57 protein-coding genes and 13 pseudogenes (2 of these 70 running past the window's edge) are annotated in these 55,932 nt (G+C 66.6%); 48 read left to right on the top strand and 22 right to left on the bottom strand.

The window, feature by feature from the left end; genetic code table 11:
• The 4 genes from GNX96_RS07645 to GNX96_RS07630 form a co-directional block, all read left to right on the top strand.
• Nucleotides 1-684: the 3' portion of an ABC transporter permease gene (locus GNX96_RS07645; RefSeq protein ID WP_163567528.1), read on the top strand. It extends 72 nt beyond the left edge of the window; 684 of the gene's 756 nt are visible here — the last part of the coding sequence; its start codon lies beyond the left edge, outside the window; the stop codon is at nt 682-684.
• A 178-nt stretch (nt 685-862) separates the two neighbouring features.
• Nucleotides 863-1,183, top strand: a complete 321-nt coding sequence (locus tag GNX96_RS07640) for a hypothetical protein (protein ID WP_163567527.1) — start codon at nt 863-865, stop codon at nt 1,181-1,183.
• A 211-nt stretch (nt 1,184-1,394) separates the two neighbouring features.
• Nucleotides 1,395-2,114, top strand: a complete 720-nt coding sequence (locus GNX96_RS07635) for a hypothetical protein (RefSeq protein ID WP_163567526.1) — start codon at nt 1,395-1,397, stop codon at nt 2,112-2,114.
• Complete coding sequence (locus GNX96_RS07630; RefSeq protein ID WP_163567525.1) at nt 2,083-2,592, top strand: hypothetical protein; 510 nt, start codon at nt 2,083-2,085, stop codon at nt 2,590-2,592. Before GNX96_RS07635 ends, GNX96_RS07630 begins: the two co-directional genes overlap by 32 nt.
• A 249-nt stretch (nt 2,593-2,841) precedes the next feature.
• On the opposite strand, the gene GNX96_RS07625 is transcribed toward GNX96_RS07630, so the two are convergent.
• The 3 genes from GNX96_RS07625 to GNX96_RS49865 form a co-directional block, all read right to left on the bottom strand.
• Nucleotides 2,842-3,309, bottom strand: a complete 468-nt coding sequence (locus GNX96_RS07625) for a hypothetical protein (RefSeq protein WP_163567524.1) — start codon at nt 3,307-3,309, stop codon at nt 2,842-2,844.
• Nucleotides 3,310-3,372: 63 nt separating this feature from the next.
• Entirely contained in the window at nt 3,373-3,915 is a 543-nt protein-coding gene (locus GNX96_RS07620; protein WP_163567523.1) for an SH3 domain-containing protein, read from the bottom strand.
• On the bottom strand, nt 3,845-4,612 hold the full coding sequence (locus GNX96_RS49865; protein WP_279579705.1) for a hypothetical protein: 768 nt from the start codon (nt 4,610-4,612) through the stop codon (nt 3,845-3,847). The genes GNX96_RS07620 and GNX96_RS49865 overlap by 71 nt, the downstream gene beginning before the upstream one ends.
• A gap of 163 nt (nt 4,613-4,775) precedes the next feature.
• Between GNX96_RS49865 and GNX96_RS07605 the strand changes: the two genes are divergently transcribed.
• From GNX96_RS07605 to GNX96_RS07590, 4 genes are read left to right on the top strand one after another with little or no spacing between them, the layout of a single operon-like run.
• The gene (locus tag GNX96_RS07605; RefSeq protein WP_163567520.1) at nt 4,776-5,408 is read left to right on the top strand and encodes a helix-turn-helix domain-containing protein; all 633 of its coding nucleotides are present in this window, start codon (nt 4,776-4,778) and stop codon (nt 5,406-5,408) included.
• 23 nt (nt 5,409-5,431) lie between these two features.
• Nucleotides 5,432-6,934 carry an IPT/TIG domain-containing protein gene (locus GNX96_RS07600; protein WP_163567519.1) on the top strand — a complete coding sequence of 501 codons (1,503 nt, stop codon included), beginning with the start codon at nt 5,432-5,434 and terminating at the stop codon, nt 6,932-6,934.
• Nucleotides 6,904-9,837, top strand: coding sequence for a DUF6531 domain-containing protein (locus tag GNX96_RS07595; protein WP_163567518.1), 2,934 nt, complete (start codon nt 6,904-6,906; stop codon nt 9,835-9,837). Before GNX96_RS07600 ends, GNX96_RS07595 begins: the two co-directional genes overlap by 31 nt.
• Nucleotides 9,830-10,855 (top strand): hypothetical protein, encoded by a 1,026-nt coding sequence (locus GNX96_RS07590; RefSeq protein WP_279579704.1) that lies wholly within the window; start codon nt 9,830-9,832, stop codon nt 10,853-10,855. Before GNX96_RS07595 ends, GNX96_RS07590 begins: the two co-directional genes overlap by 8 nt.
• Nucleotides 10,856-10,865: 10 nt before the next feature.
• Here GNX96_RS07590 and GNX96_RS67080 read toward each other — a convergent pair whose 3' ends face one another.
• Together GNX96_RS67080 and GNX96_RS07580 are read right to left on the bottom strand one after the other, a co-directional pair.
• Nucleotides 10,866-11,015 carry a hypothetical protein gene (locus GNX96_RS67080; protein WP_279579703.1) on the bottom strand — a complete coding sequence of 50 codons (150 nt, stop codon included), beginning with the start codon at nt 11,013-11,015 and terminating at the stop codon, nt 10,866-10,868.
• A 24-nt stretch (nt 11,016-11,039) separates the two neighbouring features.
• Nucleotides 11,040-11,213, bottom strand: coding sequence for a hypothetical protein (locus GNX96_RS07580; protein ID WP_163567516.1), 174 nt, complete (start codon nt 11,211-11,213; stop codon nt 11,040-11,042).
• 41 nt (nt 11,214-11,254) lie between these two features.
• Here GNX96_RS07580 and GNX96_RS07575 point away from each other — a divergent pair, with 41 nt between their 5' ends.
• Genes GNX96_RS07575 through GNX96_RS07565 form a run of 3 tightly spaced genes read left to right on the top strand, consistent with a single transcriptional unit; the run spans nt 11,255 to nt 12,737 of the window.
• Nucleotides 11,255-11,890 carry an RHS repeat-associated core domain-containing protein gene (locus GNX96_RS07575; RefSeq protein ID WP_163567515.1) on the top strand — a complete coding sequence of 212 codons (636 nt, stop codon included), beginning with the start codon at nt 11,255-11,257 and terminating at the stop codon, nt 11,888-11,890.
• A gap of 26 nt (nt 11,891-11,916) precedes the next feature.
• Nucleotides 11,917-12,312 carry a hypothetical protein gene (locus GNX96_RS07570; RefSeq protein ID WP_163567514.1) on the top strand — a complete coding sequence of 132 codons (396 nt, stop codon included), beginning with the start codon at nt 11,917-11,919 and terminating at the stop codon, nt 12,310-12,312.
• Nucleotides 12,291-12,737: a C1 family peptidase gene (locus GNX96_RS07565; protein WP_163567513.1), complete on the top strand. Its 447-nt coding sequence runs from the start codon at nt 12,291-12,293 to the stop codon at nt 12,735-12,737. The genes GNX96_RS07570 and GNX96_RS07565 overlap by 22 nt, the downstream gene beginning before the upstream one ends.
• A gap of 12 nt (nt 12,738-12,749) precedes the next feature.
• Here the strand turns inward: GNX96_RS07565 and GNX96_RS07560 are convergent, their stop codons facing one another.
• Nucleotides 12,750-14,777, bottom strand: coding sequence for a transglycosylase domain-containing protein (locus tag GNX96_RS07560; RefSeq protein ID WP_163567512.1), 2,028 nt, complete (start codon nt 14,775-14,777; stop codon nt 12,750-12,752).
• Between the two features lie 76 nt (nt 14,778-14,853).
• A pseudogene (locus GNX96_RS62850) lies at nt 14,854-15,006 on the bottom strand (hypothetical protein); the annotation flags it as partial.
• 660 nt (nt 15,007-15,666) lie between these two features.
• On the opposite strand from GNX96_RS62850, the pseudogene GNX96_RS62845 reads away from it, so the two are divergent.
• The 9 genes and pseudogenes from GNX96_RS62845 to GNX96_RS07530 all read left to right on the top strand — a co-directional run.
• A pseudogene (locus GNX96_RS62845) lies at nt 15,667-16,050 on the top strand (ABC transporter substrate-binding protein); the annotation flags it as partial.
• A 94-nt stretch (nt 16,051-16,144) separates the two neighbouring features.
• A pseudogene (locus GNX96_RS49845) lies at nt 16,145-16,876 on the top strand (branched-chain amino acid ABC transporter substrate-binding protein); the annotation flags it as partial.
• 90 nt (nt 16,877-16,966) lie between these two features.
• The gene (locus GNX96_RS07545) at nt 16,967-17,857 is read left to right on the top strand and encodes a branched-chain amino acid ABC transporter permease (protein WP_279579700.1); all 891 of its coding nucleotides are present in this window, start codon (nt 16,967-16,969) and stop codon (nt 17,855-17,857) included.
• A gap of 58 nt (nt 17,858-17,915) precedes the next feature.
• Entirely contained in the window at nt 17,916-18,206 is a 291-nt protein-coding gene (locus GNX96_RS49840; RefSeq protein WP_279579699.1) for a hypothetical protein, read from the top strand.
• Nucleotides 18,203-18,811 (top strand): hypothetical protein, encoded by a 609-nt coding sequence (locus tag GNX96_RS49835; RefSeq protein WP_279579698.1) that lies wholly within the window; start codon nt 18,203-18,205, stop codon nt 18,809-18,811. The genes GNX96_RS49840 and GNX96_RS49835 overlap by 4 nt, the downstream gene beginning before the upstream one ends.
• Nucleotides 18,811-19,539 carry a branched-chain amino acid ABC transporter permease gene (locus GNX96_RS49830; protein ID WP_279579697.1) on the top strand — a complete coding sequence of 243 codons (729 nt, stop codon included), beginning with the start codon at nt 18,811-18,813 and terminating at the stop codon, nt 19,537-19,539. The genes GNX96_RS49835 and GNX96_RS49830 overlap by 1 nt, the downstream gene beginning before the upstream one ends.
• Complete coding sequence (locus GNX96_RS49825; protein ID WP_279579696.1) at nt 19,502-19,624, top strand: hypothetical protein; 123 nt, start codon at nt 19,502-19,504, stop codon at nt 19,622-19,624. Before GNX96_RS49830 ends, GNX96_RS49825 begins: the two co-directional genes overlap by 38 nt.
• Complete coding sequence (locus GNX96_RS07535) at nt 19,621-20,475, top strand: ABC transporter ATP-binding protein (protein WP_279579695.1); 855 nt, start codon at nt 19,621-19,623, stop codon at nt 20,473-20,475. The genes GNX96_RS49825 and GNX96_RS07535 overlap by 4 nt, the downstream gene beginning before the upstream one ends.
• Complete coding sequence (locus GNX96_RS07530; protein ID WP_279579694.1) at nt 20,472-21,188, top strand: ABC transporter ATP-binding protein; 717 nt, start codon at nt 20,472-20,474, stop codon at nt 21,186-21,188. The genes GNX96_RS07535 and GNX96_RS07530 overlap by 4 nt, the downstream gene beginning before the upstream one ends.
• Nucleotides 21,189-21,219: 31 nt before the next feature.
• Here the strand turns inward: GNX96_RS07530 and GNX96_RS07525 are convergent, their stop codons facing one another.
• Nucleotides 21,220-21,726 carry a hypothetical protein gene (locus GNX96_RS07525; protein WP_163567511.1) on the bottom strand — a complete coding sequence of 169 codons (507 nt, stop codon included), beginning with the start codon at nt 21,724-21,726 and terminating at the stop codon, nt 21,220-21,222.
• A gap of 66 nt (nt 21,727-21,792) precedes the next feature.
• Complete coding sequence (locus tag GNX96_RS07520) at nt 21,793-22,740, bottom strand: GDSL-type esterase/lipase family protein (protein ID WP_163567510.1); 948 nt, start codon at nt 22,738-22,740, stop codon at nt 21,793-21,795.
• A gap of 334 nt (nt 22,741-23,074) precedes the next feature.
• On the opposite strand from GNX96_RS07520, the gene GNX96_RS07515 reads away from it, so the two are divergent.
• On the top strand, nt 23,075-23,404 hold the full coding sequence (locus tag GNX96_RS07515; RefSeq protein WP_390623943.1) for an ArsR/SmtB family transcription factor: 330 nt from the start codon (nt 23,075-23,077) through the stop codon (nt 23,402-23,404).
• 620 nt (nt 23,405-24,024) lie between these two features.
• On the opposite strand, the gene GNX96_RS07510 is transcribed toward GNX96_RS07515, so the two are convergent.
• Both GNX96_RS07510 and GNX96_RS07505 read right to left on the bottom strand, forming a co-directional pair.
• Entirely contained in the window at nt 24,025-24,186 is a 162-nt protein-coding gene (locus GNX96_RS07510; protein WP_163567508.1) for a hypothetical protein, read from the bottom strand.
• Nucleotides 24,183-24,320, bottom strand: a complete 138-nt coding sequence (locus GNX96_RS07505) for a hypothetical protein (protein WP_163567507.1) — start codon at nt 24,318-24,320, stop codon at nt 24,183-24,185. Before GNX96_RS07505 ends, GNX96_RS07510 begins: the two co-directional genes overlap by 4 nt.
• 74 nt (nt 24,321-24,394) lie before the next feature.
• Between GNX96_RS07505 and GNX96_RS62840 the strand changes: the two are divergent.
• From GNX96_RS62840 to GNX96_RS07490, 3 genes and pseudogenes are all read left to right on the top strand, one after another.
• Nucleotides 24,395-24,523 (top strand): annotated as a pseudogene (locus GNX96_RS62840) (DUF397 domain-containing protein); the annotation flags it as partial.
• A 64-nt stretch (nt 24,524-24,587) separates the two neighbouring features.
• The gene (locus GNX96_RS07495) at nt 24,588-24,818 is read left to right on the top strand and encodes a hypothetical protein (protein ID WP_163567505.1); all 231 of its coding nucleotides are present in this window, start codon (nt 24,588-24,590) and stop codon (nt 24,816-24,818) included.
• 34 nt (nt 24,819-24,852) lie between these two features.
• Entirely contained in the window at nt 24,853-25,230 is a 378-nt protein-coding gene (locus tag GNX96_RS07490; protein ID WP_279579693.1) for a hypothetical protein, read from the top strand.
• A 167-nt stretch (nt 25,231-25,397) separates the two neighbouring features.
• Here GNX96_RS07490 and GNX96_RS07485 read toward each other — a convergent pair whose 3' ends face one another.
• The 4 genes from GNX96_RS07485 to GNX96_RS49810 all read right to left on the bottom strand — a co-directional run bounded on the left by GNX96_RS07485 (nt 25,398) and on the right by GNX96_RS49810 (nt 27,553).
• Nucleotides 25,398-26,177, bottom strand: a complete 780-nt coding sequence (locus GNX96_RS07485) for a hypothetical protein (protein ID WP_163567503.1) — start codon at nt 26,175-26,177, stop codon at nt 25,398-25,400.
• Nucleotides 26,178-26,444: 267 nt separating this feature from the next.
• Nucleotides 26,445-26,888, bottom strand: a complete 444-nt coding sequence (locus tag GNX96_RS49820) for an FAD-dependent monooxygenase (protein ID WP_279579692.1) — start codon at nt 26,886-26,888, stop codon at nt 26,445-26,447.
• A 4-nt stretch (nt 26,889-26,892) separates the two neighbouring features.
• Complete coding sequence (locus GNX96_RS49815) at nt 26,893-27,312, bottom strand: hypothetical protein (protein ID WP_279579691.1); 420 nt, start codon at nt 27,310-27,312, stop codon at nt 26,893-26,895.
• Entirely contained in the window at nt 27,302-27,553 is a 252-nt protein-coding gene (locus GNX96_RS49810) for an NAD-binding protein (protein WP_279579690.1), read from the bottom strand. The genes GNX96_RS49815 and GNX96_RS49810 overlap by 11 nt, the downstream gene beginning before the upstream one ends.
• A 55-nt stretch (nt 27,554-27,608) precedes the next feature.
• On the opposite strand from GNX96_RS49810, the gene GNX96_RS07475 reads away from it, so the two are divergent.
• From GNX96_RS07475 to cydC, 12 genes and pseudogenes are all read left to right on the top strand, one after another.
• Nucleotides 27,609-28,094: a helix-turn-helix domain-containing protein gene (locus GNX96_RS07475; RefSeq protein WP_279579689.1), complete on the top strand. Its 486-nt coding sequence runs from the start codon at nt 27,609-27,611 to the stop codon at nt 28,092-28,094.
• Nucleotides 28,051-28,266 carry a hypothetical protein gene (locus tag GNX96_RS49805; RefSeq protein WP_279579688.1) on the top strand — a complete coding sequence of 72 codons (216 nt, stop codon included), beginning with the start codon at nt 28,051-28,053 and terminating at the stop codon, nt 28,264-28,266. Before GNX96_RS07475 ends, GNX96_RS49805 begins: the two co-directional genes overlap by 44 nt.
• Before the next feature lie 55 nt (nt 28,267-28,321).
• Nucleotides 28,322-28,816, top strand: coding sequence for a hypothetical protein (locus GNX96_RS07470; RefSeq protein WP_163567502.1), 495 nt, complete (start codon nt 28,322-28,324; stop codon nt 28,814-28,816).
• Nucleotides 28,816-29,613: a sensor histidine kinase gene (locus GNX96_RS07465; RefSeq protein WP_163567501.1), complete on the top strand. Its 798-nt coding sequence runs from the start codon at nt 28,816-28,818 to the stop codon at nt 29,611-29,613. The genes GNX96_RS07470 and GNX96_RS07465 overlap by 1 nt, the downstream gene beginning before the upstream one ends.
• Nucleotides 29,507-30,160 (top strand): annotated as a pseudogene (locus GNX96_RS07460) (response regulator). Before GNX96_RS07465 ends, GNX96_RS07460 begins: the two are co-directional and overlap by 107 nt.
• A gap of 343 nt (nt 30,161-30,503) precedes the next feature.
• A complete protein-coding gene (locus GNX96_RS07455; protein WP_279579687.1) occupies nt 30,504-32,042 on the top strand; it encodes a TROVE domain-containing protein in 1,539 nt (512 codons plus the stop codon).
• Nucleotides 32,043-32,273: 231 nt separating this feature from the next.
• A complete protein-coding gene (locus GNX96_RS49800; protein ID WP_279579686.1) occupies nt 32,274-32,756 on the top strand; it encodes a cytochrome ubiquinol oxidase subunit I in 483 nt (160 codons plus the stop codon).
• Nucleotides 32,674-33,546 (top strand): cytochrome ubiquinol oxidase subunit I, encoded by an 873-nt coding sequence (locus tag GNX96_RS07450; protein ID WP_279579685.1) that lies wholly within the window; start codon nt 32,674-32,676, stop codon nt 33,544-33,546. Before GNX96_RS49800 ends, GNX96_RS07450 begins: the two co-directional genes overlap by 83 nt.
• Nucleotides 33,543-34,523, top strand: a complete 981-nt coding sequence (locus GNX96_RS07445; RefSeq protein WP_163567500.1) for a cytochrome d ubiquinol oxidase subunit II — start codon at nt 33,543-33,545, stop codon at nt 34,521-34,523. The genes GNX96_RS07450 and GNX96_RS07445 overlap by 4 nt, the downstream gene beginning before the upstream one ends.
• Nucleotides 34,520-35,545 (top strand): ABC transporter transmembrane domain-containing protein, encoded by a 1,026-nt coding sequence (locus tag GNX96_RS49795; protein WP_279579684.1) that lies wholly within the window; start codon nt 34,520-34,522, stop codon nt 35,543-35,545. Before GNX96_RS07445 ends, GNX96_RS49795 begins: the two co-directional genes overlap by 4 nt.
• Complete coding sequence (locus GNX96_RS49790; protein WP_279579683.1) at nt 35,535-36,188, top strand: ATP-binding cassette domain-containing protein; 654 nt, start codon at nt 35,535-35,537, stop codon at nt 36,186-36,188. The genes GNX96_RS49795 and GNX96_RS49790 overlap by 11 nt, the downstream gene beginning before the upstream one ends.
• On the top strand, nt 36,170-37,771 hold the full coding sequence (gene cydC / locus GNX96_RS07435) for a thiol reductant ABC exporter subunit CydC (protein WP_163567499.1): 1,602 nt from the start codon (nt 36,170-36,172) through the stop codon (nt 37,769-37,771). The genes GNX96_RS49790 and cydC overlap by 19 nt, the downstream gene beginning before the upstream one ends.
• On the opposite strand, the gene GNX96_RS07430 is transcribed toward cydC, so the two are convergent.
• Nucleotides 37,758-38,228 (bottom strand): hypothetical protein, encoded by a 471-nt coding sequence (locus GNX96_RS07430; protein ID WP_279579682.1) that lies wholly within the window; start codon nt 38,226-38,228, stop codon nt 37,758-37,760. The genes cydC and GNX96_RS07430 overlap by 14 nt on opposite strands.
• 196 nt (nt 38,229-38,424) lie before the next feature.
• On the opposite strand from GNX96_RS07430, the gene GNX96_RS07425 reads away from it, so the two are divergent.
• From GNX96_RS07425 to GNX96_RS62835, 3 genes and pseudogenes are all read left to right on the top strand, one after another.
• The gene (locus tag GNX96_RS07425; protein ID WP_163567497.1) at nt 38,425-39,294 is read left to right on the top strand and encodes a hypothetical protein; all 870 of its coding nucleotides are present in this window, start codon (nt 38,425-38,427) and stop codon (nt 39,292-39,294) included.
• On the top strand, nt 39,291-40,022 hold the full coding sequence (locus GNX96_RS07420) for a hypothetical protein (protein ID WP_163567496.1): 732 nt from the start codon (nt 39,291-39,293) through the stop codon (nt 40,020-40,022). Before GNX96_RS07425 ends, GNX96_RS07420 begins: the two co-directional genes overlap by 4 nt.
• Nucleotides 40,023-40,274: 252 nt before the next feature.
• Nucleotides 40,275-40,778, top strand: a pseudogene (locus GNX96_RS62835) (DUF6042 family protein); the annotation flags it as partial.
• Between the two features lie 35 nt (nt 40,779-40,813).
• Here GNX96_RS62835 and glgP read toward each other — a convergent pair.
• Nucleotides 40,814-43,348: pseudogene (gene glgP / locus GNX96_RS07410) on the bottom strand (alpha-glucan family phosphorylase).
• A 261-nt stretch (nt 43,349-43,609) separates the two neighbouring features.
• Between glgP and GNX96_RS07405 the strand changes: the two are divergent.
• The 7 genes and pseudogenes from GNX96_RS07405 to GNX96_RS07380 all read left to right on the top strand — a co-directional run bounded on the left by GNX96_RS07405 (nt 43,610) and on the right by GNX96_RS07380 (nt 52,582).
• A pseudogene (locus GNX96_RS07405) lies at nt 43,610-45,614 on the top strand (alpha-1,4-glucan--maltose-1-phosphate maltosyltransferase).
• Nucleotides 45,615-45,649: 35 nt separating this feature from the next.
• Nucleotides 45,650-47,515, top strand: a pseudogene (treS, locus tag GNX96_RS07400) (maltose alpha-D-glucosyltransferase).
• Nucleotides 47,512-47,688: pseudogene (locus GNX96_RS62830) on the top strand (maltokinase N-terminal cap-like domain-containing protein); the annotation flags it as partial. The pseudogenes treS and GNX96_RS62830, both read left to right, overlap by 4 nt.
• Nucleotides 47,689-47,774: 86 nt before the next feature.
• Nucleotides 47,775-47,819: pseudogene (locus GNX96_RS62825) on the top strand (hypothetical protein); the annotation flags it as partial.
• A 9-nt stretch (nt 47,820-47,828) separates the two neighbouring features.
• Nucleotides 47,829-48,962 (top strand): aminoglycoside phosphotransferase, encoded by a 1,134-nt coding sequence (locus tag GNX96_RS07395; protein WP_279579679.1) that lies wholly within the window; start codon nt 47,829-47,831, stop codon nt 48,960-48,962.
• A pseudogene (gene glgB, locus GNX96_RS07390) lies at nt 48,959-51,174 on the top strand (1,4-alpha-glucan branching protein GlgB). Before GNX96_RS07395 ends, glgB begins: the two are co-directional and overlap by 4 nt.
• A gap of 247 nt (nt 51,175-51,421) precedes the next feature.
• A complete protein-coding gene (locus GNX96_RS07380; protein WP_163567578.1) occupies nt 51,422-52,582 on the top strand; it encodes a flotillin family protein in 1,161 nt (386 codons plus the stop codon).
• A gap of 52 nt (nt 52,583-52,634) precedes the next feature.
• Here GNX96_RS07380 and GNX96_RS07375 read toward each other — a convergent pair whose 3' ends face one another.
• Entirely contained in the window at nt 52,635-53,558 is a 924-nt protein-coding gene (locus tag GNX96_RS07375; RefSeq protein ID WP_163567493.1) for a tetratricopeptide repeat protein, read from the bottom strand.
• 8 nt (nt 53,559-53,566) lie between these two features.
• Nucleotides 53,567-53,752 (bottom strand): hypothetical protein, encoded by a 186-nt coding sequence (locus GNX96_RS07370; protein WP_279579678.1) that lies wholly within the window; start codon nt 53,750-53,752, stop codon nt 53,567-53,569.
• A 304-nt stretch (nt 53,753-54,056) separates the two neighbouring features.
• Here GNX96_RS07370 and GNX96_RS07365 point away from each other — a divergent pair, with 304 nt between their 5' ends.
• On the top strand, nt 54,057-54,293 hold the full coding sequence (locus tag GNX96_RS07365; protein ID WP_163567491.1) for a glycosyltransferase: 237 nt from the start codon (nt 54,057-54,059) through the stop codon (nt 54,291-54,293).
• Here the strand turns inward: GNX96_RS07365 and GNX96_RS07360 are convergent.
• Nucleotides 54,259-54,621, bottom strand: coding sequence for a hypothetical protein (locus GNX96_RS07360; protein WP_163567490.1), 363 nt, complete (start codon nt 54,619-54,621; stop codon nt 54,259-54,261). The two genes, GNX96_RS07365 and GNX96_RS07360, sit on opposite strands and share 35 nt — an antisense overlap.
• A gap of 101 nt (nt 54,622-54,722) precedes the next feature.
• On the opposite strand from GNX96_RS07360, the gene GNX96_RS07355 reads away from it, so the two are divergent.
• Nucleotides 54,723-55,214 carry a glycosyltransferase gene (locus tag GNX96_RS07355; RefSeq protein WP_163567489.1) on the top strand — a complete coding sequence of 164 codons (492 nt, stop codon included), beginning with the start codon at nt 54,723-54,725 and terminating at the stop codon, nt 55,212-55,214.
• Between the two features lie 112 nt (nt 55,215-55,326).
• On the opposite strand, the pseudogene GNX96_RS62820 reads toward GNX96_RS07355, so the two are convergent.
• A pseudogene (locus tag GNX96_RS62820) lies at nt 55,327-55,806 on the bottom strand (DUF3159 domain-containing protein); the annotation flags it as partial.
• A gap of 5 nt (nt 55,807-55,811) precedes the next feature.
• A protein-coding gene (locus GNX96_RS07345) for an FAD-dependent oxidoreductase (RefSeq protein WP_279579676.1) crosses the window boundary here: on the bottom strand, nt 55,812-55,932 show its final stretch. It continues 824 nt past the right edge of the window; the window shows 121 of its 945 coding nt (coding positions 825-945); the start codon falls outside the window, past its right edge; its stop codon occupies nt 55,812-55,814.

Here is a 55,932-nt window from a genome sequence, read left to right as displayed (position 1 = left end):
TTGGTGCTGGTAGGGCTGTTGGTGGGCGCCAACGCGTACAACGCCCGCGGCCACTACTTCTTCAGCGCCTCCGCACCGATCCTGATCCGGATCTGCGCCGCGCTGTTCGCGATGGTCGCGTTGGTGATCGGCGCGAGCTTCATCGGCGCCGAGTGGACACAGGGCTCGATGGCCTCGCTGCTCACCTGGGAACCACGCCGGCTGCGGGTTTTCGGCAGCAAACTGCTCGGGCTCTGGCTGGGCAGCATCGCGATCGGGCTGCTGGTCTTCGGGCTGGCGCTGGCCATCAACTACCTGGCCGCCCGCCGGTTCGGGCAGATCGGGCCGATGCCCGCGGTCCTGCAGCATGAGCTGCTGATGAGCACCGGGCGCGGCATCGCGTTGGCGCTGGTCGGCGGCGCGGTCGGCTTCGCCATCGCGTACGCGACCCGGCTGTCGTCGGCCGCCCTCGGTGTCGGCCTCGGCTACGCCGTGGTCGGCGAGATCGGCGTACGGCTGGTCGACCCGCATGCCGAGCGGTGGCTGGTCTCCAACAACGTGACCGCCTGGCTGAACAACGGCACCTCGATCGCCGGCTCGACGTCCCCGCTCACGGTCTGGCAGGGCGGCATCTACCTCGGCGCCATCGCGCTGGCCCTGCTCATCGTTTCTGCCGCTCTGTTCGCCCGCCGCGACGTCACGTAACTACCCCCCCCCGCGCACCGTTTCAGTCGGGCGAGCTCCTTACCGTCGAACCAAATGATGATTGTCATGCACTATTTATGGCAATTGCATCTGGTGCGCCCCGCTATGGACCACGAAAGATGACCCGGCGTGCCCGAAAAGTTCGGGCGTAGGTCCGACCTTGGAAAGGTAGCTACCTATGCGCAAAATCCTTGCCGCCTGCCTCCTCGCGGGAAGCGCGGTCGCGCTGGCGACGGCGATGGCGTCGCCAGCTCAGGCATCGACATCCTCTGTGGTACGGCCCGCTGATCTGGCTTGCTCGGACTACAACGACGCGCATGGCACCGCGTATGCGGTCAAATGCAGCTCGCTGCCGCCGGGTTATACGCAGTACGCGGCCGTTGCTTACTGCTCAGACGGCAGCGTGCAAGTCGGCGACTGGGTTGGTCTGAACACCTGGTCGGAAGCCTACTGTTCAGGCACGTCCATCCTCGACCACGGATACGTCGGCACCCGCTGAACGACAGCGGAAACAGACCGTTCCCGAGCTAACGCAGAACCGCTGGGCGCGTCCGCGCTCGGCGGTTCCGCGGCTGCGCAGCGGGAAGTGCCGGCGACCCAGAGTTATCTCTTGGGCGAAGTCGCTGGGAGTGTCGGGGGTAGGCATTAGAGTGCGGGGTGTGGATCTTGTCCGGGAGCAGTCGAGCAGCCGCCGGGCCGGGTTCTAGCGGATGGCGGTCCGGATCACCGGGCCCGGCGATCCGGGCATTCTGGGCGCGCGCCTACAGCCTGGCCGGCGCAAACGCCGTGCGACCGTCTCGGTGCACAGTTCGGCGGCAGACGCGGTTGACCTGTGTGTCTTCGACCGGCACACCGGCGAGCAGCGACTGCCGTTGCAGCGCTCCGGAGATCGCTGGCACGCCGAGGTCTCCGGCGTACGTCCTGGCACTCGTTACGGCTTTCGCGTCACCGGTCCGTACGACCCGAGCCGTGGCCTGTTCTGCGACCCGGGTCACCTGCTGATCGATCCGTACGCCCGGGCGATCGCCGTCGACCCGCTGATTTCGTTGCTGGTGCCCGAACCAGCCCCGCTGGCCGACCCAGGGCACGCCCGGGTGAGCTGGTCGGACACGATCATCTACGAGATGCACGTCGGCGGTTTCACTCGCCGACACCCGGATGTGCCCAAGCGACTGCGCGGCACGTACGCGGGTCTTGCCCACCCCGCCGCGATCGCGCACCTCACCCGGCTCGGAGTGTCCACTGTGGAGCTGCTCCCAGTGCACGCCCGGATGACCGAGCCGTCGGTGGCCAGTCGCGGGCTGACGAACTACTGGGGTTACAACACTGTTGGTTTTTTTTTTCGCGCCAGATCCCCGATTCGCGGCCACCGACGACCCGGTCACCGAGTTTCGCCAGATGGTTGGCGCACTGCACAACGCTGGCCTTGAGGTCATTCTCGACGTGGTCTACAACCACACCGCCGAAGGCACCCCGGACGGTCCGACGCTGAGTTGGCGCGGGCTCGACAATCCCGCCTATTACCGGCTCAATTCCCACGATCGCCGGCAATACTGGGATGTCACCGGTTGCGGCAACACTTTGGACGTACGCCAGCACGTCGTGCAGGATCTGGTGCTGGACTCGCTGCGACACTGGGTCACCGTGATGGGCGTCGACGGTTTCCGTTTCGACCTGGCCACCGTGCTCGGCCGGGTCGACGGCGACGCTTTCGATCCGGAGTCACCATTGTTGCGCGCGATCGGCAGCGATCCGGTGCTCAGCAAGACAAAACTCATCGCCGAGCCGTGGGACCTGGGCCCGGACGGCTATCGGGTGACCGGTTTCTCGGCCGGCTGGGCGGAGTGGAACGACCGCTATCGCAACAGTTTTCCGGGAGTTCTGGCTGGGAAACAGCGGTGTCGGTGAACTCGGCACCCGACTCTGCGGCTCCACCGATCTTTACCGCCACCGCACGCCTTACACCTCGGTCAACTTCGTCACCGCGCACGACGGCTTCGCCCTCGCCGATCTGGTTTCCTATTCGGCCAAGCACAACGAGGCCAACGGCGAGAACAACAACGACGGCAGCAACGACAATCGGTCGGCGAACTTCGGCGTCGAAGGTCCACTGATGATCCGTCGATCCTCGCAGTTCGGCGCCGGAGCGTACGAAATCTACTGGCGACCACGATCTTGTCCGTCGGCGTCCCGATGTTGTCGCACGGCGACGAACTTGGGCGTACTCAGCAAGGAAACAACAACGCCTATTGCCAGGACAACGAGATCAGCTGGATCGACTGGGCGAACGCCGACGACGACCTGCTCACCTTCGTACGAGCCGTGATCGGCGTTCGCCGGAGCATCGCGGCCTTCCGGCCGACCGCGTTCTACACTGGCGAGGGCGACCTTCCGGACGCCTGCTGGTTCCGTCCGGACGGCCAGCGGATGACCTCCGATGACTGGCACCGACCGGAAAACCGGACCGTCGGCATGTACGTACGGGACGACACCGACGACACCACGACCGGCTATCTGTTCTGGCTGCACGGCGGCGACGAGGACGTGTTGGCCCATCTTCCCACCGGTCCGTACGGAAATTCGTACGAGCTGCTGCTCACCACCACCCCACGACCCCGAAGTCACCGACGCGGTCCTTCTGCCGGCCCGCTCCGCCGTACTCCTGCGGGCGGTTGCCCCACCGACGCGCTAACTGCAGGTGGAGCCGTCGTTCACGTGTTTGCCGAGGTTCGAGGTCTGAATCCAGACGTCGTTGTACGGGGCCGGGAACGGGCTCTGGTCGGTCATCACGTGGCCCCAGGCGTAGCCGCGCGCCCAACCGCTGTCTCGGTACTCGTACACGCTGAAGGTCTGGCCGAGGTCCAGCTGCGTCCATGCCTGCCCCGCCGGATAGTTGCGGATGTAGCCGTTGGGTACGTCGACGCAGCGCCGGTCACCCGAGACCGCTGGGGCCGCCACGATCGCCTGTTTCGCCGCACTGCAAAGCTTGTCGGACAGTACGTACCCGGAAACGCCGTTGTAGTTGCGAACTCCGAAGTCCCAACCGCCGTCTTGGTGGTACACCTGGAAATGCGCGCCCCGTGGCAGCGCGTCGAGCCGGGCCGAGCCGGTGTCCTCGTACTGGTAGATGTAAGCGGTGTCCGCGTGGCAGATGACCGCGTCAAAACCGTGTTGGTCGGCGTTCGCCGCGACACTGCCGGTCAGTAGCAGGCCGGCGGTGGCGAAAAACATTACGGCTACTCGAAAAAAGCGCATGGCTCCTCCTCAGTCGTTGTCGTTGTAGAGGGCGGTCGGCGGCGCTGGACGCAGCCGATCGGCAGGAATCCCCAGCCCAGGTTCGGGTCGCGGACGACCACCGCGGCGCCGTCGTTGGTGGTGAACCGGTAGAAGACAGTGCTCGCGGCGTTGCCGGCCGGGTTCGCCCAGTGGCCGCCGTTCGAGCTGTAGTCGGTGCCGACGAAGTAGTAGTGAACTGGACCACGCAACCGGTGTTGGCCGCTGCCGCGGTGCCGTCGCCGGTGGCGTGCGCCGGCTGGTTGTAGTCCTTGCCGACCGTACGGCGATGCGAGATGGCGTTCTGGGTGGTCGTCGAGCAGGTGTCCGCGGTGTCCCCGAGGCTGCCGCCGAGCGACCCGGGCATCACCCAGCCGCACATGTCGACGGTCGTGGACGCGCGGCCGAAATGCCAGTTGCCCGATGACGTGACCTCGTCGTCGAAGACCGAGCCGGCCATCGCCCGGCCAACGTAGTAGCCACTGGGCTTGTTGACGATCCAGCTGCCGCCGCCGAGCACCGGCTGACCGGTGCTCGGCGAGTTGGCGGTCTGGATCACGTGGACGTGACCGGCGGTGGCCGGCGCTTGGACGACCAACCCGGCCGCGGCCGCGGTGGCCAGGACAAACACCAGGTTGCGACGGGTACGAGCCATCATTCCTCCCTCTCTGTGACTGTGTGTCGGGTTCTGAAACGCTGTTCTTCCGGTGGATGTCGGAAAGTTCTCCCAGCCGGCGGTTGTCCGGCTAGAGTCCCGGACGGACTCGGTGGGGGCCGGACATAACCGGATATGGGATTCGCGAGCAAGAGGCGGACCGATGAAGTCAACTGACGACAAACAGGCCGATGGGGCGGACGCCATCTGCGCTCAGCTGGCCGCGGACCTACGGGAGTTGCGGCGCGCCGCCGGCTCGCCGAGCTATGTCGAACTCGCCCGCAAGACCGGCGTGCCACGCAGCACCCTGCACGACGGGCTGACCGGCCGCCGGCTGCCGAGCCTGGAGACGACCCTCGCGGTGGCCGCCGTCTGCGGCGGCGGCGACTCGGTCGAGTGGAAACGCCGCTGGGTCGCCGCGCGCGCCTCGATGGAGGAACCGACGCGTACGCCCGCCGAAGAACCAAACGTTCCCCACCGACGCCGGTGGGCGCTGGTGATCGCGGGCATCCTGGTGCTGGTCGCGGTTGGGGTCACCGCGGCCGTGTTCGTCCGCTCCTCGGCGGCCTGCTCGCCCGTACGCGAATACCGGATCGACGCCGCCGGCGCGGTTCTGAGCGGCACCGGCGCGACGATCGGCGCCGTCGTGGCCGGCGACACCTTCGACGTCACCAGCCTCGCCCACCTCGCCCACGACCGCTATCCGCATCGCTATCTCGGCACCGTCCGGCGGACTCGGGTCCACGGCTATGTGGACGAGGCAAAACTCACGTTCGTACGCGAAACCTGCAGCTGAAACCCGTGAGCGAAGGAGCACCCATGCGACGACCTCCGGTCAGTTGGGTCATCACCGTGGCAGTGGCGTTGGTCGCGGGACAGCTGGCGACCAGCGGCGCGGCCGCCGCGGTGCCGCGCAAGGTCCCGGCCGATCAGGCCGCGAGCCCGGTCAGTTACGCGTATGACGCCGCCGGCCGACTGGCCGGGGTCAGCCAGGACTCGCAGGGCGCCGGTGCGTACGACTATGACGCGAGCGGCAACGTCACCGCGATCCGCCGGTCCGATGCGAGCGCGTTGTCGATTTTGAGCGTGGTCCCGGTAAAAGCGCCCACCGGTGCGACCGTGACGATCACTGGCACCGGACTCGCGACCTCCGACACGGTGACATTCGCTGGAACGCAGGCAACCGTCGCCAGCGCGACACCCACCGCGCTCACCGTCACTGTTCCCGATGGCGCGGCCTCAGGTGCCATCACCGTCGACAGCGGCGGTGGTACGGCGACCAGCCGCCAGTCCTTCACGGTGACCGCGCCAGCCGGCCCGCTGTCGGTGACCGGAGTGTCGCCGCAGTCCGGTACGACCGGCACGACAGTGACTATTTCCGGCACCGGCTTTGATTCCTCGACCGCGGTGACCTTCGGCCACGCCCGCGCGCCGGTCACCGCGGCGACCGCGACCTCGCTGACCGCGACCGTGCCGGAGGCGGCCGGCTCCGGTCCGGTGACAGTGGCCAGCGGTAGGCGTACGGCCAGCTCGGACGCGACTTTCGTGGTGGTGCCCACTATCGAGAATCTCTCGGACCTCGCCGCGTCCGGAGTGCTCGCGATCGACGGCACCGCGACGACGGTTTCCCTTACCCAACAATACAAGTACACGTTGCTGCGATTCAGCGGCACGAGGGGCCAGCGGCTCAGCCTCGGCCTCACGGGGGTGGCCAATCCGGCCAATGTCTACCTGGCCGTCTACGACCCCTACGGCGCGACTTTCGCCCGCGGTGAGTACAACCGTGGCAGATGGGGCGACGGTCTCTACGGCTCGTACGACCTGCCGCCGTTGCCGACCACCGGTGTTTACCAGGTCCTGGTCTGGCCGGCTGTCGCCAGCGTCGGCTCAGCGACGCTGACCTTGTCCAGCCATATCCTCAAAACGGTCGCGGTGAACGGCGCCGGCACGGCGGTGACCTTCAGCCGGCCGGGCCAGCAGGCCGAAGTGTCCTTCCCAGCCACCAAAGGCCAGTCGATCGGCCTCGGTTTCACCGGTTTCGCCGCGAACAAGACCGGCACCCTCAGCCTCCGAGAACCCAACGGGGTGGCACTGACCTGGGACAACAGCGGCAGCACCGACGGACTCGCCTATCTGGACGGCGAGGGCCACTTTGACCTGTACGCGACCGAAACCGGCATACACCGCGGAGATCACGTCCACCGACGCGAGCACCGGCACCTTCACCATGTACGCGTCGACACCGCAGGCGGCCGGCGCGCTTTCGTTGGGCAGCGCGAAAAACCGTCACGATGGGGACGCCAGGGCAGCACGCCCGGCTGACGTACGCGGCGACCGCGAACCAGGAAATCGGCGTCGACCTCACCAACAACACCACGCCGTACCAGCCGTATCTGACCATCACCGAGCAGGACGGAACGGTCCTCTGGCAGAACGACATCAGCGGCCACGCGGACCTGCCACCGCTGCCGGTCGGCGGCACCTACACCTTCGACGTCAGCACCTACTCGACCACCGGCCAGTTCGCCCTCAAGGTGAGTACGCGGTCCGCGGCGACCACCATCAGCACGACCGGCCCGACCGTGGTGGCCAAGGTCGCCAGCAAGGGCGACAGCGCGCAGCTCAAGTTCGCGACCACCAAAGGCAACCCGCTGTCCGTTGGCTTCACCAGCTCGACTTTTCCCAGCACCACCACACTGGACGCGCAGATCATCGACTCCAACGGCGACGAGGAACTTACCGAGACCGGGATCACCTCGACCAGCGAGTTCTGGTTCACGCCGGCGCGTACCGGCCAATACAAAGTGCAGATAACCCCGCATGACGGGAAAAGTACCGGCTCGATCGCGGTCACACTGTCCGCGGAGACGGCCGGTGGGACGCTGGCCACCGGTGTCGAAACGACGCTCTCCGCCAGCCGCGCCGGTCAGACAACCCGCTACACGTTCGCCGGCACCTCAGGCCAGAAAATGAGCCTGGTCTTCGGCTCGTTCACGTTCTATGACGACGTGGGCGTGGAAATCCTGAAGCCGGACGGTTCGGTGCTCCGAGATGTCGGAACCTGGACCGAGGTGGACCTCGACCCGTTGCCCTCGACCGGCACCTACCAGGTCATCGTTTATCCCTACGGTGAAACGGGATCAGCGAACATCCGGATCGCGCGCGCGCGCCGCGCCGCGCCGGCCGCGACCATCGGCGGGGCCGCGTCGACAGTGGCCATCGGTGTGCTCGGCGGAGCGGTCGAGATTCCGTTCTCGGCCAGCGCGTCCGAGCGGATCTCGGTCGGCATGCAGGACAGCGACCTCGACATCGCCAACGTGCGGATTATCGCGCCGGATGACACGGTCCTGACCAATGCCGTCAGCCAGGACGACAGTTTCGTCACCGCCACGACCACCAAGTCGGGCACCTACCGGCTGATCATGGCACCACCCAACGGCGACTACGGGTCGGCCACCTTCACCCTGTCCGACCAGATCAACGCGGGCAGTATTAGCCTGAACACAGCGAAAACCGTCAGTCTGCCGAGGATCGGGCAGCAGGCGTACCTGACATTCCAGGGCACCGCGGGCCAGAACCTGATGCTGTCTTTCGCCCACATGACGACGAAATACCGGCCGTACGTGGAGATGGTCGAGCCCAACGGCACGGATCTGATGTGGAGCAACAACGACGACAATCCCGTCGCCATCGGCACACTTCCGGTCAGCGGCACGTACCAACTCAACCTCGACCCGTTCGGTTTCCCCGGCTCAGTCACCGCGACTCTGGGCAACTCGACCCTCAACAACGCGATGGTTACGGCAAACCCGAAGGCCGCGGGAGCGTCTCGGAAGGGCCCGCCGACGCTGCTGAAGCCAACGGCTCACCGGCCCGTCGGCGGCCAGGTCAAGCCGCTCAAGCACGGGCGGCGGCCGGTTCCGGTGCCACCGGTGAACACCAAAGGCCGGCAGACTCCGGAAAGACTGCCGTCCTGCGCCACCTGCTCGACGGGCACGGCGCCACCACCCGGGTCCGCGCCGGTGCCCGGTGGCGGCACCGCCGGCGGTGACCCGGTGGACCTGGGCACGGGGCTGCTGGCCGACACCCAGACCGACCTGACCGTGCCGGACGTTCTTTCGTTGGCGGTGACCAGAAACTACCAGCAGAGCGACGTGGGCATCCGGTCTTTCGGGGTCGGCGACAGCAGCCTCTATGACATGTTCCTTTACGCCCCGAACGGCGCGACCACCAGCCAGCTGGTGCTGCCCGGTGGCGGCCGCATCACGTACCAGCGGATCACCCCGGGCGGCAATGCCGACTACCAGGACGCCGTCTTCGCGGCACAGCCCACGCCGACCCAGTTCAGCGGATCTGTGTTGGTGTGGAACGGAAACGGTTTCGACGTACGACTGCGCGATGGCAGCTCGCTGGTCTTCGGTGAGGACGCGCCGCTGCAGGCGATCCGGGACCGCTATGGCAACACGATCACCATCACCCGCGGTCCGGGCGGCTCCGACGAGCAGGGCGATCCGCTCGCGAACGGGCCACTCAGCCAGGTCACCTCACCCAACGGCCGGTGGATCAAGTTCAGCACCGACCGGCTCCGCCGCATCACCCGCGCGCAGGACAACACCGGCCGATCCGTTTCCTACACGTACGACACGAAAGGCCACCTCGCCACTGTCACCAGCCCAACCGGCGATGTGTCGTCCTACACGTACGACCCGCAGGGCCGGCTGGCGACCGCCAAGGACGGCCGCGGGACGACATACCTGACCGACACGTACGACTCGGCCGGCCGGGTGAGTACGCAGACGCTCGGCGACGGCAGCACCTTCCAGTTCGCCTACACGACCGACGCGGCGGACAAACTCGTCGAGACCAGGTTGACCGACCAACGCGGCAACGTCCGCCGGATGACGTTCAACTCCCGCGGCTATTCCACCAGCGACACCAGCGCTTACGGCAATCCACTCGCGCAGACCATCACGGTCGCGCGCGATCCCGTCACCAACCTGCCGACCAGCGCCACCGACGCCCTTGGCCGTCGTACGGACGTCAGCTATGACCCGTACGGAAATGTCGCCACCGTCACTCAGCTCGCCGGCACGTCGTCGGCGCGAACGGAGAGCTTCACCTATCAGGGTCCTTATGACCAGCTCAGCAAAACGACCGACTGGCTGGCTCGGCCGAAACACCGTCTACGCCTACCGAGCCGACGGCGCGCTCACCACGGTGACTGACGCGATGTCGCGAACCGTCACGATCGACAGCGATGCCACCGGCATGCCGATCAAGACCACCGACGCGCTCGGCCACACGGTCTCGTACGGCTATGTGCTTGGCGATCTGGCCACGACCACCGACCAGCTTGGCCGGGTGCAACGGCAGATCGTCGACGCGGCCGGACGGGTGGTGAGCAGCACCGACCCGACCGGCGCGACCACCGCCCTCGGCTTCGACGCGGACAGTCGGACGGTGTCGACCACGGACCCGCTGGGGCAGGCGACGACGATCGCGTACGACGGCGACAACAACGTCACGAGCGTCACCGATCCACGCGGCAACGCCACTTCCTATGCGTACGACGCGGAAAACCGCCGGACGTCGATGACAGATCCGCTGAACCACGTCACCACGTACGGATATGACGCGGCCGGCAACCGTACCTCCCTGACGACGCCGGACGGCCAGCAGACCACGTCGGATTACGACGCGCTGGGGCGGCTGACCACGACGCGGTTCAGCGGTTCCGGCGGCACGATTGGCTACGGATATGACGCCGGCAGCCGGGTCACGTCGATCACGGATTCGGTCAGTGGCACCATTTCCGACGTTTACGACGGCCTCGACCGACTGACTCGTACGACCACGCCGACCGGTCAGGTCGACTACGGATACGACGCGGCCAACCATCGCACCGGCATGACGGTCGCCGGCCAGGCCCCGGTCACTTACACGTACAACGCCGACGGTGACCTGACCAACCAGACGCAGGGTTCGACCAGCGTCACGATGGGATATGACACCGTCGGCCGGCGAAGCTCGCTGACATTTCCGGACGGTGTCACTCAGACGTACGGCTACGACGCGGCCAACCAGGTCTCCGGCATTTCGTACGCGCTGGCCGGTTCCTCGCTGGGTGATCTTTCCTATGCGTACGACGGTGCCGGCCGGGTGACGAGCATGGGCGGAAGTTCGCTCGTACGACGATCCCGGCCGCGTCCGGACCGGCCACCTACAACGCGGCCAACGAGCTGACCAACACCGGCTACACGTACGACCCGAACGGGAACCTGACCTCGGACGGCTCGACGCAATACACCTGGGATGCGCGCGGACAGCTGGCGAGCACCGCGAACAGCGGCCAGACGACGTCGTACGCGTACGACGGATTGGGCCGCAGGACTGGGAAAACCACCGCCGCTGGGACGACCGGATATCTTTACGACGGCACCAACGCCGTCGAAGAGCTGACCGGTGGATCGGTGTCCGCCTCGATGCTGACCGGCGCGACCGACGAGGTTTTCGCGCGTACGTCCAACGGCGCCACCCGGTCGCTGCTGACCGACGCGCTGGGCAGCACCATCGGCGTGGCGGACGGCTCCGGCCAGGTCAACGGGCATTACACGTACGAGCCTTTTGGGGCGACCACCGAAAGTGGCGACGACGGCGGCAACCCGACCCAGTTCGCCGGCCGGGAAAAACGACGGCAACGGGCTGTATTTCAACCGCGCACGCTACTACTCGACGAGCACCCAGCGCTTCCTGAGCCCCGACCCGATCGGTTTCGCTGGCGGCGACACGGATCTCTACGCGTACACCGGCGAGCAGCCGACCGACCTGGTGGACCCGACCGGGCTGAGTGCGCAGCAGTCGCTGGGCCAGGATCTCCAGCAGGCGTGGGACGCGATCTGGAACAACCGCACCGTGATCGAGATCGGCACCGGAGTCGGCTCCATCCTGATCGGTGCCGTCGCGGTCTCCCTTGGCTGGGAAGTCCTCGGCACCATCGCCTTCGGCATCGCGGTAGCGGGTCTTGTGTTGGGAGCCGCCGACACCGCCTACGCGTGTACGCATCACGAGCCCGCCAGTTGCGTCCTCGGGATAGCGGGCGTCGCGAGCGGCGTCGGCGGGATGGCTTTCGACCGCGTTGCGGAGAAGTTCGTCACCGAGGCGGCCGAGCGAGGGGATATGAAGCGGACCGCCGGCTGGGTGTTGGTGAACGTGTGGAACTGGGCGGCGGCCGGGTTCCCGTTCATCGACAAGATCCGCCACAAGCCCGAAGAACACTGACTTTTCGCTGCGGACAAAGGAGAGCCATGAGGACAGCACTGATAGCGGCGGCGCTCGTACTGGCCCTGCCGGTGAGTGCCGCGGCGGCGATCCGTCCGGTCGTACGCCATGGCCACGGCCTGGACGTGTCGGCCGAACGGGCGATTTCGGCGCGTACGAACAAAACGCCGGTCGTGCCACTGGCGAGCCCGCCGGCCAGCTACGACCTGAGCCAGTTCGCGCCGCCGGCCGGCGACCAGGGACCGGTCAACTCCTGCCCCACCTGGGCCACTGGCTACACCGCGTACGGGCTGCTGATGAACGAACAACATCTGACCGGCGCGCCAATGGAACCAATGTATGTCTACGCCCAGATCGTGAAGGGCCGCAACCGGGACACCGCGGTGACCACCAGCCTGGAATGGAGCAGGACCAGGGAATAGACACCAAAGCCGACTATCCCCAGGGCGATTTCGACTACACCACCCAGCCCACCGCGGCGCAGCGGCAGAACGCCGCCCATTATCGGATTTCCAGCTATAGCACCCTTCCTCTGGACGGCACCCTGCAGCAGGCCATCGAATCGGCGGTCGTCCAGGGCCAGGCGGTGGTCGTCGCCTTCCGGGTTCGGCAGAGCTTCGACTACGTCACCGCGGACGACGACGTCTACTCCCCCGGCGGCGACGGCACCGACCCGGTCACCGGCGGCCACACCGTCGTCGTCATCGGCTACGACGCGAACGGCTTCAAGTTCGAAAACAGCTGGGGCACCGGCTGGGGCGCGAACGGCTTCGCCACCGCGCCTTGGAGTTTCGTCAGCTCAGCAGACGTGGATTCGGTCTACGTACTACACAATCTGATCCACTAAGACGGCTCCTGGTCAGGTGACCCGGCCAGTCGTACGGCGGCGGGCGAAAGGTGTTGAAGCCGGTGACGGCGAAGGTCGGCGGCTGGATGGGCGGCAGGTGGCCGCCGGGCAGTTCGAAGCCGGCGCCGTGGCCGGTCGGCGGGTTCGCGGACCGGTGCGGCTTGGGCTTGTTCGGGTTGTTCGGGTTGTTCGGGTCGGTCGGGGGTTCTGGTCCTGACCGGTGTTCGCGGACTCGTCGTCGATGCCACCGGAGACGAGATCGTCCGGCGGGGCATCGAAATTCTGCTCGTCCATGCCGTCGGTGACCCGGGCCATCGTGCTGCTGAAGATGTCGTTGGCGACTCTGGTGTCACCCTGGTCGTAGTCGCCGTGGGGGGTGTCCGGGTCGGTGGAGAACGACGCCCCGGCCAGCTGCGGGACGAAGCCGGCGAACCACAACTGCTTGTTGCCCGGCGTCGAGCCGGTCTTGCCGGCCGCTGGCCGCGGGTCCAGCCGGTCGCCGACGCTGCCGCCGGTCGGACCGAAACCGTTGCTGCAGGAGCCGGTCAGCGGTGACTGGCCAATGGGGCAGCGGGCCGCGTCGGTAGCCGCGTCCGCGACCCCGGCCGGAATCACCTGCGAGCACTTCGGGTTGCCCACGTCCAGCGCCTTGCCGTCGGGTCCGGTGATCGACTGCACCGGCGTGGGCTCGCAGTATTTGCCGTGAGCGGCCACTGTGGCGTACGCGTTGGCCATGTAAAGCGGCCAGGTGTCACTGCCCTGACCGAGGGTGAGCGACAACCGCTGGGCCCGCCCGTTGCCCTCCCGGACGATCTGCGCGAGGCTGTTCACCCCGGTCGGGGCGGCCTTGGTTTTGGCGCCGGGAAAGAACGAGATGCCCACCTTGGCCGCCATCTGGGCCACGTTCGCGGCGCCGACCTGCTGCTCGAGCTGCACGAAATACGTGTTCACCGAGGAGCCGAAACCGGTCCACATGTTCTGCCGGCCGGTCATCCCCTTGCTGGCGTTCTGCGCGCAGTATTTGCCGTCGCAGCTGCTGTGTCCCGTGGCCGGCACATTCGACACGTACGTCTGCGGGGCGTAGAAAGCGGTCGACAGCGGCTTGTCCTGGTTCAGCGCGGCGAGCATGGTGAACATCTTGAAGGTCGACCCGGACGGATAGCCGGTGCTCCGCCCGCCATTGGCTGGATCACCGGTCAACAGCGGGTTCTGGGTGTATTCGGACTGCCGGTCCGGCCCGGATCCCTGCGGTGGGACACCGAAGAGCCGGTTGATGGCCATCGCCTTGATCTGACCGGTGCCGGGTTGGATCAGCACGATGCCCTGCGCGAGCCTGCTGTCCATCGACGTGCCGCGGCTGTTCACCACGTCCTGCGCGATGGCCTGCATCTGGGAATCCAGCCCCAGCTTGATCGTGTAGCCGCCGGTCTGCAGGTTGTTCCAGCGTTCCTCCGGGGTGGCCCCGAAAGCCGGCTGCTGCTCGGCCCAGATCCGCAGGTAGTCGCAGCTGAAACCCCAGTTGTTCCCGGTGGTGATGGAACCGTTGTCGAAGCACGAGTTGGGGGTCGTGTACGGGTGCATCGTCGGCGGATGCGCAAGCGCGTCGGCCAACTGCGGGGCGGTGACGAAGTTCAGGTCTTTCATTCGCTGCAACACGAAGTCGCGGCGCTGCTCGGCCGGCACCGGGTGGGCAGGGTAATACGTTGGGCTTTTGATGAAGCCGGCCAGCATCGCCGACTCGCTCAGCGTGAGTTGGTCGACGGACTTGGAGAAATACCGCTGGGCGGCCTGGGCGATGCCGTACGCGCCGTGTCCAAAGTAGACGATGTTCAGATAGCGCTCCAGGATTTGCGCCTTGCTGTACTGCTTTTCCAGCGCGATCGCGAGCCGCGCCTCCCGCAGCTTGCGGCCGATGGTGACCTCGGTGGCCTGCTGCCGCTCCTGCGGGGTCTTGGCGGCCAGGATCAGCTCCTGCCGGACATACTGCTGGGTCAGCGTGGACGCGCCCTGCGACGCACCGCCGGCCTGCTGGTTGGCCACGAACGAACGCGCGGATGATGCCCTTCAGGTCGACGCCGTGGTGCTCGTAGAACCGGGTGTCCTCGGTGGCCACCACGGCGTGCTGGACGGCGACCGGCACCGACGACAGCGGCACCGCCACCCGGTCCTGCACGTACAACGAGGTGACGTACTTCCCGTCGGACGTCAGGATCTTCGTGGTCTGCGGCAGCTGCACGGTTTGCAGCGTGCTCGGCAGCGACTCGAACATCTGGGCACCGGCCTTGGCGCTCAGGCCGGTGACCGCCACTATCGGGAAGGCGGCGGCAGCCACCACCACTCCGGCAAGCAGGCCGCACAAAAGCAGCGATGCCAAGCTGGACAACAGACCGCGTTTGAGTCCTCGCGCCACCTCGACAGCCTACGTGTCATCGGCCGCCGGCGCCGGCAACCGGTGGATCCGCTCGGTGCCAAGTGTCCGGGACCGGTCCAGTCGAGGCGTACGACTGAGCCACTTGTCGAGCGCCATGGACACCGCGATCGACAAAAGAGAAATGCGGCTCGTACGCGCAACACGCCCGGGGGTAATCTTTTTCCCAAAACGTGGACGCTCTTTAGCGACATTCCATCTCTAGCGGTACAAGAGCGACATTCAAAAGGGTTAGCCGACGTCCTGTCCCTGCCAGGACCCTTTACAGTACGGGAAATCGACTACGGTCCGGCATGTTTCACCCGGATTTCGGCCGGACGTACTAACACGTTAAGGGCGACTGTACTGACACGTTAGGACCAGCCGGACGGCCATTTCCCACGGCAACACTCGGCAAAGAGCGGACGTAGGCCCTGTCGATGGTCTATTTTCGGGCCACCTGCGGCAGGGGAAATCCCGTCCGCTGACATCTGGAGGGGAACCAAAGTGCACCATCGTGTAATGGTCCGCGTGGGGGCGGTGCTCGCCGTCTCGGCGCTGGCACTGACCGCATGCGGCAGCCGCAGCGGCGACAGCGGGTCCGGCAGCACCGGCGGCAAAATCGCCAAAATCGGCGTCATCGCCCCGCTTTCGGGTGACCTGTCGGCTATCGGCCAGGGCATCCGGGACTCGGTCAACCTCGCCATCAAGCAGGCCAACGACGCCAAGGCCATCCCCGGCTGGACCCTTCAGCTCGATGACCAGGACGACCAGGCCAACCCCGACGTCGGCAAGAACGCGGCCACCAAACTCGCCTCCGACAACCAGGTCGTCGCGGTGGTCGGCACGCTGAACTCCAGCGTGGCGCAGAACGTGCAGCCAGTGCTCTCCGCGGCCAAGGTCGCCGAGGTGTCGCCGGCCAACACCAACCCGAGCCTGACGCAGGGCGCCACCTGGGCGACGACGAAAAAAAAAGCGGCCGTACGCCAACTACTTCCGCACCTGCACCACGGACGCCGTGCAGGGCCCGTTCGCGGCCCGGTACGTCTACAACACGCTGCACCTGACCAAGGTCGCCACCGTGCACGACAAGAAGACCTACGGCCAGGGCCTGGTGCAGACCTTCACCGAGGAGTTCAAGAAGCTCGGTGGCACCATCGTCTCGGCGCAGACGATCAACCCGGACGACAAGAACTACAGCGCCGTCGTCTCCAAGATCAAGCCGAGCGGGCCGCAACTGCTCTACTACGGCGGCGAATACCCGCAGTCCGGTCCGCTGACCCAGCAGATGAAGTCCGCCGGCCTGTCGATCCCGCTGATGGGCGGCGACGGCATGTACTCCAAGGACTACCTGACGCTGGCCGGCAACGCCGCGCCTGGCAACTTCGCCACCTCGGTCGGCGCGCCGCTGGACCAGCTGCCGGCTGCCAAGAAGTACGTCTCCGACTACACCGCCGGTGGCTACAAGGGTGACAACTCCTCGTACGGTGCGTACGCCTTCGACGCGGCCAACGCTGTTATCGCCGCGCTGAAGACCTCGCTGGCCAACGCGACCGACGCCAAGTCGGCCCGGCAGGCGACCATCGACGCGCTCTCGAAGGTGTCCTTCGCCGGTGTCTCCGGCCAGGTCGCCTTCGACCAGTACGGCGACACCACCAACAAGACGCTGACCGTCTACAAGGTCGACGGCACGGCTTGGAAGGGCGTCAACACCGGGGAATTCAAGGACTAACTCTCGTAGCGAAGGGCCGGGCCACGCGCCCGGCCCTTTGTCCGCCATCAGCGGGAGGCCCCACCAGGGCTCAACCCACGGAGGTCACACGTGCAGGCAGTGGAGCAGCTGCTCCAGCAACTCGTGAACGGGCTGTCGCTGGGCGCGCTTTACGCGCTCATCGCGGTCGGATACACGGTTGTTTACGGCATCATCCAACTCATCAACTTCGCGCACGGCGAAGTCTTCATGATCGGCGCGTTCAGCAGTCTCACGGTGTGGCTGGCGCTGTTCAAGGACAACACCGCTCTGTGGGTTTTCCCGTTCATGATCCTGGCCGCGATCGGCGGTTCGATGGGCGTCGCGGTCCTGATGGAACGCGTCGCGTACCGACCGCTGCGCAACGCTCCCCGGCTCGCCCCGCTGATCACCGCGATCGGCGTCTCGGTGTTCCTGCAGGAGGCCGTACGGCTCTTCTACGGTGACATCCCCGGTTTCCCGGACGCCACCCAGGCGCTGCCGTTCCCGCAGATCGACGTGGTGACCGGTACGCCGATCAACGTGGCTGGCGTGCTGGTCCAGCGCTCGTCCATCTTCACCCTGTCCGCACTGGTGATCTGCACGATCTTCCTCTACTACTTCATCAACCGGACCAAGACCGGCCGGGCCATGCAGGCCGTGTCGCAGGACCCGGACACCGCCCGCCTGATGGGCATCAACGTCGACCGGATCATCGTCATCGCGTTCATGCTGGGCGGCGGACTGGCCGCGATCGCCGGCATCGCGCACGGCCTGATCAACACCAACATCGACTTCCGGATGGGCTTCCTGGCCGGCCTGAAGGCGTTCACCGCCGCGGTGCTCGGTGGCATCGGCAACATTTACGGCGCGGTCGTCGGCGGCCTCGTACTGGGCCTGGTGGAAAACCATGGGCCACCCAGTACATCCCCGGCCGGTTCGGTGGCAGCGCGTGGAAAGACGTGTGGGCCTTCGCGATCCTGATCCTGGTGCTGGTGTTCCGGCCGCAAGGACTGCTCGGTGCCCGGGTGGTGGACCGCGCGTGACCACCAAACTGGACTCCTTCCTGCAAGCCAGATTCGGGAAACTGGCCTGGCCACTGTCGCTGGTCGGCACCCTGCTCGTACTGCTCGGCGGTTTCATGCGCTGGACGTACGACCGCAGCCTGCTCGGCGACGTGACGCTCTACTTCAACCCCGCTCCCGTGCAGTACTGGGTGATCGCGCTGGGCGCGATCGGGGTGCTGTTCCTGATCACCCAGCGGACCGGGCTGCGCCGTGCGTTGCCGGGCGGGCCGGCGGCGGCGTACGCGCCACCGCGATCTTCTCGGTGATCGTCGTCTGGATGATGCTCGCCTCGATCGTCATCCAGCTCGGTGGCTTGGTGAACCTGGAGCCGGGCATCGCGGTGCCGGCGGTCGGCTCACTGCTGATGCTGGTGGCCAGCCGCGCGCTGCCGTCCGAGCCGCCAGCCAAGCTGAACTGGAACGTGCCCGGCTGGGCTCAGATCCTGATGATCGCCGCCGCGCTCGCGTTGGCGCTGTTCGCCGGCGCATATCTGCTGAACCAGGACGACGGCTGGGTTTTCGTCGGCTTCATGGTCTTCGTGACCGGGCTGGTGCTGATCTGCCGCGCCTTCGGGCTGCTCGGCTTCCTCAACCACGCGTTCGTCGACTACCGGCGGGTGACGCTGCTCGCCGCGGTGGTCGCCGCCTTCGCCTTCCCGTTCACCCAGAACGGCAGCGACGCCAACATGTCGATCGCGACCCAGGTGCTGATTTTCGCGGCCACCGCGATCGGCCTGAACATCGTGGTCGGCCTCGCCGGCCTGCTGGACCTCGGATACATCGCCTTCCTGGGCTCTGGCGCGTACGTCGGCGCCATGTTCTCCAACTCCGCCTTCGCGACCATCGGCTGCACCCGCCGTTCCTGGTGGTGATGGTCTTCGGAGCGGTGGTCGCGGCCTGTTTCGGTCTGATCATCGGCAGTCCGACACTGCGGGTCAGCGGTGACTACCTGGCCATCGTGACGTTGGCGTTCGGGGAGATTTTCCGGCTCACCATGAACAACCTGGACGGGACCAACGGGCCGAACCTGACCCATGGCCCGAACGGCATCCCGTCGATCCCGGACCTGAACTTCTTCGGCTTTGACTTCGGCCAGCCGCACACCGTCTTCGGGATCGTGCTGGGGCGCTTCGCGAACTACTACTTCCTGCTGCTGGTACTGGTCGGCGCCATCGTGCTGGCCTTCGCCCGGTTGAACAACTCGCGGATCGGCCGCGGCTGGGTGGCGATCCGGGAGGACGAACGGGCCGCCGAGGCGATGGGCATCAACATCTTCGGCCTGAAGCTGCTGGCCTTCGCCGGCGGCGCGTTCCTCGCCGGACTCGCCGGCACCATCAAGGCCCACCACGATTTTTCCGTCACACCGGACCAATACCAGTTCCTGGAGTCGGCCTTCCTGCTCGCCGCGGTGGTGCTGGGGCGGCATGGGTACGGTCGGCGGTGTACTGCTCGGTGCCACGATTCTGAAGCTGCTGCCGGAGAAACTCCGGTTCTTCGCGGACTACCGGCTGCTGCTTTTCGGGCTGCTGTTGGTGGTGATGATGCGGTTCCGGCCCGAAGGCATGATCGCCAGTCGGCGGCGGCAGCTGGAACTGCATGAGGAGGACGAGGAATTAGCGACCGAGCTGGACACTCAGGTGGCCGACACCGAGCTGACGGACCAAGTGGGGGTGGCGAAAGCATGACCGCGCCCGCCCTGCAGAAATCGTCACCGGTCGCCGGCCAGGTCGTCTTGGATGCCACCGACGTCACCATGCGGTTCGGTGGCCTGGTGGCCGTCAACAAGGTGAACTTCTCCGTCAACGAAGGCGAGATCGTCGGCCTGATCGGCCCCAACGGCGCCGGCAAGACGACGTTCTTCAACTGCCTCACCGGTCTTTACAAGCCGACCAGCGGCACCGTGCGGTATCTCGGCAAAACCCTCAAACCGCAGCCGGTCGCGGTCACCCGGGCAGGCGTCGCGCGTACTTTCCAGAACATCCGGCTGTTCGGCAACATGAGCGCGCTGGAAAACGTGATGGTCGGGCGCTATTGCCGTACGTCCGCCGGCGTTCTCACGTCGATCCTGCACGGACCGCGCTACCGACGGGAGGAGAAGGAGACCGTCGAGAAATCGAAGGAGCTGCTCAGCTTCGTTGGTCTCACCGACGTCGGTGACCACCTCGCACGGAACCTGAACTACGGCGACCAGCGCCGGCTGGAGATCGCCCGAGCGCTGGCCACCGAGCCGGGGCTGTTGCTGCTGGACGAGCCAACCGCCGGCATGAACCCGCAGGAGACCGGCGAGGCGACCGACCTGATCTTCGCGATCCGCGAGCGGGGCGTGTCGGTCGTGGTGATCGAGCACGACATGCGGTTCATCTTCCGGCTCTGCGACCGGGTCACCTGCCTGGTCCGCGGCGAGACGTTGGTGGAGGGCACGCCGGCGCAGGTGCAGTCGGACGAGCGGGTCATCGAGGCGTACATCGGCAGCGGCCCCACCCACGCCAACAAGCCGGCCACCGAGAAGTCCCTGGACGAGGAGGCCGGCGCGTGACGAGCACTCCGATGCTGGAGGTCAAGGACCTCCAGGTGGCGTACGGCAAAATCAAGGCAGTCAAGGGAATCAGCTTCACCGTCGGCGAGGGGCAACTGGTCAGCCTGATCGGCACCAACGGCGCCGGCAAGACGACCACGCTGCGGACCATCTCCAATCTGCTGCCGACCGCCGGCGGGTCGATCACGTTCGCCGGCGAGCGGATCGACAAGGTGCCGGCTCACCAGATCGTCGAGCGCGGGCTCGCGCACGTCCCCGAGGGTCGGCACATCTTCCCCCGGATGACGGTCGAGGAGAACCTGCTTCTCGGTGCGTACGCTCGAAAAGGCGCCGTCACCAGCGACCTGGAGAGGGCGTACACCCTCTTCCCGGTGCTGGCCGAACGGCGCAAGCAGGCCGCCGGCACGTTTTCCGGCGGTGAGCAGCAGATGCTGGCGATCGGCCGGGCTTTGATGTCAGCGCCCAAAATGCTGATGCTGGACGAGCCGTCGATGGGCCTGTCCCCGATCATGATGGCCCGGATCATGGACACTTTGGCTGAGCTGCGGCAAAGCGGCACCACGATCCTGCTGGTCGAACAGAACGCCCAGGCCGCGCTCGAGCTCGCCGACTACGGTCACGTGCTGGAGATCGGTCGGATCGCGCTGTCCGACACCGGCGAGAACCTGCTCGGTAACCCCAAGGTCCGCAAGGCCTACCTCGGCGAGGACTGACCGTCTTATGGCCGCCGCTGGATATGCGGTTTCAGCGGCGGCCGAGGGGGCGGGCGTAGATTTCGTGGAACTTGAGGGCATCCAGGGCGCCGCCACCGCTGGTTGGGGGCTGGCCGCAGGACAGGGTGGGGACTGCCGGGGTGATGCCCCGGCCAGAGCCGTCGACCAGCACGAAAGAGGACGTCTGCGGCCGGACGTACGGACAGTGGACGTTCGTCGCCCGCGGCTGCGACGGCTTCTCCAGCGCGGCCACCAGATCAGTCGCCGAGGTGTCGGCCCGCTCCGACACCAGCATCTGCCACTTTCCGTTGCCCGCCAACGTACGCGACGCGATGGAACACCGCAGCACCCACGCGACCTGGAATCCGGCGGGAAGGGACACGCCCTGGGCATCGGCCGGCACGGTCGTACAAACCGTCGTCGGCACGCTGGCCGCTGGCGCGCTGATCGGCAGCGTACGCACCTCCTGAGGTCCGCCGCACCCAGCTACCAGGACCACCATCGCTGCTATCGCTGCTGTCGTCGGGAAGATCCGCACGATCAGTCCACCTCTCGTCGACCTCCCCGCTTCGACGCAGCGCACCCGTCCCACGGTTCCCTAAAGTCAGCCGGATGCCGACCCTGTGAGGAGATTCAGGTCGACTTCACCGGCAAGGGCTCGCGCTCCCGCGTCGTTGGGGTGTAGCCCGTCGCCGGAGTCGTACGACCTGGCCAGCCGGTCCGCGTCGCCAGCCTCGGCAACAGCCGCCGCGAAATCCACCACAGGCCACTCAGCCTGCGCTCTGATGGCCTGATTTACGGCTAAGCGAATGTCCTCATTCCCGGACCCGACGAAGTCACCGATACGGCTTTCACCGACCGGGGTGATGGTGCCCAGCAGCGGCGAGATGCCGCGCTCCCGCGCTCGGCGCGCGAGCGTATTGAGTCCGTCGACGATCACGGCGGCGGTTGGCTGCGATTCCCCCAGCAGTTTCGGCAGCGCGATGTCGTTGATTCCGCCCATGACGATGACGTGGGTTGTCTCGGTGACCGACAGCACGTCCCGCTCGAACCGCTCGGCCATCGGCGGACCGAGCCCAGAACGCAGGATCCGGTTGGCGCCCAGACCAGCGTTCAGTACGACCGCACCAGCCGGCAGCAGTCGCTGCAGGTGGTCGGGATACCGCTGGTCCGCGTCGAGCGTGGTGAAGTCACCCCTGGTGATGGAGTCGCCGATCGCGACAATGACCGGACCTTGCGCGGGCGCGTCGACGAGCACGCGGGCGATCCAGTACAGCGACGGCGACGACTGCGCGCTTCGCAGGTGCCGGTCGCTCGTCTGGTTGCCGGCGGCGATTTCACTGGTTCGCTGGGCCGAGTGCAGATAGGTCGCCGGCTCGGTCGTGCCCGCGACGAAGCAGCTGATCGACAGCTCCTCACCGGCATCGACCGGCAGCGGGACCGGATCGCTGGCCGCTGTCACGCCCGGCGCGAGGTGCCAGCGCCCGACGCCATGACGCAGCGCCGGCACGTCGTGCTTTGCTGCTCCGCTGACGACGATCTCGTCGATCACCAGCGGTTGGCGGCCGAACTCGTTGCCGAGAACGACGTACAGCCGTCCCGGCCCGCCTCAGCCGGACCGACTGGCGGATCGTCTGGTTGGCAAACGCTCGCGACCGCGGCGGAAACGGGAGACTCACCTCGGGTCCGGCGAGAGCAGCGAGAAACGACGTGGTCCAGACATCTGTCGTCACGGGAACACCCTTTATGTCGATGGATATCGAACAGTACGATAGACATCGATAGATGCGGTGGCTAGCCTTCGCCTGTGAGCAGTGACGACAGACACCCCGCGCCCTCCGATCGATCTCGAGTTGTGCGCAGTGTTGGCCGCGCTGGCTGACCCGGTGCGCCTGCTCGTGGTGCAGACGCTTCTGCCTCTGGGCTCCTCGCCCTGCAACGATCTCCACCATGCCGCTGGACTGACGATCAGCCGCTCGACGTTCTCCCACCACCAGAAGATCCTGCGCGAGGCTGGAGTCATCCACGAGCGCATCAACGGCGCGCGCCGAATTCTGAGCGTACGCACCGAAGACCTCCAGGCCCCCCGCTTTCCCGGACTCCTTGACCTCGTCCTTGCCGACGCCCCGAAAGTCGCGGCCGCACCCACCACATCTCGATTCCACCCAACGAAAGTCGATCCTGGACGCGTACGCACATTCCTGCCCAGACGATGATCCGCGATCGATGGACGTCCGCCGCGCGGACGCGCTGCTGGATTTGGCTACTAGCCGCAGCTTGGGTGATATTCCGGCACCGCAACTCCCGGACGATGACACAGACAACAGTGAAGGCAACCAGCGCACAGCCGACGGCACGGGTGTAAGCGGCGGTGGCACCGACGGCTGCGGGTACGAGCCGTCCACTTCCTCAGCAACTGCAGCGGGTTCTGGTGGTACCGGCCATACTCGTTCACGCAAGCCGGGCGTTGACCTGCGAGTCGTGGTCGGGGCCGGCACGACAAAGACCACTCCATCCCGTTTCCGGATGGGTGCACCTGCAAGGAAAATCTTCTCAGCTTGGGCCGCTTCCACCACCGGTTGAAAACACACCGACTGGAAGGTAAGACTTGCCCCAGACGGCACGTACACCGTCATGAGCCCCACCGGACGCGTCTACGTCACCGAGCCACCACCGCCCGGAGAAGACGTCTGCCCACCTACCAGAAACCGGCGACGCGGATCGATCTACCTGAACGACAAGGACGAACCACGCGTCCAGCCGCCCCCCACCCGAAAAAACCCACCACCTGGCCAGCCGAACCACCGTTTTAGGGCCGCCGGATGAGTTTATGAGGTCAGGCGTTGGGGTCGAAGGTGGTGTCGATGCCGTTGGCCCAGTCGCGGACGCCGTCCGTACGACCAGCCAGCCAGTCCTTGACCCCGCGCAGCTCGATCGTCTCGATCACGTCCGCGATCTCTTCGTTCCAGGCGCTGAAATGTTCGTCGTCTCCGGTCACTCTCGCACCTCCGTCGCGGAACGGGACCGGACCGCGATGGCCACCAGCGTAGCGAAAAGCCGGCCAGCGAGGGTCGGCGACCGCCCGTTGGACACGGCGTTGACGTCGTTGACACCGATGACGATCATCACCATCCAGCTGCTCCACCATTCCAGCGGCCAGGCAGGCGGAATCCTTCAAGGTCTAGCCACCTCAGGGCGCGTGCGTTGAGGTTGCGGGGAATGTGTGTAACTGCATGCTCGTACGCGACTCGAAACTTGGTGCCCAGTCGCCCATCTTGACGTTCAGTGCTACTGACTGGCAGGCGTTTGTTGTATCTGTTCGTAACGGTATGTGAGCGCCCGGCTCCTTGATACGCTTCTGCCCTAAGCAACACACGCCAACGGGTGGAGGGTTTCTTCGTGGCCAAGGTCATCGTCCCAGTCGGCTTCGACGGCGGACCTCTGTTTGACCGGGACGACAGCAACGGTGCCATCACCGGTCCCGGCACTTTCGAGATCGTCAAGCCAACCGAGATTATCGACCTCACTAGGGACGAGTATCGAGTCTGGCTGCTCAGCTACGCAGATCCCGAGGCCGCGAGCCCGCTGCGAGTTCAGCCGGGCGGATCTGGAGAACCTGGCAACCCTTGAGATGGCTGCGCAAGAAGCGGACGGGAATCCCGCCGTGGACGTGTTGGCTGTGGTGGACCGCCTGTTCAAGTACGGGTTGCTGGCCGAGTTTGATCCGGATGGGCCGTCCGGCCTCGAATTCCTCAAGAATCACCGGCTGTTCCCCAGCGGTGACGGACTCGGCGAGAGCGAAGACACGCCAGGCTATTTCCAGGTGGGACGCGAGGGGCGCATCCTCTTGAAGTTGATGATCGATCCCTACGTCGCTTGGCTACAGGGGGCGTACGCGAAGTCGATCTGGGACAACATGATCGCTTTCCGCGCTGATAGTGATGAGGAGCCGCTGCTCAGCGAGCAGAACACGATGCAGATGGTCGCCCAGTCGGTTCCCGGCATCGTGACCAATCGTTGTGGGTTTGTGCAGCCATCATGACTAAATTCAGTCGCAACCGGAATGGCGTCGTTCGAAGTGGCCTCAGTGCCTCCGGTGTGACTGAGAAGAAACAGCAGGATGGGGTTTTTGAGGAGGCTCGCAAGACTGGGCTGAAGATTGCTGGTCTCTCGCCGATTCAGTGGATTTCCACCACGGTGTCCACAACTCTACTGTCCCACAACTACTCCCTTGCGGTTCTCCAGGACACCGCGATCAGAGCGGGCGTCACCACCGCGTTGAGCTCCGCACTCACCTTCGGTCAGACCGTGTTCAGCAAGATCGGTGAGGGGCGTGAAGGCAGCAGGGAGATGGCCAAGGATCGGAAAGCGGGCAAAGACGTAGACACGCCGCTTGACGATCAGGTTCAGCAGCACGGCAAGGGCATTACCTCGCTCAATACCCGCTATCGGCGGACGCTTGAGCTGTTTGGAAAAGTCGTACGCAGCCTCAAAGATGGACAGAAACACACCAACGAGCGCCTCGACGCCGTTGAGGTGTCGATGGGCGACGCGCTCGACCAACGGATCCAGACCGCAGTCAATACCGCAGTCAATGCGGCGCTCGCCGGACAGGAACAGCGGCATCAAACCGAAATCGCCGCGTTGCAGCAAAAGGTCACCATTCTGGAGGCCAATACCGACGGCAAACTGGAAGCCGTCTACCGGCACACCGAGGAGCGGATTGGGGCGGCCGAGCGGCGTACGGTCAGCACTCTCAACGCCCACACTAATCACGTGGGCGCGGAATTGGCTTCGGTACGGGAAGATCTCGGCGCGACGCAGGCCGAAACCGCCGGCAACTCCGAGCTGCTGGGTAAGCACGACGGCCAGTTGCGCGAGCACATCGACCTGATCACCGAGCAGGCGCACCTGACCATGGTCCACGGTCAACGGATGTCCGAGCAGAGCGTGAAACTCCAGGAATACGGCGGAAAACTCACTCAGCACTCGGCCGGCCTGCGGCTGGCCGAAAACGCCTTCCGTACGCTGGACGCAAAAGTCACCGCGAGCGCACCACCACCCCCCCTCCCCCGGCCCGCCCCTGGCGTGCTTTCCCCGGAAGATGCGGCAAAAGCGATGGGCGTGCGGGACGGAGCCGAGCGGCTGCGCGAAAAAAGCCCGCGAAACCGCGCCGCGACCGCAGCCACCCCACCAGTCGCCGCCGGCGCAACCACCGCCCCAGCAGCCACCCAGCTCGCACCGGCATCCGACCCGCTAGCGGACCGTGACCGGCAGGGTCCCCGGGTCGTACGCGTAGAGCCAAGCCGTCGCTTTTGGGTAAGCACGGGCGAAAAACAGCGGCATGAAAAGGTTCCGCATTCGCGCCGCGAGGGGGCCGGCGATCTTGGCGTCGGTGTTGGCGGCGGCCATCCTGACCATCTTCTCGGTACGAGTGCGGCGCAAGTGGTCGTACGCCCGCAAACCCGCGGCGACAGAGTCAGCCTTGCGCAGTTGTTGGGCGAGGACAACGGCATCTTCGATCGCCATCGAAGCACCCTGGCCGGCGCCAACTGGATGAGCGGCGTCGCCGACCAACACGGTCCGTCCGTCCTGGTGCCGGCTGACCGGCCCGACGACATGGTGCAGAGTCGAGCCCAGGACTGCGCCGGCTGCCCGTACGATCGGCAGAACGTGAGTGTCCGCGACAAAAACCGTCATCAACTCATCGATCCCGATCGTTGCCAGGTCCGGCGGCTGGGCCGAAGGCACCTGTGCCTGCCACCAAATCGAGCCATCCGGGGCTGGCAGATAAAGGAAAGTGGCCCGCCGGCCGTAGACCATGTTGAATGTCCCGGAAGGCCGCGCAAGGCCGCGCGACACCCCGGAAAACGCTGTAGAGACCGGCATAGCTGGGCTCTGCAGCGGTCGCGTCCAACTCCCCGCGATATCCCGACCAGAGCCCGTCCGCGCCCACGACCAGATCGGCGCCGTCGACGACGCCGGCCAGCCGCTGCCCGGTGACGATCCGCGCATCGGCACGTACGGCGGCCTCCCGCAGCACCTCGACCAGATCGCCGCGCATGAGCGTGACACTGTGCAACGGATCGCCGTCCGGACGGCCTCGGGCCACCTCACCGAGCATTTTCCCGTTGCCAGACCACATTCGCTGCAGGGGCACCGAAAAGCCGACCTCCTGCACCTGCGTCAGGCAGCCCAGCGCACCCAGCCCACGCAGCCCCCGTCGCGGCCAGGCTGAGGAACGAACCCACCGGACCGGCGGGATCCTCGTACGCCTCAACCACCGTCACCTCCGCGCCGATCCGGGCCAACGCGATCGCGCTGGCCGCACCTGCCACTCCCCCACCAGCGATAACAGCCTTCATCACAGCTCCTGAAATCATATTCACCGAACCTATATTCGCCGAAACTTTGTTCAGTATGATCAGCGGCGACGACAAACGTCAAGGAGGCAATCGGGTGGGCGTACGAAAGGCCAAAGCGGCCGAGACCGAGGCGGCGCTCAAGGAGGCCGCCCGTCGGCTGTTCGTCGAGCGCGGCTACCTGAAGACGAAAATCGCCGACATCACCTCGGCGGCGGGCCGGGCCACCGGCGTGTTCTACGACCATTTCGCCAGCAAGGAAGCGCTGCTCCAGGCGCTGCTGGCGGACATGCACGAGCAGGCCAGCGACGAGTTGGGCAGTCACGAGCACCCCCCCCGACCACGACCTGACCGACCGCGCCCAACTGCGCGCCCACCTCGCGGTGCCCTGGCGGCTGATGCGCGACAACCTGCCGGTCATCGTCGCCCTCCAGGAGTCCGCGATGGCCGCCGGATCGCAGTCGGGACAGGCCTGGCAGCGGCTCTCCCAAGACACCGCGGTGCTTCGCGAGCACCTCGACTACCTGCGAGAACGCCGGCATGAACTGCCCGGCGACCCGGCCCTGATCGCGGCCGCGATGGGCGGGATGCTGGCCACCCTCGCGTACGCACTGCTCCCGGAGGGCGGGCCCGACTACTCCGATGACGAAGTGGTCGACACGGTCACCGATCTGCTGCTCCACGGCCTCAAGGGGGCACTACGTCACTTGGAGTAGGCGCATACCGCCGTACGACGACGACTAAGCACCGCCCGCCGGTTAGCGTGAGCGGATGAACGCAGCCTGGTTCCGGGATCGCCGGCCGAGCCGGTACGACCTGGCACTCGGCCTGGTCACTGGCGGGGTGATCGCCTTCAACGGCATCACCGGCATCGGGCTCGGCGGCGTCGACCTTCGCCGCTTCGACGTGGTCGGCGCGCTCCTGGTCGCTGCGGTCACGGCGGCCACGATCCTGCGTCGGCGCTATCCCGTACCAACCGCCGTCACCAACCTGACCTGCATGCTGCTGTGGTTCCTGCTCGGCTTCTACGGCCGGGTGATCCTGATCGTGCCGATCATCGTCTGCGTCACCCTGACCATCGTGTTGGGCCGCTGGTCAGGGATTTTGGCCGGCCTGCTGACCATCGGCTTCGGCACCGGAACGATCCGGCTGCTCTTCAGCGACCACCGGTTCGTCGATTACTCGGTCATCGCGGTCCTGCTGGCACTGAGCTCTCCGTCGCTTTCGGCGAGGCGATCCGCTACAACCTCGCGTGGCGCAAGGTGATGACCGAGCGGGTCGCGCAGCTGGAGCGGGAGCGGGACGCCGAGGCGGCCCGGCTGGTGAACGAGGAGCGGCTGCGGATCGCGTACGAGGTGCATGACGTGATCGCGCACAGCATTGCGAGCATCAGCGTGCAGGCGGGGGTCGCGTCGCACGTCATCGACCGCAGGCCGGAGAAGGCCAAAGAGTCGTTGGATGCCATAAAACAGACGTCCACCGAGGCGCTCGGTGAACTGCGTAGCGTCCTTGGGGCGCTGCGCAGCCAGGACGCCAACCTGGACGAACGGCACCCGGCGGCGAGCCTGCGCCGGCTGCCGGAGCTGACTCGGATGGCCGAGGCGGCCGGCCTGCACGCCACCGTTACCGTGCTGGGAGAACCGGCGACGCTGCCGGCCGCGGTGGAACTCGCCGCATATCGGATCGTCCAGGAGGCGCTCACCAACGTGGTCCGACACGCGCGCACGCGAGCAAAGTGGCGATCCAGCTCACCTACCGATCCGACGCGCTCGGCATCACCGTCGAGGACGACGGGTCGGGATCGGGCTCTTTCGGCGGCAGCGGCAGCGGCCTCGCCGGCATGCGAGAGCGCGCTCGTACGCTCGGCGGCACCTTTGACGCCGGCCGGGTCGGCGGCGGTTTTCAGGTCGCGTGCCAGCTGCCGGTGGAGTCCCGATGAGCCGCATCCGGGTGCTGATCGCGGACGACCATGCGCTGGTACGAGCCGGTTTCCGGACTCTGGTGGAAACCGAGGACGATCTGGAACTGGTCGGCGAGGCATCCACCGGTCACGAAGTCCTTGATTTAGTAAGAAAAGTACGCGCGGACGTGGTGCTGATGGACATCCGGATGCCGGAGCTGGACGGCATCGAAGCGACTCTCAGCGGATCACCGCCGACGAGGATCTGGCTGGCGTACACGTCCTCATCCTCACCACGTTCGATCACGACGAGCACGTGCTGGCCGCCTTACGGGCCGGCGCGAGCGGTTTTCTGGTCAAGGACACCGATCCGGTCGAGCTGCTGCGGGCGATCCGGGTGGTCGCCAGCGGCGACGGTCTGCTCTCCCCCGGTGTCACCCGGCGGATGATCGCCCGGATCGCCGCCAGCCCTGGACCGTCCACTGTGGACAACGCGGCGCTGGCCGCACTGACCGAACGCGAACGTGAAGTGGTCACCCTGGTCGCCGAAGGCCTGAACAACGACGACATCGCCGAGCGCCTGTTCATCAGCCCCACCACCGCGAAAAAAAAACCACGTCAGCCGGGCACTGGTCAAACTCGACGCGCGCGACCGTGCGCAACTCGTCGCCATGGCGTACCGCAGTGGCTTGGTCACCCCGCCCCGCTGATTCCTGATCGCGCGGGGCAGACTCGCTTCCCCAAAGGGAAAACCGATCGACCATCAGCGCCACCCCAGATACGATCTTGTTCCAGAGCACTCCCGGTGCGCGGCTTGGCGGTTACTTCCTTAAAGAATCCACCGCTGGGCATTACTGATCTCGGGAGCGACAACTTCATGGATGCCCGGTGCGCAGGCGACGGTTACTTCCTTTTAATGGTGAGGTCGCGGGTTCGAGTCCCGCCGGTCGTTCGGGCGACCGTAGCTCAGCTGGGAGAGCACATTACGTACCGTTTCCGACTTTGGTCTCGGGCATTCTTGAAGCTGCGGCTCCCCACACGGAGGGGAAAGACGTGAGCAAGTTCAACGCGGCGACGGCCAGGCCGGCCGCGTTCGGTCCGGTGACCAGCGAGCAGGTGCCTAGCCAGCTGACGTTTCAAGGTGGCGCGGGTTACGCTCGTGACGCGAAGTCGGAACTTTTCCTGCTGGCCGTGATGAACCTGGTCGGGGAGGAGACTTTCTATGTGTCCGCCGGCGATCGCGACAGCCGTTTCGTCGGGCTGGTGCATGCGGTGACCCAGCAGGATCCGGACTGGACTGGCCGGTTCCTGCGCTGGCTGCGGACCGAGGCCAACCTGCGCTCGGCTGCGCTGGTCGGCGCCGCCGAGTTCGCGCGCGCCCGACTGCTCGCCGGCGAGGCCGGACTTTCCCGTCAGGTGGTCGATTCCGTGCTGCTGCGCGCCGACGAGCCGGGCGAGCTGCTGGCGTACTGGACCTCACGTTATGGCCGGTCCATCCCGAAACCGGTCAAGCGCGGGATCGCCGACGGGGTACGCCGGTTGTACGACCAGCGTTCGCTGCTCAAGTGGGATTCCGCCGCGCATGGCTACCGGTTCGCGGACGTACTGGAGTTGACACACGCCTCGCCGGCGGCGGATTCGCCGTGGCAGGGCGATCTTTTCCGGCACGCCATCGACCGGCGACACAAGCGCGACAACCCGATCCCGGACTCGCTGCCGCTGCTGGTCGCGCACGCGGATCTGATGAGCTGGCCGCACGAGGCCCGGATCGAGCTGTTCACCCGGCACGAGCCCGAAGAAGTGGCGGCCGTGCTGCGCGATGCGGGCATGACGTGGGAATCGCTGTCCGGATGGCTGCAGGCTCCGCTCTCGGCCAAGAAATGGGCCGCGATCATCCCGTCGATGGGTTACATGGCGCTGCTTCGCAACCTGCGGAATTTCGACCAGGCCGGACTTTCCGACCGGAGCGCCGGAAAAGTCGCCGAGAGACTCGCCGATCCGGACCAGGTCGCGCGGTCGCGGCAGCTGCCGATGCGGTTCCTGTCGGCGTACAACGCGGCACCAAGCCTGCGCTGGGCCTGGCCGCTGGAGCAGGCTCTGCAGCATTCACTCGGCCGCATTCCCGCGCTGCGTGGACGTACGCTGGTGCTGGTCGACACCTCGGGATCGATGGACGAGAGCTTCTCGCGGGACGGCAGCCTGATGCGGTGGGACGCGGCGGTGCTTTTCGGCCTGGCGCTGGCGCAACGCTGTGAGAAGGCCGACGTGGTGTCCTTCTCGAACGGCTGGCAGGGCCAGACCCCGTCGCTGGTTTTTTTCCCGCCAAGGCGGGGGAATCGGTGCTCAAGGCCGTGCAGCGGTGGAAGTCCGACGGCTATTTTCTCAACGGCGGCACCGACACTGTCGGCGCCGTGCAGAGGCACTTCGCGGGGCATGACCGGGTTGTCATCCTCACCGACGAGCAAGCGGCCCGCGGCGATGTCGGGCAGGCGCTGCTGCCGGACACTGTTCCGCTGTATACCTGGAATCTGGCCGGCTACCAACAGGGCCACGCCGCGGACCGAGCCAACCGATACACCTTCGGTGGGCTGACCGACCAGTGCTTCGCGATGATCCCTCTGCTGGAAGGCGGCCGGAACGCCGACTGGCCGTTCTGACTCGCCGTTCTGACTGGCCGGTCTCAGGTCAGGGGCGAAGGCCAGAGCGAAGGTCACGGTCTGCCCTCAAGACCGCCGCGCGGTAGGCGTACGCCCCTGGGAGTACGGGCAACTGACAGCATGACGACGAGGCGGACGACGGGGTGTGGTCGGCAGCATCGGTGTCATGAGCGAACTGACTGTGGCGCGGTGGGAGTTCGCCGCCACCACCTCGTTTCATTTTCTCTTTGTCCTTCTCACTCTCGGGCTCGTGACGCTGGTCGCGATCCTGCAGACCCGATACGCGTTCACGAAAAACCCCGAGCACCTGCGGCAGGTCCGGTTCTGGGGCCAGCTGTACGTGGTCAACTACCTGGTCGGCATCGCCAGCGGGGTGCTGATGGAATTCCAGCTGGGGCTGAACTGGGCCGGGCTGAACAAGCTGGTCGGTGGGGTTTTCGGTGCCCCGCTGACCATGGAGACGCTGGTGGCGTTCTTCATAGAATCCACGCTGCTGGGGATCTGGATCTTCGGCTGGGACCGGATCGGCCGGGTCGCGCACACGGTGGTGATCTGGCTGGTTTTGCGTGACCGCGTACCTGTCCGCTTTCTGGGTGCTGGTGGCGAATTCCTTCCTGCACCACCCGGTCGGGTACGCGATCCAAGGTGACGTGGGCATACTGACCGATTTCGGGGCGCTGCTGACAAACCCGAACCTCTGGCTGGCCTTCCCGCACGTCGCGTCGGCCGGCATTATGGTCGGCGCCTGGTTCATGATCGGGGTCAGCACATGGCACCTGCGGCGCGGCCGGGACCGCGAATTCTTCCTGCCCACGCTGCGGTTCGCGCTGCCGATCGCCACTCTGGCCGCCGGCGCCCAGATCTATACCGGTGTCCGACAGTTCCACGTTTTCACATTGATACCAGCAAAAGCCGCCATGTGGCACGAAAGTCCGGTCGAGATGGCGAAGGTGCAGGCCGACCTGAGCGCTCAGTACGGCCCGGGCAACTACCTGCCGCCGGACTGGATTCACTGGGCCGGCGACACCATGCTCTACATCGGCATTGTTCTTGCGGCGGTCGGCCTGGTCGCCTCGCTCTTCCTTTCTTTCCGGGACCGTTTGTTGCGCTGGTCGTGGCCGCTGCGGCTGCTGACGTACCTGATGTTCCTGCCGTTCCTCGCCGCCATCGCCGGTTGGGTGTGGCGAGAAGTCGGCCGGCAACCGTGGGTCGTCTACGGCGTACTGAAAACTGACCAGGCCATCTCCGGCGTCGGGGCGACCACCGTGGGAGTGAGCTTCGCGATTTTCGCTGTGCTGTTCGCATTTCTCGGCGGCCTTGACTGGATCTTGCTGACCCGGCTGGCAAAACGTGGTCCAGGCTGGACTTTCTGGTCCGTTCCTTCCGATGACAGCGGCATCGAACCCGTACGAGACGACCTTGAGATGGTGACCCTGTGATCGGCTGGGCGCTCGCGCTGGGCGTGCTCTTTGCCGGCTACCTGCTGTTGGCCGGCTATGACTACGGCGTCGGCATGCTGTCCGTTCTTTCTGGACGGGCCCGGGCCGAGACGCTGGACACGCTGCGACCGGTGTTGCTCCGCAACGAAGTCTGGTTGGTCGCCACTGTTGGGGTGGTCGCCGGGGCGTTCACGCACGCCGAAGAACTGTTGTTGTCCGGGTTATATCCGCTGGTGGTCGTGGCCTTGGCTGGCGTTGTCGCGGTCACCGCAGGGGTTCCGCTTTTCTGGGTGGCCCGAGGTCGCGGGCAACGAGTCGCCGGCACGATCGCGGCCGGTGGCGCGGTGGCCGCGGCGCTGGGCTGGGGCGCGGTGCTGGGGACACTCTTCGTCGGCCTGCCCTGGCGGATCGGTGCGGCTCCGGACCAGCTGGCGCTGCTGACCCAGCCGATGACGTACGTCGGTGCGTTGACCATGGTCGCGCTGATGGTCACGCACGGCGCGACTTTCCTGTCGTTGCGGGCCGGCGGTGACGTACGCCAGCTGGCGGCTCGGATCGGGCAGCGCAGCGCGCCCCTGTCGATTGGCCTTTTGTTGGTGAGTGCCGGCTGTCTGGCCTTCGTCCACATGGGACAGACGGGCAGCGAGATCGTCCTGCTCTGCGTGGGAATCGCCGCCCTGGTGGCGGTCCGGGTCTGGCTGCGCCGGAATCGACTGTGGTGGTCGGCTTTCGCGGCCAGTATGGTCGCGATGGCGGTGCCGATCGTGGCGCTCGTGGCCGCCCACCCTGGAGTTCTGGTGGCCTCATCGGTCGATCCGGCCAGCGGCCTGACGGTTGCCGCGGCGGCCTCTGGCTCGTCGACTTTGCAGACCCTGACCACTTTCGCGGTCATCGCCGCTCCGCTGATGGCCGCCAGCCAGCTCGTGAGCTGGTGGCTTTTCCGCACGCCGGTGCCGCGAGTCCGGAGTGGACAGTGAGCAAGGACGCGGTGGCTGGCCGGCTGCGCGGTCTGCCGTCGGTACGGCGGCACCTGGTGGTCAGCACCGCGCTGGCGGTCGTGGTGGCCGGAACCGTGCTGGCGCAGGCAGACGCGTTCGCCGCGCTGCTGACCGAAACCATGAGCGGCCGGATCCGGCTCGACAGCGCGAGTTGGCTGCTCGCCGCGGTCGGCGCCCGTGCCGTGGTCGGGTGGGTACGAGTGCGCCTCGCGGAACGGTCCGCGGGCGCGATCACCTGTGAACTTCGGGACGCTGTCAGCGAAAGCTGCGCCCGCCGCGGCCCGACCCGGTTGACCACCGAGCGATCTGGCGAGCTGGTGACGCTGTTGACTCGCGGTCTCGCGGGCCTGCGACCGTACCTGTCCGGCTATCTGCCGGCGACCGTCACGGCTGCGATCATCCCCGTCACAGTGCTGATCCGGCTGGCCGTCGCCGACCCGACCTCCGCGGTCATCACCGCTGTGACGCTGCCCCTGGTGCCGATTTTCGGGATCCTGGTTGGCTGGCACACCCAAACCAAGACGGACTTGCAGTGGCGCCGACTGTCCACTGTGGGCGGTCATTTCCTGGATGTGGTGCGCGGGCTGCCCACCCTGCGAATGTACGGCCGGGCGCGAGCGCAGGTCGAGGTCATCCGGCAGCTGGCGGACCGCTGTCGGGTGGCCACCATGGCGACCCTGCGGATCGCCTTCCTGTCCGCGCTGGTGCTGGAAATCCTGGCGAGCCTAGCGGTCGCACTGGTCGCGGTTCCGCTCGGTTTTCCGCCTACTGGACGGGCAAGTGGGTCTGCGGACGGCATTATTGGTGCTGTTGCTCGCACCGGAGGCGTTTCTCGCGCTACGGGCCGCCGGTGGCCAGTTCCACGCCAGCGCGGAAGGCTTGGCCGCCGCCAAAGACGTCTTCGCTGTCCTGGATCTTCCGGCGGCGGCACCAAAACCGACATTGAGCGTACGGTCGGCCGCGGCACGGATAGAGTTCGAGAACGTCAGCGTGCGTTATGAGCCGGACGGCCCGTACGCATTGCGAGACGTGTCCCTGACGATCCGGCCCGGCGAGCGAATCGCGGTGGCCGGTCCGAGCGGCGCCGGCAAGTCCACCCTACTGTCGCTGCTTCTTCGTTTTATGGAGCCAACTTCCGGCCGCATCACGGTGGACGGCGCCAACCTTGCGGACCTCGACCCGGAACAGTGGCGCCGGCGGATCGGCTGGCTGCCGCAGCGGCCGCCGCGGCTTTTCGCCCGCAGTGTGGCCGAAAACATCCGGCTGGGGCAGCCTTCGTACGACCTGGAAGCCGTCGCGACCGCGGCCCGCCAGGCCGGCGCGGACATCTTTATCGACGCCCTACCGGCCGGTTATGCCACTGTGCTGGGCGAAAACGGCTGCGGGCTGTCCGCCGGCCAGGTGCAGCGGGTAGCGCTCGCGCGTACTTTCCTGCAAGACCACGACCTCGTGCTGCTCGACGAGCCGACCGCCCGGCTGGACCGGGCCACCGAGGCGGACGTGCTGGCCGGCATCGAGCGGATCAGCCAGGGCCGTACCGCACTGCTCGTCGCGCATCGGCCAGCGGTCGCCGCGCTGGCCGATCGCTTGCTGCGGCTGGAAAACGGCCACTTGGAGGTGGGCGAATGCGTACGTCTGGGCTGATCAGATCGGCGATGCCCGGGCTTGGCCGCGCGCTGGCACCGGCCGGTATCGCCGGGGTGGCTGGAGAACTCGCCAGCATCGGGTTGCTGAGCACCGCGACCTGGCTGCTCTGCGAGGCGGCGCGGCGCCCGTCGCTCGCCGTCCTCGCGGTCGCCATCGTGGGTGTACGCGCGCTGGCTCTGGGGCGCGGAACGCTGCGATACGTGGAAAGGCTGCGCGGACACGACGTGGCCCTGCGGATGGTGGCCGGGCTGCGCGGACTGCTCTTCGGCGGGCTGGTCGAAGGTCGCGCGCGGCTGGCCAGCGGCGACCTGCTGAGCCGGCTGGTGTCCGATGTGGACGCCGGCCAGGATCTGTTGGTGCGCTGCCTCCTGCCGGGTATCACGGCGGTGGGCACCGGTGCCGCGGTGGTGACCGGCATCGCGGTGGTCGACCCCGCGGCCGGCCTCGCGGCCGCGATCGTGGTGCTCCTGGCCTGGCTGGGCCCACCGTTGTCGGCCGCCTTTGTCAGCCGTCGTACGGCCAAACGGCTCGCGCCACTACGTGGCGAGCTGGCCGCGGCGGTGGCCGACCAGCTGCACGGAGCCGCCGACCTGACCGCCGCCGGTGCTTGGCCGTGGCTTCTTCGGCACACCCACCTGCTCGGAATCCGGCTGGCGGGTAACGAAAAGTCAGCGGCCGGTCCGGCCGCGGCCGGACTTTTCCTGCCGGCGACCGGCGCGGTCGCGGTCCTGTCCTTCACTCGGGTCACCGGGCCGGTCGCGGCGGCCCTCGCGATGGCCGCGTTCGGCGCGGTCGGATCGGCGCTGCCGCTGGTCGACGCGGCCGCGTACTGGCACCGCTCGATCCGCTCGCTCGGCCGAGTCGGCTCGCTCTTCGACGTTTCTCCTGACGAACAGCCCAAAGCAGTCCAGGGCACGGTACGTACGCTTCGGCTGCGCAGTGTCCACTGTGGATACGGGAGCGGGGATGTGCTGTCCGGGGTCGACCTCGACCTGTGGCCGGGGCGGCGGGTAGCCCTCGTTGGGCCCAGCGGTGCCGGGAAAACCACCCTGTTGAAGCTGATCGCCGGCCAGCTCGCGCCGACCGCTGGCACGATGATCGCCGGCGGGCGACCGGTCGGGCCAGCGGACCTCGCGGCCAGCTGCCGGGGCGTACTGGCCGACTCGCACGTCTTCCATCGCAGCGTTCGGGCCAACCTGCTGATCGCCCGACCGGTGGCCGGCGACGACGAGGTCACCGAGGCGCTGCACAGGGCCGGATTGGGGCCATGGCTGGAAACCCTGCCGGCCGGTCTGGACACCGTGGTGGGTGAGGACGGCGGCCGGCTCTCCGGCGGGCAGCGCCAGCGGCTGCTGCTGGCTCGGGCTCTGCTGTCCGACGCGCCGCTGCTGGTCCTGGACGAGCCCACCGAAGGACTGGACCGGGCCACCGCCGCCGAGGTGCTGGCGAGCATCGTCGAAGCCACCCACGACCGCGCCCTGGTGGTGGCCACCCACGATCTGGATGCGGCTCTGTTTCAGGAGATTCTCGACGTGCGGGACGGTCGGGTAGTGCGCCGCGAGTCGATCAGGACGGGTTGAGGACGGCGAAGTTCTGGTCCCGGCGGGCCGCGAGCGCCGGCTGCGTGGGCACCGGGGTAAGGATGAATTCGTACGCCGCATCATCAGAACCCTGCCGGAACGAGTAGCCGCGGACCTCCACCTCGTACCAGCCGCCCGGCACCCCCACCGCGCGGTTCTTCGGGTGCCGCGGGTCCCACCGGGTCAGATAACCGGCACCGCAAAAGACCAGGTATCCGCTCTCGGTGCCCAGGACCCAGCCGGGCGAGGAAAATCTCGGCGCGTACGGCAGCGCCGCATCGTCGGCGTGCCGGACGATGACCGTGTAATAGCCGGTGTCGACGCCGGACATCGGCAACGCCACCCCGTCCCGTACGACCCGCTCGCCAAGGTCGGTCGCGTCGAACAGGGACAACACGTCCCGGCCGGCGGCGTGGCCGCCGCAGGCCCGGTCGAGCCGGGCCGGATCAAGGAGCACGAAACCGAAGAGCTCAGGAAAGCACCCGGTTAGACGTACGGCTGGAAACACCATGGTCGCGACAGTAGCGCCACCGCAAACCCAGTGCTCGCCTCGTGTTCATGAATGTGGGCAATGGGTGCTCTCCCGGCGGCCCGCACGCGGCGATGCCGTATCGTGTCGCCCGGTACGCAGCTACTGACACGGCGGAGGTGGCGTGACCGCTGATTTCTGGGAAGACGTAAGCACAACATGGGCGGAAGCCGAGCAACTCGGCGACCAGCCTGACCCCTCGGCGAACGCGAGTGTCGAGCTCAGGAAGGTGCGGTTCGGCCGTACCGACAATCCCATCGCTATCACCGGCCAACCCGGGGCCGGCAAGACCGTTCTCTACGACTCGATCGTGAACCGGATCGGACCGGACTACCGGCCGCCGGGTCAGAGCCATAACAGGGAAAAACATCGCACGCTGGTACGCACGGGGGCCACTTCGCAGCGGTCCTCGGTGATTGTGGTGCCCGGCCAGCGATCCAACAACCAGGCGGCGGCTTTCGACGAGCTGCTCGCCACCGGCAGCGGGCCGGTCGGCATCATCCACACCGTGTGCTGGGGTTACAACACCCCGTGGAACGCCGGCAACCGGGCCACCATGCTGGACGAGATCACAGCCAGCGGCGAGCCGCTGGACGACGCGTCCGTACGAGCCTGGCATCTGGCCGGCGAGCTGGCCGACTTCCGTGTGCTGGCAGAGAAACTCGCCATCTCCGGAGCGCTGGAGCGGCTTCGCTGGCTGATTGTCGCGGTCGGCAAATGCGACCTTTTCTGGTCGGAGATCGCGGCCGCGAGGGAGTACTACATTCCGGTGCCCGGCCACCCGACCGCGGATTCACCTTTCGGTGAGGTGCTGCGTGGGCTGACCGCGGACGGGAAAAAACGACGTGTGCGGCTCGCCGTCGTACCGATCAGCTCCTATTCCAAGGACCACGATTTCGGGGTGGGCCTTGCCAAACAGCGGCACCAGTTCGACGCCGCCCAGGCCGCGGCCGTACGCAACCAGTTCTTCACCGTCTTGGGGAGGTTCCTGTGAAACCGGACGCGCCCAATCGGGGCCCGGCCACCGGCGACGACTTCGACCAGGCACTGCGGGTCGCCGAACAACTGCTGTCCGGAGTGGACCGCGGCCGGCACCGGGTCGGCGAGGCGCGGATGCTGCAGATCCTGGTGTTGCTGGCCGGCGCGGTGATCGCGGTCGCGGCAGCCGTCCTGTCCTCTCCCACGGTCGCCATCATCGCGGTGGTGGCCGCGATCCTCGGCCTGCTGGCCGGCCACATCCTGCTGGTCGTACCGCTGGGCGCCCGGGTGCTGCGGGACGAGCGGGCGATGGTCGAGATCATCACCGTGCTGCGGGAGCTGCACCCGCACGTGGCCGAGCGCGAGGCCTGGAGTGCCGTACGCGACCGGTTCGCCCGCGAGCGGATCTCCCGGTTCCCGGTGGCCGAGCGCACTCGCGGCATCACCACCTTCTCCGGCCTCGCCGCCGACGTCGCCAAGCGCCGTCCACCATCAAACGCGCCACCGGCGCCGCCGCCCCTTAACTCCGCGCACGCCACAACTCTCCGCCGGAGTACGGGCGGCGGAAATTGGCGCCAGGATCACCTGCGCTGGATCGAGCCGATGTCGGCTCGGACTGGAACAATGGGGGCAGGCGAGGGGAGGCGACGGTGGCCGAGTACGACATGGTGTGGCACGACGACGAGTGGTTCGACTCGGGGTGGTTCCGGCTGCTGCCCACCCAGGGCGACCAGCTGCGGATGATCGCGCTGAACGCCGGCCGCCGCGACCTGACCGGCTCGCTGGACTACCTCGTGCTCACCCTTGACCAGGGCACTTTCGACCGGCGGACCGGTGGGATGGACGCCGAGGTGACCTGGGGCGAGCCCTATGAGGCCAGACCGGGCCACATCGTCGGGGCCACCGCCAAGGAGCGCGCCTGGCGCCGGGACGTCTGCATCGCCGCCCTGGAGACCAGCGGATACCCGGTCCCGGTCACGGTGAGACCTCGCCGACACCATGGAGATGCTCGGCCTGCTGACGGTGACCAACCGCGGCAAACCGTCCGAGAAATGGCGTACGGAGAAGTTCCTGCCGCATCCCGACGAAGTCCTCACGCTGTCCGACGACTGGCTCCAGGACGACGCGAAGACCCGCTGGGCCCTCGCCCTCGCCGACGTGACCTCCGCCTTCTGGGAGCTACAGGACCGCCGGCGCAGCGCCGCCCACCAGCCGTGGCGGACGAGCATCAGCAAGATCGCGAAGTCGACCGAGCACGACCCCGAGTCAGTCCGGCAGATGCTCGGGCTGGTTTGCCGCGGCGACTACTACGGCGACGTGGAGCATTGGGGCGTCGAGATCAGTACGGTCGGCCATGAGGGGCCGTTCGACGCCGATCCCGAGCGGATTCTCCGGTCCAAGACGATCTACTTTCGGTTCATCACCCCGCCGGGCCTGCAGGCCGCGCTCGACGACATCGACCGCATCTTCGGCCCCGGCCGTTCCAAGAAGGAAAACTAGCGGGGGCGACCACCTCGGCCACCCCGCCAGTGCGGCTATGAGGCGAGTACGACCAGGCCTGGCTCGGCGGACGACGACAGCAACTCGTGCCGCGGGAGCACTCGTACGGTGTAGCCGAAAGCGCCGGCTCGCTGCAGCGGCACGTCACCGTCGAAGATGGTGAACTCGTCGCCATCGCCGGTGTGGCTCATCTCCACACAGGTCACGTCGTGCAGTTCCTCAGTCGCATCGACCCGGCCGTAGCAGGCCTGCACGGTCACGTCCGACGGCGACAACGGCCCGAGCACCACCTCGGCACGCAGGTGCATGCTCGCGCCCAGCTGCGGGGTGTCGCCGGTGCCACTGGCGTCCACGTGCGCGACGCGTACGGAGTCCCAGCCGGCCCGGATTCGGCCGTACCAGCCGGCCAGCTCGCGAGCACCTTCATAAGAAGAAGCAGCGAGCCGTCCGGCCGCCGCACCCGCCGGGGGTGTAGAGCTCCTCGACGTAGTCACGCACCATCCGGGTCGCCTGGACCAGCGGGCCGAGCGACTTCAGGGTGTGCCGGACCATGTCGATCCAGCTCTTGGGCACGCCGTCGGCGCCGCGGTCGTAGAAACGCGCCCGTACGTGCTGCTCGACCAGGTCATAGAAGGCGGCGGCCTCCAGGTCGTCGCGGCGGTCCGGGTCGGCGATGCCGTCGGCGGTCGGGATGGCCCACCCGTTGCCGCCGTCGTACATCTCGTCCCCACCAGCCGTCCCGGATGGACAGGTTCAGGCCACCGTTGAGCGCCGACTTCATGCCGGACGTGCCGCACGCCTCCAGCGGCCGCAGCGGGTTGTTCAGCCACACATCGCAACCGGCGTAGAGGAACTGCGCCATGCCGATGTCGTAGTCGGGCAGGAAGACGATCCGGTTGCGGACGGCCGGGTCGTCGGCGAACTGCACCATCTGCTGGATCAGGTGCTTGCCACCCTCGTCGGCCGGGTGCGACTTGCCGGCGATGACGATCTGGATCGGCCGCTCGGGGTCGGTCAGCATGGCCCGCAGCCGGGCCGGGTCGCGCAGCATCATGGTCAGCCGCTTGTACGACGGCACCCGGCGGGCGAACCCAATGGTCAGCACGTCCGGGTCGAAGACGTTCTGCACCCAGCCGAGCTCGGCCTCGGTGTGTCCGCGGTGCACCATCGAGTGGTGCACCCGGCGACGGACCTCGTCGACGAGGCGGCCGCGCAGCTCCCGGCGGATCGCCCAGAGCCGGTCCGCCGGCAGCTCACCGACGATCTCCCAGGTGGACTGGGGGCCGACGCCGAGCAGTTCGGTGATCTCACGGGCCACCCACGACGGCGCGTGTACGCCGTTGGTAACCGAGCTGATCGGTACGTCCACCGAGCCGAAACCGGGCCACAGTGCGGAGAACATCTCCCGGCTGACGTGCCCGTGGAGTTTGGAAACGCCGTTCGCGCGCTGGCCGAGCCGCAGCCCCATGTGCGCCATGTTGAACACACCCGGGTCGTCCTCGGCGCCCAGCGCCAGGATCCGGTCCACTGGTACGCCCGGCGACGCGTTGTCGCCGCCGAAGGTGTGCTCGATGAGCGTACGCGGGAAGCGGTCGATGCCGGCTGGTACGGGCGTGTGTGTGGTGAACACCGTGCCGGCGCGTACGGCCTGCAGGGCGTCGTCGAAGGACAGGCCGGCACCGGCGACCAGCTCGCGGATCCGCTCCAGGCCCTGGAAGCCGGCGTGGCCCTCGTTGGTGTGGTAAACCTCCGGCTCGACCGCGCCGGTCAGGTGGCAATAGGCGCGTACGGCCCGTACACCACCGATGCCCAGCAGCAGCTCCTGCCGCAGCCGGTGCTCCGCGCCGCCGCCGTACAAGCGGTCGGTGATGGCCCGGATGGACGGGTCGTTGGACTCGATGTCGGCGTCCATAAGGAGCAGGGGCACGCGGCCGACCTGGGCCTGCCAGATCTGCGCGCCGAGGGTCTGCCCGTCCGGCAGCCCGACCGAGATCTCCAACGGCGTGCCGTCGGGGTTGCGCAGCAGCGCCAGCGGCAGGCCGTTGGGGTCCAGCGACGGGTAGTGCTCCTCCTGCCAGCCGTCCGGTGACAGGGACTGGGTGAAGTAGCCCGCGTGATAGAGCAGACCCACCCCGAGGATCGGTACGCCCAGGTCACTGGCCGCCTTCAGGTGGTCACCGGCGAGGATCCCGAGGCCACCGGAATACTGCGGCAGCACCTCGGTGATGCCGAATTCCGGCGAGAAGTAGGCGATCGAGCCGGGCACCCCGGCCATCGACTGATACCAGCGCGGCTCGCTGAGGTAGCCCTGTAAGTCGGCGTGGACGGCGTTCAGCTGCGCGATGAAGGCGCCGTCGCGGGCGAGCGCGTCCCAGCCGCTCGGCGCTGACCTCCCCGAGCAGCCGGACCGGGTCCCCGGCCACCGTCTGCCACAGCTGCGGGTCGACGGCGGCGAACAGGTCGGTCGTCTCGGTGTGCCACGCCCAGCGCAGGTTCATCACCAGCTCGGAGAGCGGCGCGAGCGGCGCTGGCAGGGCGGCACGGACAGTGAATCGGCGAAGTGCTTTCACCTGGGCGAAGATACCGAGAGCTGCCACTGCACCGATCAGGGACCGCCCACCTGTCCAAAATGTCGGTACGGGATCATCCCGTCCGGTTCGGCGATCTGGCCGGCGCGACCGCACGTCGTGCGACCGTACGACGGCGGGGTTAGGATCGAAGATGTTCTTGATCGACCAAGAAATCCGGTGTCGAGGCGGCCCGCCAAGCACAGGTCGAACAGGCGGTGTTGCCTTCAAGCCGATAAAGACATACGGCTACGGTGACGGGCGATGACCGGACGAATTCCCATAGAAGACATCACTCCCGCCGTCGCGTGTGGGCGCTATCCCTCGCGCGCCGTGATCGGTGAGTACGTGCCCATCGGCGCCACCGTCTACCGCGAGGGCCACGACCTCGTCGGTGCCAACGTGGTCTGGAAAGGCCCGGACAACCGTCGGCGCCGGTTCCTGCGGATGGAGCCTGGCCCGGCTTGGACCTCCCGGTGGTACGCGGAGGTGGTGCCGGACTCCCCCGGCCGCTGGACCTTCGCGATCGAGGCGTGGTCCGACCCGTACGCGACCTGGCGGCACAACGTCGAGGTCAAGATCGAGGCCGGCCAGGGCGCCATCGAGCTGGCCAACGACCTCGCCGACGGCGTCTCGCTCATGCAGCGCGCGTCGCAGAGCATCATCCGGATCGGCGGTGACGCGGCCCGGGACCACCGTGGCTCGCTCGCCGAGGCGGCCCGGGCGCTCGGCGACGCCTCGCTGCCGCTGGAACAGCGGGTGAAGCAGGCCCTGGACCTCGCGCCGCTGCTGCACGAGATCCCGCTGCGGGAGCTGATCACTCGCTCCCCCACACACGTCATGTGGGTGGATCGACCACGCGCGCTCTACGGCTCCTGGTACGAGTTCTTCCCGCGCTCTGAAGGCGCGGTGGTGCCCGACCCGACGCATCCGGAGTCCATCCAGACTCCCGTGCACGGGACCTTTCGGACGGCCGCCGAACGGTTGCCGGCGGTCGCCGACATGGGCTTCGACGTCGTCTACCTGCCGCCGATCCACCCGATTGGCGAGGTGAACCGCAAGGGCCCGAACAACACCCTGCACGCCGGCCCGGACGACTTCGGCTCGCCGTGGGCGATCGGCTCGGCCGAGGGCGGCCACGACGCGATCCACCCGCGGCTGGGCACGTTCGAGGACTTCGACCACTTCGTCGCTCGTACCCACGAGCTCGGCATGGAGGTCGCGCTCGACCTCGCGCTGCAGTGCGCGCCGGACCACCCGTGGGTCAGCCAGCACCCGGAGTGGTTCACCACGCTCGCCGACGGCACCATCGCGTACGCCGAGAATCCGCCGAAGAAATACCAGGACATCTATCCGCTCAACTTCGACAACGACGCCGACGGCATCGCGGTCGCAGTGCTCGACGTGGTCCGCAAGTGGATCTCGCACGGGGTGAAGATCTTCCGGGTCGACAACCCGCACACCAAGCCGGTGAATTTCTGGAACTGGCTGATCTCCGAGGTGAAGAACACCGACCCGGACGTGCTTTTCCTGGCCGAGGCATTCACCAAGTCGGCGATGATGCACGGCCTCGCGAAAATCGGCTTCACCCAGTCGTACACGTATTTCACCTGGCGGACCACCAAGCAGGAGCTGACCGAGTACGGCACCGAGCTGATCGAGTCGGCGCACTACATGCGGCCGAACTTCTTCGTCAACACGCCGGATATCTTGCACGATTCACTGCAATATGGCGGCCCGCCAATGTTTAAGATCCGAGCGGTGTTGGCCAGTACGCTGGCGCCGTCGTGGGGCGTCTACTCCGGTTACGAGCTCTATGAGCATGTCGCCGTGCGGCCCGGCAGCGAGGAATATCTGGACAGCGAGAAATACCAGTTGCGGCCCCGTGACTGGGAAAGAGCGGCCGCCGCCGCATCGTACGCTCGCGCCGTACTTGAAGATGCTGAACGAGTTTCGCCGCGAACACCCCGCATTGCACTGGTTGCGGAACCTGCGTTTCCACGACATGGACAACGATGCGATGATGTGTTGGTCCAAAGTGGACCGTGAGAGCGGCGACACGATTTTGGTGATCTGCTCACTCGATCCCCTCAATGTCCAGTGGGGCAACACCGCGCTGGACATGCCCGAACTCGGCCTCGACTGGAATGACCGCTTCCGGGTCGTGGACCGGGTCACCGGGGCGGAATACGACTGGGGACAGTTCAACCCGGTCAAGCTCGATCCGCATGAGCAACCCGCTCATCTTTTCACCTTGCACAAGTACTGAAGTCTCCCCGCCCAGCCCCTATTCCAGAGGTAATGATGAGCTCCAGCCAAGGCGCGGTTGCCGTTTCCGAGGCGTTGGCACCCGCCGGCGTCCTCGAGACCCGGCCGGCGCAGGTTCCCCAGTCCACGCACCCAGACCACGTCGAGCACACTGGGGACGCTCAGCTGCCGGACGGCACCCTGGTCGAACCGCAGGCCGACGACTTCGCGCACGCGAGGCCGGCCCGCAAGGACGACCAGTGGTATAAAAGCGCGGTTTTTTCTACGAGGTGTTGGTACGCGCCTTCCGGGACTCCAACGGCGACGGCACCGGCGACTTACGCGGGCTCACCGAGCAGCTGGACTACCTCTCGTGGCTCGGCGTGGACTGCCTGTGGCTGCCGCCGTTCTACGCCTCACCGCTGCGCGACGGCGGCTATGACATCAGCGACTTCCGTTCCGTACTCCCGGAATTCGGCACCGTTGACGATTTCGTCCGGCTGCTCGACGCGGCCCACAAACGTGGCATCCGGGTGATCACCGACCTGGTCATGAACCACACCTCGGACCAGCACCCGTGGTTCCAGGAGTCCCGGCGCGACCCGGAAGGTCCGTACGGCGACTACTACATGTGGAACGACGACGACCAGAAATACCCGGAAGCCCGGATCATCTTCGTGGACACCGAAACCTCGAACTGGACGTACGATCCGGTCCGCGGCCAGTTCTACTGGCACCGGTTCTTCAGCCACCAGCCCGATCTGAACTACGACAACCCGGACGTCTGCGACGCGATGATCGACGTCCTGCGGTTCTGGCTGGACATCGGCATCGACGGTTTCCGGCTCGACGCGGTGCCGTATCTGTACGCCCGCGAAGGCACCAACTGCGAGAACCTGCCCGAGACGCACACTTTCCTCAAGCGCTGCCGCAAAGTTGTCGAGGACGAGTATCCGGACCGGGTGCTGCTGGCCGAGGCGAACCAGTGGCCGGCGGACGTCGTCGAATACTTCGGTGAGACCAGCGTCGGCGGCGACGAGTGCCACATGGCGTTCCATTTCCCTCTGATGCCACGGATTTTCATGGCCGTACGCCGGGAGAGCCGGTTCCCGATCGCGGAGATCCTGGCCCAGACTCCGGACATCCCGGCCGGCTGCCAGTGGGGCATCTTCCTGCGCAACCACGACGAGCTCACGCTCGAGATGGTCAGCGACGAGGAACGCGACTACATGTACGCCGAGTACGCCAGCGACCCGCGGATGCGGGCCAACGTGGGCATCCGGCGCCGGCTCGCGCCGCTGCTGAACAACGACCGCAACCAGATGGAGCTGTTCACCGCGCTGCTGCTTTCGCTGCCGGGCTCGCCGATTCTGTACTACGGTGACGAGATCGGGATGGGAGACAACATCTGGCTGGGCGACCGGGACGCAGTCCGTACGCCCATGCAGTGGAGCCCGGACCGCAACGCCGGCTTCTCCACCGCCGACCCGGGCCGGCTCTATCTGCCGCCGCTGATGGACACGCTTTACGGCTACCAGTCGATCAACGTCGAGTCCCAGTCCAACGACACGTCGTCGCTGCTGCACTGGACCCGCCGAATGATCGAGGTCCGCAAGCAACACCCCGCTTTCGGGCTCGGCACCTTCGCCGACCTCGGCTCGTCGAACCCGGCTGTTTCTCGCGTACGTGCGGGAAACCGACGAAGACCACGACGGGCCGCAGGACCGGGTGGTGTGCGTCAGCAACCTGTCCCGTTTTCCGCAACCGGTGCAGTTGGACCTTTCCGCGTACGCCGGCGAGGCGTTGCGGGAGCTCACCGGTGGCGCCCTGTTCCCGCGGATCGGCGACCTGCCGTATCTGCTGACCCTGCCGGGCCACGGTTTCTACTGGTTCCAGATCGTGCCGGCCGAGGACGAACTGTGACTTCCCCCGAACCAGCGAAGAAATCGCCAGCCACCCCGAGCGCGAGCTCGGCCCGGCTGGTCGACGACCTGGGCGCGCAACTGGTCGGCCCACTGGCCGACTGGCTGCCAGCCCAGCGCTGGTTCGGCAGCAAGGGCCAGGAAATCGCGGGCGTACGGCCCATTCGGACGTACACCCTGCAGGACGGCGAGCCGCAGCTGGAACACCTGCTGGTGGCCGTCGACCAGGCCGATGGCGAGCACCTCTCTACCAGTTGTTGGTGGGGGTGCGCCGGAGCCTGCCGGAATACCTGGAACACGGCAGGATCGGGACCGTGCAAGGACCGCACGGCAAGGCGGTCGCGTACGACGCGGTGCTCGACCCGGACCTGGCCGGTCGGCTGGTCGAGCTGATCGCCGCTGGCGCGCACACCGACGAGCTGACTTTCGCGGCGGAGCCTGGGGTTGAGCTGGAAACCGGGCTGTCCAGCCGGCCGGTGACCACCGAGCAAAGCAACACCTCGCTGATTTTCGGCAACCTCTACATTCTGAAGCTGTTCCGGCGAATCAGCCCCGGACTGTCCGCCGACGTCGAACTGCACCGGGCGCTGCGGGACGTGGGCAGCACCCACATCGCGAACCCGCTGGGCAGCATTTCCGGTGACCTGGACGGAAAACCGGTCACGTACGGGATGCTGCAGGACTTCCTGGACAACACCGCGGACGGCTGGGCGATGGCCGAGGGCAGCGTTCGCGACCTGATTGGCGAGGCCGATTTGCACGCCAGCGAGGTCGGCGGCGACTTCGCGTCAGAGGCGTATCGGCTCGGCGAGGCGGTCGCGAACGTGCACCACGATTTGGCTCTGTCGTTGGGAACCGCACAGCTGGACCGGGCCGGCCTGGAGCGTACGGTCGCCACCATGCATCGGCGGCTGGACAAGATGGTCGCCACCATCGCCGAGCTCGCGGACTACGCCGGGCCGCTGCATTCCGCGTACGACGCGCTGCTCACGGTGGGCTATCCCATTGCGGTGCAACGCATTCACGGCGACCTGCACCTGGGCCAGGTGTTGCGAACGCTGAACGGCTGGGTCCTGATCGACTTCGAGGGCGAGCCGGCCCGGCCGCTGCCCGAACGCAGCGCGTACATGTCGCCGCTGCAGGACGTGGCCGGCATGTTGCGTTCTTTTGACTACGCGGCAAGGCATTTGCTGGTCGGCCTGGCGCCGGACCCGCAACTGGACTACCGCGCGAACGAATGGGCCGAGCGCAACCGCGGCGCTTTTTGCGACGGATATGCGAGTGTGGGCCTGGATCCGCGTGAGCAGCCGGCGCTGCTTCGGGCGCTGGAGCTGGACAAGGCCGTTTACGAGGTCGCGTACGAACACAACAACCGGCCGACCTGGCTGCCGATCCCGCTCGGGTCGGTGGCCCGGCTGGCCAGCGACGGAGCGGACTCGCAGCGATGAGCGACGCGGATCTAGAGGCGAAAACAGCAGAGACTGGGCCGATCCCGGACCGGGTGGAGCTGGACCGGTTGATCGGCGGCGCACACCACGACCCGCATGCGGTGCTGGGCGCGCACCCCCTGGAGAACGGCCGGACCGTGGTACGGGCTTTGCGGCCGTACGCGGAACAAGTCGTGCTGGTCGCGGCCGGATCGCGGGTGCCGATGCATCGGGTGCACGGTGGCGGGATTTTCCAGACCACAGTGGACGGTGCGCTCGGCGACTACCGGCTGTCGGTCAGCACGGCCGACGAGGTTTATATCGAGGACGACCCGTACCGCTGGCTGCCCACCCTCGGCGAGCTCGACCTGCACCTGATCGGTGAGGGTCGGCACGAAAAACTGTGGACCGTGCTCGGCGCCCATGTGCGGACGTACGAAACCGCCTCCGGGCCGGTCACCGGCACGTCTTTCGCGGTGTGGGCGCCCAACGCGCAGGGCGTCCGGATAACCGGCGACTTCTCTTTCTGGGACGGCAAAGCGCTGCCCATGCGAGTGCTCGGCTCCTCCGGAGTCTGGGAGCTTTTCCTGCCCGCGGTGCGAGCTGGCGCGCTGTACAAATACCAGATTCTGGGCCGTGACGGTGTCTGGCGGGAAAAAGCCGACCCGCTCGCCTTCGCCACCGAGATCCCACCCAGCACCGCGTCCAAGGTCAATGAGTCGGACTATGTGTGGACCGACGCCGACTGGGTCGCCAAACGCGCCGAGACGGCCTGGCACGCCAGCCCGATGAGCATCTACGAAGTGCATCTCGGATCTTGGCGACAGGGCCTCAGTTATCGCGAGCTGGCCACCGAACTTGTCTCGTACGTCACCGAAACCGGCTTCACGCACGTGGAGCTCCTGCCGGTCGCCGAGCATCCTTTCGGCGGCTCGTGGGGATATCAGGTTTCCTCGTACTATGCGCCGACCTCGCGTTTCGGCTCGCCCGACGACTTTCGCTATCTCGTCGACCAACTGCACGAGGCCGGCATCGGCGTGATCGTGGACTGGGTGCCCGCGCACTTTCCCAAGGACGAGTGGTCGCTGGCCCGCTTCGATGGCACGGCGTTGTACGAGCATGCCGACCCGCGGCGCGGCGAACAGCCGGACTGGGGCACGTACGTCTTCGACGTCGGCCGGCACGAGGTGCGCAACTTCCTGGTCGCCAACGCGCTTTACTGGATGAGTGAGTTCCACATCGACGGCCTCCGAGTCGACGCGGTGGCCTCGATGCTCTACCTGGACTACTCCCGGCAGGACGGCGAGTGGGTGCCGAACAAATAGGCGGCCGGGAGAACCTGGAATCCGTGGAATTCCTCAAGGAAGTCAATGCGACTCTTTACCGCGAGCATCCCGGTGCGGTGATGATCGCGGAGGAATCCACCGCCTGGCCGGGCGTCACCCGGCCCACCCACCTCGGCGGCCTCGGATTCGGCTTCAAATGGAACATGGGCTGGATGCACGACACCCTGTCGTATTTGTCGCACGAACCGGTGTACAGGCAGTATCACCATCACGAGATGACCTTCTCGATGATGTACGCGTACAGCGAGAACTTCGTGCTGCCGATCAGCCACGACGAGGTCGTGCACGGAAAAGGTTCACTGCTGCGGAAAATGCCCGGCGACCGCTGGCAGCAACTGGCGAACGTGCGGGCGCTGCTCGCGTACATGTGGGCGCATCCCGGCAAACAGCTGCTCTTCATGGGCAGCGAGTTCGCTCAGGAATCGGAATGGGCCGAAGGCCGGTCGCTGGACTGGTGGCTGCTGGAGAACGCGGACCACGCCGGCGTCCAGCATCTCGTACGGGATCTCAACGGTGTCTACAAGGAAACCTCCGCGCTGTGGGAGCGAGACACCGACCCCTCCGGTTTTGCCTGGATCGACGCGAATGACTCGCTCGGCAATGTGCTCTCGTTCGTACGATATGCGGCCGATTCGACGTTGGTGTGCGTGGCGAACTTCGCCGGTGTGCCGCACAATGACTACCGCCTCGGGTTGCCGCTGACCGGCCGCTGGGACGAGGTGCTGAACACCGACGCCGGCCACTACTGCGGTTCCGGGGTGGGAAATCTCGGCGGTGTGCTGGCCCAAGCCGAGCCATGGCACGCGATGCCGGCTTCGGCGGCCGTACAGCTGCCGCCTTTGGGCACCGTCTGGCTGCGCCATCGGCCGGTCGCCGAGGCAGACTGAGAAACATGAGCAGTGGCGACTCGCCCGTGGGACGGACGGGAAGGTTGATCCTGGCCAGCCGTGGCGCCGAGGGAGCCGGTGAAGTGCTCATTAGAATTCGCGGCGGGACAGAGACTTTCATCGCTTGGACCGACGCGCCCTTGCCAAAAGGTGCAAGAGTGTTAGTTGTCGAATCACGGGGCGCCCGGACGGTTCACGTGGTGGAGTGGTCCCCACACGATCCGAGCGTGGTGGATTAGGAGAGATGATGTTCGGCTATCACGTTCCAAGGCCTGACCAGGCGATGCTGATCTCCGGCGCACGCGGCCGGGCCGGCACACCGTTCCGGGTGGTCACCGGGCACGGCACCTTCGCCATGCCAGTTTTTCGTAAAGTTCGCTACCTCACGCTGTCCATGAACGAGGCCGAGGTCGCCGAAAACTGCGTCACGAAACAGGGCATCGCGCTGCAGGTGCGGGCCGTTATCGCCTTCAAAGTCGGAAACGACGACGAAAGCATCGTCAATGCCGCGCAGCGGTTCCTCTCCGACCAGGACCAGATGTCGGTGCTGACGGGCCGGATCTTCTCCGGTCACCTGCGCTCGATCGTCGGCTCGATGACCGTCGAGGAAATCGTCACCGAGCGGCAGAAACTCGCCACCGAGGTGCTGGACGGCTCCAAGGCGGAAATGGCGAAGATCGGTCTTTCGGTCGACTCACTGCAGATTCAGTCGATCGACGACATGAAGCTGGGATACATCGCCGCGATGGCGGCACCGCACAACGCGGCGATCCAGCAGCGGGCAAAGGTCGCGCAAGCGCAGGCCAACCAGCTCTCCGTCGAGGCCGAGCAGCAGGCGCAGCGCAACCAGGCCGAATACTCGCGGCAGACCGCGGTCGTCCAGGCGCAGTACAAGGCCGAGGTGGACAAGGCACAGGCCGAGTCGGCCCAGGCCGGCCCGTTGGCGCAGGCACAGGCACAGCGCCAGGTCCTGCAGGCACAGACCGAGTTGGCCCAGCGCGCCGCCGAGCTGCGCCAGCAACAGCTCATTTCCGAGGTCGTCAAACCGGCTGAGGCCGAAGCCGAACGGGTCCGCATTCTGGCTCAGGCGGACGCCGAGCGCATCCGCATCCAGGCCGAGGCGGCGGCCTCGCACAACCGGGTCGCGCTGGACCGGATGCTCATTGATCAGCTTCCCCTGCTCGTACGGGAGGCCGCTCAGGGCCTTTCCGGCGCCAACGTGAACATCCTCAACGGCGCCGACGGCCTCGGTGAAATCGCCGCCGGCCTGGTGGGTCAGGGTCTGGCGATCCTGGACTCGGTGAAGAAAGGCCTGCCGTCGTCGAATGCCGCTCCGGAGGCGTCCTCGTCTTCGGACGCGACCCCGCGCGGCCTGGAAGCCGTGCCAGCCGCCAAGAAACAGCAGTAGTTTCTCTCCAGGAGGGCCCGGCGCCGGTGGCGCCGGGTCTTTCTTTTTTGCCTCAAGCCGCGAGGCAGCGCAGGTTTCGCTCGGTCAGCGCGAGATCTGGGTGCTCTGGACCCAGGATTTTCCGCTTGATCCTGATGGCTTTCTGGTAATACCGCCGAGCCTGCTCGGGACGACCCTGTGCTGCTTTGAGTACGCCGAGATCGTTGAATGTCACGGCCAGCTCGTAGTTGTCCGCGTCGTACACGCGCTGGAAGGTGGCCAATGCCCGCAGGTAAAGCCGCTCAGCTTCGTCGTACTTTTTCTGTCCCGCCAACAACGACGCCAATGCGGCCTGGTCAGCGGCCACGATCGGATGGTCCAGACCAAGCAGTTTGGCGCGAATCCTGACCGACCTGCGGGCCGCCGGCTCGCCGGCCGCGTACCGGCCGCGAGAATGCTCCAAGCCACCGAGGTTGTGCCAGAGCGACGCGGCGGCCAAGCTGTCCGGCTCCGCCATTTCCAGTGCCTGCCAATAAACAGTCTCGGCTTCGTCGAAACGTTTGGCGTATTTGTAGACGACACCTAAACCGCACAGTAGGGTGACCCGGTCCTGGCTCATCTCGACTTGCGAAAGGGCCGACTGGTAAAGCGCCGCCGCCGAGTCCAGTCGGTTGCCAATTCTTTCCATCACGGCCAGCCTGGCCAGCGCGTGAACCCGCAGCCGCGTATCACACGTGGTGCCGAGCGATTCAGTGATCGCAGCAGCCCGTTGAGCGTACGACTCTGCGTCGTCATATCGCGACAGCTGTTCGCAGATAGCGCTCAACCCGATGCACATATGGGCAACCTCGGCGTGTTCCGCGCCACGTACATTTTCCCATGCCGCTAGCGCGGCCTTGGCCGGCGCGAAAGCTAGCGCCGGCCGCCCCTGCACGTAAAACTCCCGAGCCCGCGCGTTTGCCTCTTTCGCCGCACCCAACTCGTCATTCGTGATCATGGCGGGTTTTATCGCCCGGAGCTTTTCGCCACACCAGCCTGGCTGTGATTGTTCGGCTCCTGCCGCAGCAACCATTCCCACTCGATGGCCGCGGGAACCTCAGCCTGGCTGTGATTGACATCGGGATTGGTGAGAATCCACGCCCAGTCGCTGACAGCGGTGTCGGCCTGATTGTGGTTATGCGGCTCGGTCATGGCCCCCACCAAATGTCGGCCACGTCACATTGTTTAGCGGTTGTAGTCATCTGCTCGCTCTCCTTGCCATTGTTTCCGAATCAACCATGACTCGAGAACGGCCCGAGAGCATCCGTAGTAATACCTAGATCAAAACCAGCCCGCCTTCGCTCGACCACACCCGTACATATCGCCGGCGCCCACCTGGCCTGGCCGCCACCGTCCAAGCGGCCGTCGAAACCGTCGACGCCGGACCGCGTTGACATTTGTCAACAGGTAGACCGAAAGCCTACTGACGGCAAGGCGCGATGCATGATGGGGGGACATGCGGATCCTGATGGCGACCACGTCCGGCAGCGGGCATTTCCAGCCGATGCTGCCCTTCGGGGCGGCGTTCCGGCGAGCCGGGCACGAGGTGCTGGTGGCCGCGCCGCGGTCGTTCGCCGGCCAGGTCGAGCGGGCCGGCTACCCGTACTGGCCGTGTGACGACATCGCCGACGAGGACTTGGCGGTGGTGCACGCCAAGATCAAGAAGCGCCGCCCGGCGAGGGCAACCTGCTGACTGTTGGCATCGGCGCCGACCTCGCGCCGCGGGCCATCCTGCCCCGGATGCTCGCCGCCGTCGACCAGTGGCGGCCTGACCTGGTCTTTCGCGAAGTCGCCGAGCTCGGCTCGGCGCTGGCCGCCGAGCTGCGCGGGGTGCCCCAACTGCAGGTGCTGGTCGGGTTGGAGAAGTTCAGCAGGATCACCATTCCGGTCGGCGCACCGCTGCTCGCGCGCGTACGAGAGTCCGTCGGGCTGCCGCCGGATGAGGCCGGCGACCGCCTCCGCTCACTGCGGTCGGTGAGCCTGTTGCCGCCGTCCTTCGAGGAGTCGCCGGCCCCATCCATCCATCGCTTCCGTGACGACGTCTTCTCCCCGGCCGGTGCCTCTCCGAGCGACGAACCGTTGGTCTACGTGACCTTCGGTACGGTCGCCGGCGCGATTCCCTTTGCGGAGAGGGCGTTCCGCGCGACCGTCGACGCCCCGCGCCGACCTCCCCGTCCGCGTCCTCGCCACCGGCGCCGACGCGGCCGACTTCACGGACCTACCGGCCAACGTACGTGTCGAGAAATGGGTCCCCCAAGACGACATTCTCCGAGCGGCCGCCGTGATGGTGTGCCACGGCGGGATGGGTACGGTCCTGGGCGCGCTGCGAGCCGGCGTCCCGCTGGTCGTCGTCCCCCAGTTCGCCGACCACCCCGACAACGCTGCCCGCGTCGAGGCTCTTGGCGCAGGCCTGCGGGTAGGCGTCGACGGCAGCACCGCCCCAGCCGATCCCGACGCCGTACGAGCGGCTGTGGTGCGAGTGCTCGCCGACCCGTCTTTTCGTTCAGCAGCCCAGGTGGTGGCCCGCGAGATCGCTTCGCTTCCGCCAGCGGACGAGGTGGTCGGTAGCTACCTAACTGGCGGGGATCGTCCCCGTCGATTGTTGGGTACGTAGGATTCGCCAGCACAGATATAGGCACACGGCCAGCGCCGGGGTTGTCAGCGGTGGTCGCGATTCCCAGTGCGATCACGTTTTCGCTGACATACAGCGGAATCATTACGCCGGCAGCCAGAGCGAATTTGGTCAGGAAGACCGCGGTGCACCGCTGGTAGCGTCGTCGACGTACGAGGTCGCGCCGCCAGTTGAACCGGCCAAGCTGGTCACCGCGCGCTGTTTCGACGATGAGACCGACGATCGGCAGTTGGATCAGCATGGAAATCAGCACGATAGGGCCAAGGACCAGGTCGGGTAGCATTTCCGGAAGGTAGAAGTCGACGGCGTGTCCGGTGCCGCCGGCCAGGATCGTGGACAGGCCGACGATGGCCAGCGGGATGCCTGCCCGCCACCACTTTTCCGGCTGCCTGATCACCCGGATCAGCGCGATGATGAGTACACACCCCACGGCGATCAGTGCTGACGGCAGCACCTGCCCGGTCCGCAGGTAAACAAGCAGGAACAGTGCGCGGATGGTGACGGCTTCAGCGATAGTGCGCCAGCCGCCGACAGTGTCGAGCAGGGACAGCGACTTGCGGGTCAGGAAACTCATTCCAGTCATTCATGCCACCGGCTATGGGATGCGCTCCGGTGTTGCGCTGCCGACACTGGTTTCACGGCGTGGTTGTCGCTACGCATGTCGTGCTCGACGGCGCCGATCGCGGCCACCAGGTCTTCT

The organism is Fodinicola feengrottensis, assembly GCF_010993775.1.
Taxonomy (GTDB): Bacteria; Actinomycetota; Actinomycetes; order Mycobacteriales; family HKI-0501; genus Fodinicola; species Fodinicola feengrottensis.
The sequence above is the reverse complement of the archived record's forward strand: the minus strand, read 5'-3'. Positions and strand labels throughout refer to the sequence as shown.

Bases quoted from the DNA above. Each gene is read 5' to 3' on its own strand.
- GNX96_RS07535 (WP_279579695.1), top strand. From the start codon at position 19,621: ATGACCGCGCCCGCCCTGCAGAAATCGTCACCGGTCGCCGGCCAGGTC.
- GNX96_RS49815 (WP_279579691.1), bottom strand. From the start codon at position 27,312: ATGCTCGGTGAGGTGGCCCGAGGCCGTCCGGACGGCGATCCGTTGCAC.
- GNX96_RS07475 (WP_279579689.1), top strand. From the start codon at position 27,609: ATGATCAGCGGCGACGACAAACGTCAAGGAGGCAATCGGGTGGGCGTA.
- GNX96_RS07380 (WP_163567578.1), top strand. From the start codon at position 51,422: ATGTTCGGCTATCACGTTCCAAGGCCTGACCAGGCGATGCTGATCTCC.
- GNX96_RS07600 (WP_163567519.1), top strand. From the start codon at position 5,432: ATGCGACGACCTCCGGTCAGTTGGGTCATCACCGTGGCAGTGGCGTTG.
- GNX96_RS07630 (WP_163567525.1), top strand. From the start codon at position 2,083: ATGGTTGGCGCACTGCACAACGCTGGCCTTGAGGTCATTCTCGACGTG.
- GNX96_RS07640 (WP_163567527.1), top strand. From the start codon at position 863: ATGCGCAAAATCCTTGCCGCCTGCCTCCTCGCGGGAAGCGCGGTCGCG.
- GNX96_RS49865 (WP_279579705.1), bottom strand. From the start codon at position 4,612: ATGGCTCGTACCCGTCGCAACCTGGTGTTTGTCCTGGCCACCGCGGCC.
- GNX96_RS07565 (WP_163567513.1), top strand. From the start codon at position 12,291: ATGGAGCAGGACCAGGGAATAGACACCAAAGCCGACTATCCCCAGGGC.
- GNX96_RS07570 (WP_163567514.1), top strand. From the start codon at position 11,917: ATGAGGACAGCACTGATAGCGGCGGCGCTCGTACTGGCCCTGCCGGTG.
- GNX96_RS07635 (WP_163567526.1), top strand. From the start codon at position 1,395: ATGGCGGTCCGGATCACCGGGCCCGGCGATCCGGGCATTCTGGGCGCG.
- GNX96_RS07465 (WP_163567501.1), top strand. From the start codon at position 28,816: ATGACCGAGCGGGTCGCGCAGCTGGAGCGGGAGCGGGACGCCGAGGCG.
- GNX96_RS07375 (WP_163567493.1), bottom strand. From the start codon at position 53,558: ATGATCACGAATGACGAGTTGGGTGCGGCGAAAGAGGCAAACGCGCGG.
- GNX96_RS07505 (WP_163567507.1), bottom strand. From the start codon at position 24,320: ATGGTGATGATCGTCATCGGTGTCAACGACGTCAACGCCGTGTCCAAC.
- GNX96_RS07620 (WP_163567523.1), bottom strand. From the start codon at position 3,915: ATGTTTTTCGCCACCGCCGGCCTGCTACTGACCGGCAGTGTCGCGGCG.
- GNX96_RS07470 (WP_163567502.1), top strand. From the start codon at position 28,322: ATGAACGCAGCCTGGTTCCGGGATCGCCGGCCGAGCCGGTACGACCTG.
- cydC (WP_163567499.1), top strand. From the start codon at position 36,170: ATGCGTACGTCTGGGCTGATCAGATCGGCGATGCCCGGGCTTGGCCGC.
- GNX96_RS49800 (WP_279579686.1), top strand. From the start codon at position 32,274: ATGAGCGAACTGACTGTGGCGCGGTGGGAGTTCGCCGCCACCACCTCG.
- GNX96_RS49830 (WP_279579697.1), top strand. From the start codon at position 18,811: ATGGTCTTCGGAGCGGTGGTCGCGGCCTGTTTCGGTCTGATCATCGGC.
- GNX96_RS49825 (WP_279579696.1), top strand. From the start codon at position 19,502: ATGATCGCCAGTCGGCGGCGGCAGCTGGAACTGCATGAGGAGGACGAG.
- GNX96_RS07365 (WP_163567491.1), top strand. From the start codon at position 54,057: ATGCGGATCCTGATGGCGACCACGTCCGGCAGCGGGCATTTCCAGCCG.
- GNX96_RS07370 (WP_279579678.1), bottom strand. From the start codon at position 53,752: ATGACCGAGCCGCATAACCACAATCAGGCCGACACCGCTGTCAGCGAC.
- GNX96_RS49820 (WP_279579692.1), bottom strand. From the start codon at position 26,888: ATGACGGTTTTTGTCGCGGACACTCACGTTCTGCCGATCGTACGGGCA.
- GNX96_RS49810 (WP_279579690.1), bottom strand. From the start codon at position 27,553: ATGAAGGCTGTTATCGCTGGTGGGGGAGTGGCAGGTGCGGCCAGCGCG.
- GNX96_RS07595 (WP_163567518.1), top strand. From the start codon at position 6,904: ATGGGGACGCCAGGGCAGCACGCCCGGCTGACGTACGCGGCGACCGCG.
- GNX96_RS07360 (WP_163567490.1), bottom strand. From the start codon at position 54,621: ATGGATGGGGCCGGCGACTCCTCGAAGGACGGCGGCAACAGGCTCACC.
- GNX96_RS07605 (WP_163567520.1), top strand. From the start codon at position 4,776: ATGAAGTCAACTGACGACAAACAGGCCGATGGGGCGGACGCCATCTGC.